Genomic DNA, 56,110 nt, shown 5'->3' on the forward strand with positions numbered 1-56,110 from the left:
CCTCGATCGCCGATGTCGCAATCTGCTCCGGGCTGCGCGGCACATGCGGCGACTTATCCTGCGTTCCCCCCGAGCCGGTCACGGCACAGGTGATGAATACTTCGCGGTTCATGGTCAAAGGCATGACGATTCCTCCAATGGATTTGGAAATCAGAGTAGCCCGCTGGTGTAGAAAGTGATTTTGCCCTAAAAGACAAAAATCATGCAAAAATGGACAAAACCAGATCAGCCCCCGATACGGATTGCGCTCTTGCTTTTTGACCGCTTTTCCAACCTGTGTATGGCCAATTGTATTGAGCCTTTGCGTGCCGCAAATACTCAAACACTGCGCGAAAACTTTCATTGGATGATTTACACGGTAGATGGCGCTCCAGCCAGTTCATCCAGCGGGATCGAAGTTGTGGCACATGCAAATCTGGCCGAATTGACGCAGGTGGATTACCTATTTGTGCTAGCCAGCTATAACCATGACGAACATGACCGACGAGAAACCCGACGAATCCTTCGGTCTGCCGCTGCCAAGGCGAGTACCGTGGTTGGCCTTGATGCAGGACCATGGTTGCTCGCGTCTGCGGGCTTATTGGATGGGCGGCAAGCAACGATTCACTGGGACTTGTTGGATGCGTTTTCCGAGCGTTTTCTGGAAGTGCGAGCCGAGCGCGAACAAGTTCTGCACGACGGCCCCTACATGACCTGCGCCGGGGCCATGTCTGCGCTGGAGATGACATTAGGTTTGATTGAGCATCACCTCGGAGCGGCACCACGTCTGGATGTTGAAGCCTTGTTTTTGCATGGCACACAGTTGGGAGAACTCCGATCTGATCAGAACACGTCTTCCGACCCTCTCACCAAACGTGCCCTTCAAGTAATGCGTGAAAACATCGAAAATCCTCTGGGCCTTGCTGAACTATCTCACCGACTATCCTGCCAGCCCCGCACATTGAGCAGGCGTTTTCATACACGATTGGGCGCGTCTCCGGGAGCGGTCTATCGCCACATGCGCTTGGCTGCAGCACGAAAACTGTTGGAGTCCAGTACCCTTAGCGTCTCTGAAACTGCTTTGCGCTGTGGCTACGATTCACCTGCAGCCATGGCGCGTGCTATTCGTCAATATTACGGCCTGAGCCCCAGGCAGCTCCGCCTCAAAGCCAGGTCGATAATCCAGCAGGTGTGATCAACCTGCCTAGGTTTTGCCGAGGGTGTTAACCGTTGCGTCCCGCATGCTCTTGAGTTCATCGATGGCCTCGTCAAGCTGCACGCGCTGCGCCTGCAAGTCGACCAACTGCCTGTCCGCCAATTCGATCAGGTTCTGCATTTGCGCGTCAGTGCCTTCATTTTCATAAATCAAAAGCCATTGGCGAATATCTTCAAGCGGGAAACCCCACTTGCGACCGCGCAGTATCAATGTCATCCGGGCAACTTCGCGCGATCCATAAAAACGTGATCGCCCTTCACGCTCTGGTTGAAGCAATTCAATGTACTCATAATACCGAAGCGTCCTTGGAGTCACGTCGAACTTGGCGCACATTTCTTTGAACGATAAGCGAGTTTCAGACATATGGAGATCCTATATCGTTACGTCATTACTTTACCGCAGTCTGAAACAAGAGCAACCATCAGCTTGCGCCGTGCAAAGATTCCGGCACATATAGACCCAGACAAGAGGGCATGATGGATATCAATCAAACCAAAATTGCAAAACAGTTTATCGAAGCAATTCCACATTCGCAGGCGCTTGGCATGAAGCTTGCCAGCGTTAGCAAAGGTACAGCTGAGATGACGATGGATTATAACAAGCAGTTCGTCGGTGACCCGGCTACGGGGGTGATCCACGGTGGTGCCGTTTCCGCGTTGATGGATACCTGTTGTGGGACCGCAGTGATGAGCCATCCGTCCTCGCCCACGAGCACGGCCACTATTGATCTGAGGATCGACTACATGCGTCCTGCCACCCCGGGCCAACGTATTACGGCCATTGCCGAATGTTACCACATCACCCGTTCAGTCGCCTTTGTGCGCGCTCGCGCTATAGATGAGGACGCGGATCGTCCTGTTGCCACGGCAACCGGCACTTTCACGGTAGAGGGTAAATGATGTCGCGCGTAAAACCGGAACCGATGCAGGTGATTAAGCAACGTCGTGATGCAGTGCTGAATGCGTTGGTTAGTGGCGTCCCTTACGTTCAATTTCTGGGTATTCACTTTGATCGCCGCGGTGATGAGTTGACTGCCGTCATGCCTTTCGAGGAACGGTTAATCGGCAATCCGATGCTGCCTGCCCTGCATGGCGGAGCAACAGCAGCCTTTCTTGAGGTGACCGCGATCATTGGCCTGAGTTGGTCGATGCTTTGGCAGGATATTGAATCCGGCAATCTGGATGCCGAGGAGATGGCCGCAGGCAATATGCCACGCCTTCCTAAAACCATCAGCTTCACCGTCGATTACCTGCGGTCGGGTTTGCCCCGCGATGCCTATGCTCGCGCACATGTCACCCGCTCGGGCCGTCGCTATGCCACCGTACATACCGAAGCGTGGCAGGACAATCGCGCACGTCCTATTGCGCAGGCCACCGCACATTTCCTGATGCCGCGTCAGGATGGCTGAGGCGACGCAACCCATCACCCATAAACGGGTTTTTAAAATTGCGGCACCCATTGTGCTATCAAATGCAACCGTCCCAATCCTGGGGGCCGTAGATACGGGTGTCGTAGGTCAAATCGGTGAAGCCGCCCCAATCGCCGCCGTCGCCGTCGGCGCGACTATGTTGACCGCAATCTATTGGATGTTCGGATTTCTGCGCATGGGCACCAGTGGCTTGACCAGTCAAGCGTTTGGGGCTGGGCGGTCGGGCGAGGTTTCAGCCCTATTGATGCGGGCCTTGATGATTGGCTTTACGGCAGGGGTCTCGATCATCCTGCTCCAACTTCCGATATTCGCCGGTGCCTTCGTTGTGTCACCCGCAAGCGCCGAGGTCGAAGAACTCGCCCGTGAATACATGGCCATCCGCGTCTGGAGTGCGCCAGCACTGATCGGCCTATACGGCATTACCGGCTGGTTGATCGCTCTCGAGCGCACTAAATCCGTTCTGGTCTTGCAGGTTTGGATGAACGGCCTGAATATTGTGTTGGATTTATGGTTTGTGCTGGGCCTCGGTTGGGGAGTGGCTGGCGTTGCACAAGCCACTTTCATTGCAGAATGGACAGGCTTGGCCCTTGGACTTTGGTTATGTCGGGATGTTTTTTCCAATCCCGCGTGGCGTGATTGGTCCCGTGTTTTCGACCCTGTGCAACTTCGCCACATGTCAGTAGTAAATATCGACATCCTACTCCGATCGTTGATGTTACAAATAATGTTTGTCTCATTCTTGTTGCTGGGCGGTGTGTACGGGGATGTCGCCTTAGCAGCCAATCAGGTTCTGCTGCAATTCTTGCATATCACGGCCTACGCGATGGATGGGTTTGCTTTTGCTGTTGAAGCTCTCGTCGGGCAAGCTGTCGGGGCGCGCAATCAAGCTCGCCTTCGGCGCAGCGTTATCATTTCCAGCCAATGGGGGCTGATTGCAAATATCCTTTTCGCTCTAGCCTTCGCACTCTGTGGCGGCATGTTGATTGACCTGATGGCCAAAGCACCCGAGGTTCAAACTGAGGCACGCCTATATCTGCCGTACATGGTGTTGGCTCCGCTTTTGGGGTTGGGAGCTTGGATGTTGGACGGCATATTCATCGGCGCCACCCGGACGCGCGACATGCGCAACATGATGGCGCTCAGCCTTCTCGTTTACCTCGTCTCGCTCGCGTCACTGATGCCGATATTTGGCAACCACGGCCTGTGGATTGCCCTGCTGATCAGCTTCGTTGCGCGCGGTGTGACCCTTGGACTGCGCTATCCCGCATTGGAGGCCAGCGCGGCAAAATAACAGCATTTCGCCCATATCCTGCCTGACTTTGGGGTAAGAACGGTCTTAAGAATTGATAAATGCACGCAAATCGGGCAATAATTCCGAAAATCATAAGGCGTTGAGCAGAAAATGACGCCACCAAACGAGGCAAGAGTAATGAAAAACAGGCTTTTATTGTGTATTGCAGTGGTTCTCACCGCTTGCGGCGGCGGACGCGACCAAAGCCGTCCAACCAGCTATGCATCTTCCGTGTCACGCGCGGCCCCTCTGGTGAATGGCCCGATCAACAAGGCCTGCCTGGCCTCGGATCGCAAGGCCCGCTCGCGTCAATTGTGCGGGTGTATCCAAGCGGTGGCCAATCAGACCTTGACCGTGACCGAACAAAAGCGCGCGATCCAGTTCTACCGCGATCCGCATCTGGCACAGGAAGTTCGCCAGTCAGATCGCGCCAGTGACGAACGGTTCTGGAAAACCTATGTGGCCTACGGCGAACGTGCAAAAGCGATCTGCACTTAATCTCGCTCAAATAGATTCAAGCTTTCAGCCGGTAACCCCGGCTGAACATGCCCCAGGCGATCAAACAGATCGTGAGTGTAGCAAAGCTCGCGACACAAAGCCCCAACCAAGGGGATGCATCAGACACCCCCAGCACCCCAAATCGCACACCATCGATTAGATAGAAAATCGGGTTGAATTGCGTAAACGTCCGGAGGACCGGTGGCAGAGCCTGCACTGAATAGAACGTGCCTGAAAGGAATGCCAAGGGCGTCACGATGAAATTGGTGATCGCTGCCATCTGGTCGAACTTGTTGGCGAAAATTCCCGCGACAATACCTAGCCCCCCCAAGAAGGCGGCACCCAGAATGACGAAGACCAGCGCCCAGATCGGGTGCTGTACGCCAATGCCCAAAAACATCAGCAAGCCCAATCCGATGGCCAAAGCCACCAACAGACCCCGCCCCACTGCGCCGGCCAGATAACCGAACACCAATTCCGCCGGGCTGAGCGGTGGCATCAGGGTATCCACGATGTTCCCCTGCACTTTGGAAATGACAATCGAAGAAGATGTATTGGCAAAGGCGTTCTGAATCACCGTCATCATCAAAATGCCTGGCGCGATAAAGGTGGTGAAATCCACACCCATCACGTCACCGCGACGTGGACCAATGGCGATAGAGAATATCATTAAGAAAAGACCAGCCGTGACTAGCGGGGCCATCAATGTCTGTGTCCAGACCGCTAGAAAACGTTGCACTTCGCGCGAGGCCAAAGTGTAAAGTCCCAGCCAGTTGATCGCCCCAAATCGGCGAGCCCCCATGTCGGATTTACCAGTCATGATCTTAGATTCCGTCAGATGCGATTCGATGCCTTGTAACTTAATGCACAGTGACTAGAATAGGGCCTTCGATGGAATTTACGGGCGGTCTGTGATAAAGGCCCCCAAGAGGATGAGGAAGCAGGCCAATGTCCTGGAACGACGAGCGCGTTGAACTTCTGAAGAAGATGTGGGGCGAAGGCCAATCCGCCAGCCAGATCGCCAAGGAACTGGGCGGTGTCACACGCAATGCCGTAATCGGCAAGGTGCATCGGCTGGGCCTGTCCAACCGCAATGGATCAGGCGGCAGTTCGGATTCGGCAGCCAAGGCCAAACCAAAGGCTGCGGCAAAACCAAAGGCCGCGCCGAAAGCAGCGCCAGAGCCAAAGCCGGAAATCAAAACCCAGCCTGCACGTGATACAACTGCGGCACCGATCAGCAGGGCCAAGCAGATCATTCCGGCGGGGCAACCATTGCCGCCGCAGCCTTCAGCCAATGAAATTGATCCTGCCGCTTTGGCAAAGGTGAATGAGATTGAAAAGAAAGCAAAAAAACTAAGCCTGATGGAGCTGACCGAGCGCACCTGCAAGTGGCCTGTTGGCGATCCGGCAACGCCAGATTTTTGGTTCTGCGGCCTACCCGTGCAATCCGGCAAGCCCTATTGCGAAGCCCACGTTGGCGTGGCCTTCCAACCCATGAGCAGCCGTCGCGACCGCAAACGGTAACAGGTGCTAACGCTTTAAAACAAAAGCCCCGGAATTTTCCGGGGCTTTTTTGTTGCCATGACCATTTTTCAATTAGGTTGGGTTGGGCTGTTTGTCCTGGTCACCTGATGCATCTTCGTTCCCGTCTGCCGCGTCCAGCACTTCGGCATCTTCAATCTCAGCTTCAGCACCCTCTTCCTCATTTCCGGATGCGTCTTCCGTTGACGGGGCCGCGCCAACCAGCAGCGGCAGCATCTCAAATCCAACCGGGCTGGTGGTCGCACTGACCGGAGGCGCCCGCCAGCTGAGCGTATCGAATGATTCGCAATTTTCGCAGGACGGCACCCAATCCGCATGAATGTGCTGACAACTGTCACAGACCCATTGCGGGCCGCGAGGGGCCGCAAGTGCGCGGGCCAGCCAAGCGCGGACGACTGCATCATCTGCCCCCTCACCACGTTCGATCGCCGCCATCAGAGTGAGTACCCGCGTGTCCGGTTCGCTCTCGGCCAAATCACCCATAGCGCGGCGGGCCGCAGGGAAATCTTCAGCTGCGATTTGCAGTTCAGCACTCAACAGCTTCGCTTCGCGATGATCCGCGTGGTACTTAAGCAGTTTTGCGAACCGCTTCACGCGGGCTGCAGGTGTTTCTTCAGGTTCGATCTCCGCAAAAACAGCTGCAAGATCTGGGTGAGGCTGAGCATTCCAAGCTTTCACGATCAACCGGGTCGCATTGCGCTTGGAGCCTTGCGCAATATAGCTGCGGGCAGCCAACACAGCCGCAGGCACCAGATCTGGCGACATCTTGTTCGCCTCAATCGCGGTTTCACGGGCTGCAATATCGTGGCCGTCATCCCAAACGCCACGTGCCTCGGACAGGGCCAGAACCGCATCGCGGCGCTTGTGCACATCGCGCGGCAACGCCCCGTACTTCAGCTTGGCTTTCAGGGTGCCCCGTGCGCCACTCCAATCTTCACTCTTGGCTTGCAGGTTCAGCAAAGTATCCTGCACTTCCGCATGCTTTGGTTTGAGCGCAAAGGCCGTTTCCGCCAACTTCAAAGCCGTCTGCGTATCGCCCGATTCCAGCTTTTGCTGCATCAAGCCACGCACGCCAACAAAGCGGGTTTTTTCGTTCTTCAGCAGCTTCTTGTAGACTTCTTCGGCTTTCTTGTGGTCGCCCTTTATCTCGGCGGCTTGGGCCGTGATCAGATTGGTTAGCGCGGGTTTCTTGAGATATTTATCTGCCTTGGCCGCTTTGGCCATCGCGACATCCCCTTCCCCCGAAGCCAAAGCCACGATGCCATCGGACAACGCCTTATAACCTTTTTCTTGACGGTTTTTATCGAAATAACGCGAGATTGCGGTCTCGTCACCGTTGATAAATTTCAGCAAAGCAACAAGGAAGGCCAACACCTTCAAACCTAACCAGACCGCAATGACCATCAAGATCACGGCGATCACAGCGGTCAGCAAGGTCAGGTTATATTCCTGCCCCGCCATTTCGATGCGGACGCCGCCGTCCAACTCCAGCAGCATGATTGCGCCGTAGGCCGCAGCAGCGATCAGGGCGACAAATACGACGATCTTTGTAATGGACCACAACATGTTAAACGCCCCTAATCCCTATCAGTTCAAATTTTCATTCAGCGTCTGTAGCGCTGATATGGCGGCCAATCGTTGGGCCACATCCCCGGACCAATCCGTCAGAATGACCAGTGCCGGTTCCGGCAAGGCCTGTAATTCCGACAAGACGTCATGAAGACGCTCTTCGCGCAAGGCCGCTTCGGCCCGGGAAAGCACCGCATCGGCACTGTCACCTTCTTGCGGTTCAAGCGAGCGAGCGCCAAGCGCACTGCGCAACAGTGCCCCAACACCCTTGCTTCCGTTGTCTTCCCCGGCTGTGCTTCGCGCTATCCGTAACGCCTCGCGGGCCAACTCAGGAAAACTTTCCTGTAATTCAGCCAGAGATTTCACGCCATCGCCTGAAAACTGCGACAGATCCTTAGGAACGGCCACGCCCGCGGCTGAAAGCTCCGATACAGGGGTTGAAAACGCCGCCCCCGTATCCATGGCAATTTGGATCTGGCCAAGCGCCGCACGTTGCGCCGCAAGTTTGGCCTCGGCTTCCATACCCTGCGCCTGCCCGAGCATCGCCTCGATTTCAGTGCGTTGTTGAGTCATCTGGTCCTGAAGGGCCATGAGAGCATCGGCATCTGCACCGCTTCCGCTTGCCAAAGACGCCAGACCTTCGAGATTGGTTTCAACCTGCTCCAAGCGCTTGACCAAGCCGGACACCGAAGCCCCAAGCTCGTCATGAGCGGTCTGCAAGCCCGACAAGTCAGGCATTACCGTATCAGCACCCTTTTTCTGCAAGGCGTCAATCGCTTCCGAATGTTTCGCGATCAAGGCCTCAAGCTGCGGCACCCGATCATCAGCAACCTGATCAGAACGCCCCCAATCCGGAAACAGATACAATGACGCTGCAAATCCGATACCTGCGGCGATCACGCCTCCGAACACGGCGGGAAAGAACCCACTCTTGCGCGGCTCGTTTTCTGGCGGCTCTCCTACAGATACGGGCTCTGGTGCGGATGCTTCGGAAAGAACGGGCTCCAATGCCTCTGATTCCTCCAAAGCAATGGAATCTTCGGTGGTGACTTCTGTATCGACACCTTCGAAGGCTTCGTCTCCACCATTGGTTTCCACGTCTGCTTCATTTACGTCAGATGTTTCGCTTTCAGTATCAACATCTTTCGGCTGATCCTCGGGCACCTCACCTGTCGGTGTTTCCTCTGGCTGATCTTTCGGCTCAGAGATCTTTTCTACAGCATCCTCAGAGGCCTGCACTTCTGTTTCTTGGCTCTGATCGGTTGAATTATCCGTGGTTTCCTGCTTTGCAGATGCTTCGACATCCGCCTCTTCAGGCTTGGCAGTTGCCTTTTTGGGTTTCGCTGCCTTGCGAGATTTCGGAGTTTTAGCCACGTTAAATCACCTTTTCGAATCTTGAGCCGCGGTCGGCGTCAATTGACCTTACTTTGCGGATTACAGACCCTCAAGTCGCTTAACGTCCCTGATTTGTTTGGCAACTTCATCCAAAACCGCTTGCAGATTAGGTTTCAGGGCTGTTCGCAGTTGAGCAGAGTATGCTTCTGGCACGGTCGCGGCAACCTTATTACTGATCGCCACGGGATAGATCTGTGCCGCTGGATTCGCTTGATCAAATAGCAACCTGGAACTGCGCGCCGACATCAGCGGAACAATCACCGGGTTGGCACTCTGGAGCAAATCTTTGGCCTCAGACGTCAGCCGCTTTGCATGCTGACGATAAACAATTGCACTTTGAACCGTGATACCAGACTGGTCGAGCTTGGCAGCAATATCCTCCGACACATGTTCACCGCGAAGATACAACGCAGGCAATTGGGGCCTCGCTGCAAGCAGGACTTTAACCAGTTCAGCCGCATCACCCTTGCAATCGACTGGATCGAGCCCGATCGCTCGCGCTGCCGTGGCCGTTGTGGAGCCGACTGCGTAACAGGCGAATGCCCGATCATCTGTTAGCGCGGCAAACGCCTGCACCGCGACATGCGAAGTGAAGACCAAGGTGTTTATCGATACCCATTTCACCTGAGGCGAGAGAAACTCCATTCGCATTGCTGGGGCCCGTAAAATGCGAAGATCTGCGCCAAAACGCGCGATCAGCTCTTGTTCAAACCTGATGGCCGCCTCTTCAGGACGTATAATCAGAATTGTCGGTAGCATTCGTTTAAACCAGAGTTGTTTGCGCCTGTCCCCGGTGTTACCTGTCCTGAAAGGCTCACGCAACGGACAGAGTATGAACAACGACTTAACAGTGCTTGGATTGGAAAGCAGTTGTGATGATACTGCCGCTGCAGTCGTGCGTGTTTCCGATGGGCAGCCCCCCCAAATCTTGTCATCTGTCGTGTTCGGGCAAAATGATTTGCACGCCGACTTTGGCGGTGTGGTGCCGGAAATCGCAGCGCGCGCGCATGCTGAAAAGCTTGATTACTGCGTTAGGGACGCATTGCAAGCATCAGGTACCGCATTGAGCGACATCGACCTGATCGCTGTCACCGCAGGACCCGGCCTGATTGGTGGAGTTCTCTCTGGTGTGATGTGCGCCAAGGGGATTGCAGCGGGTGCAGATCTGCCTTTGATCGGTGTGAACCACCTTGCTGGGCACGCCCTAACCCCTCGTTTGACAGACCAGCTGACGTACCCCTACCTGATGCTGCTGGTCTCAGGTGGGCATTGTCAGTTTCTCATCGTCCATAGCCCCACGGGGTTTACACGCGTTGGAGGCACCATTGATGACGCCCCGGGCGAGGCTTTTGATAAAACCGCACGGCTTCTTGGCTTGTCGCAACCCGGTGGCCCAAGTGTGGAGGTGCGCGCCAAGCTGGGGGATCCAAAGCGGTTCCGCTTCCCACGGCCCTTGCTGGATCGCGATGACTGCGACCTGTCCTTCTCGGGCTTGAAAACCGCACTTCTGCGTACCCGCGATACGATCATTACAGAGCAAGGCGGGCTTAGGCAGCAAGATGTAAATGACTTGTGCGCCGGGTTTCAAGCCGCGGTGACCGACACCTTGGCAGCCAAAACGCGCCGCGCCCTTAGGAAATATCTACAGAAGGCTCCCCAATCCCCTGCGATTGCGGTGGCGGGAGGCGTTGCGGCCAATCAGGCGATCCGATCTGCTCTCGAAACAGCCGCCGCCGAGCATGACACGGCTTTCGTCGCGCCTCCTCTGGCGCTTTGTACCGACAACGCGGCCATGATCGCCTATGCCGGGGCAGAGGTGTTCAGCGCCGGAGAACGCAGCGACATGACACTTGCCGCGCGTCCCCGTTGGCCCTTGGATCAAACCAGCCCCTCAATGTTGGGCAGCGGCAAAAAAGGGGCCAAAGCATGATTTGTGTGATGGGGGCTGGGGCATTCGGGACTGCGCTGGCGATTTCTCTGGCCCACAATGGCGAGGTTTCCCTCTGGGCGCGGGACGCTAGACATGCGCAAGAAATGGATCAGCATCGCGAAAACCGCAAACGCCTGCCCGGGATTATGCTGCCGGATCGAATTAGTATCCATTCTGATCCGAGTTCACTGCCTGAGGACAGCACGATTTTGCTCTCGATCCCAACACAAAAACTACGGGCTGCCTTAACGGAACACGCTAAGACACTTTCAAGAGCTACGCTTGTGGCCTGCTGCAAAGGCATCGAACTTTCCACGGGTAAGGGCCCCGTGCAAATCATCAACGAAATCCTTCCAAACGCGAAAACCGCGATTCTGACGGGCCCATCCTTCGCCGATGACATCGCCCGTGACTTGCCAACGGCGCTAACCTTGGCCTGCGAAGACGAGGCTGTAGGCAAAACGCTTCAAAACAACCTGACGACCCCGAACCTCAGACTTTACCGAACCACGGATGTGACCGGCGCTGAACTGGGTGGTGCACTGAAAAACGTTATAGCAATTGGCTGTGGCACCGTCATAGGAGCGGGGCTGGGCGAAAGCGCACGCGCGGCACTGATGACCCGTGGCTTTGCCGAGATGAGCCGTATGGCCGTTTCTCTCGGTGCGAACGTAGAAACATTGGCTGGTCTGTCTGGCTTTGGCGATCTGGTATTGACCTGCGGCTCCGATCAGTCGCGCAATTTTCGCTATGGCCGCAGCATCGGACGCGATGAGACGTTCGACAGCGCTGTCACAGTCGAAGGTGCTGCCACGGCAAAAGCGGTGCGTGATATTGCCCACGAAAAGTCACTCGAAATGCCGATCACAGAAGTGATCGCCGCTTTGATCGATCAGGAATTGCGCGTTGATCAGGCCATGGATATGTTACTCTCAAGACCACTGAAGGAAGAATAATGCTAATTGCTCTGATGGCCCAAGACAAACCAGGTGCCCTGCAAACCCGTCTCGATAACCGTGATAAGCATGTTGCCTATCTCAAGGAAACCGGTGTCGTTAGTCAGGCAGGTCCGTTGCTGGACAACAACGAACAAATGATCGGCTCGCTGGTCATTCTGGATGTTGACGATATGGCCGCAGCCCAAGCCTGGGCCGCCAATGACCCCTATGCCAAGGCGGACCTGTTTGCCGAGGTCAAACTGGTCCCTTGGAAAAAGGTGATCTGATCATGCGCTACTGGCTGTTCAAATCCGAACCCTCAACCTGGAGCTGGGATGATCAGGTCGCCAAGGGCGATGAGGGCGAAGAGTGGGACGGCGTACGCAATTATCAGGCACGCAACTTCATGCGCGAAATGAAGGTTGGCGATCGCGGATTTTTCTACCACAGCCAAAAGGAAAAGGCTGTGGTGGGCATCGTCGAAGTAATCAACGAGGCCCACTCTGACAGCACCACGGATGATGAACGCTGGGAATGCGTCGACATCAAAGCCGTTGGCCCGTTACAAACACCGATTACGCTGGCAATGATCAAGGCCGACCCAAGGCTGGCCGAGATGGCGCTGGTGCGCACATCGCGGCTATCCGTACAACCAGTCACGGCTGATGAATGGGCCATTGTCTGTGATATGGCTGGTTCCGCGCCTTAGACGCCTCAGCCTTTCTTGCCGTTGTACCCGCTACGCTGCGCATTATAGAGCTGCGCATAGAGGCCATTTACCTCCAACAACTCGTCATGTGTGCCCTGTTCGAACAGCCCACCCGATTCCATGACATAGATCTGATCGGCATCCGCGATTGACGAAAGCCTGTGTGCAACAACGATTGTGGTGCGCCCATTGGTCAACCGGGTTAGCGCGGTTTTGATCCGTGCCTCGGTGGCCTGGTCAAGCGCGCTTGTCGCCTCATCAAGCAGCAGAATCGGCGCGTCACTTAAAAATGCCCTGGCAATCGCAATCCGTTGCTTTTGCCCACCCGACAACTGTGCGCCCTTTGGGCCAACCGCAGTATCGCCTCGTTTACGCATCAGATCAGCAATCTCGGCATTTTCGGCAGCTTGCCAGATCTGCTCATCCGTTGCTTCCCGGTTCACGTATTTGATGTTTTCCCAGATAGATTTGTTGAAAATCACGATATCTTGGGCAACGACGGAAAACGCAGAACGGAGGGACTTAATTTTTAGCTCGTCGACTTTTCCCCCACCGACTGTAATTTCACCACCCTTCACATCGTACAACCTCGTCAGTAACGACAGAACTGTTGTTTTGCCTGACCCAGTCGCTCCAACAATGGCGGATACCTTTCCACCCTCGAAATTCATGTTTAGTCCGTTGAACAATGGCTGTTCTGGATCGTACGAAAACACGACATCCTTCAAAGTAATGTCACCACTGGTATCGAACTCGGTACCTGCATTAGGTGCGTCTTTGATGGAACTGTCCTCAGAGTACAAGCTGCGCACACGGTCCAATGTCACCAGATTGGACTGCATGGAGCTGAAATACTGCCCCAACAATCGCGCAGGATCGAATACCATAACCAAACCCAGCAGGAACGTGATTATGCCTGCGCTATCCACGTCATAATTAGGGCTCAGCACCATATAGCCGCCGCCGCCGATAACCATCACATAGACGACCGCCGAACTCAGGTCGATGGATGGCGAGACGAGTGCCTGAATGCGTTGCATGTGAACACTTAGGCCGCGCAATCTATTGCTTCCTTCGGTGAGACGATCGATCTCTTTATCTTCTTGGGCCGAAATCTTCACCGTCCGCATTGAGCTGATCGTTTCTTCGATATTGCTCATGTTTTCAATTGCGGCGAGTTCCACCTCGTTTTGCGCTTTTCTGACCCGAGCAGAAACATGGTTCATGATCCACATAATGAACGGCAAAACAACCAAAGCAGATGAGAACAAAATCCAATTTTTATAAATGAGATAGCCGGAAACAATGAGCACTGTGACTAAGTCACGAACGGCATTTGCGGTACTTATGCCAACGAAAAAGCCTAGTTTTTGCGACTGACCGCCAAGTTTATGAATGATTTCCCCTGATTTGGTCCGCTCAAAATAAGCTAGATCAAGAATCATCAGGTGCTTGATCAAGTCTGAGCGCATTCTGAACACGACATCGCTACTCATCCTGACGGCTACCAGCGGCACCAAGTAAGACATCGCGCCACGTACGACGAACAGGAAGAACACGAAAAAGCTGATCATGATCAAATCACGGACGGTTCCGGATTCGAAAATCACCCGAAGGCCGCTTTCCGTTTTGGCCAGAAATTGCTGATAAACAAGCCCCTGAACGATGATCATCAACAAAACCAAAAGCATCATACCGACTTTGTGCTTTAGGTATCCATGCCAAAACCAGTGAAGGTTATCTTTGTCTTTCGCTGAAAAGAACGGTTCTCTTTTTTTATTTGACGTCTTTGCCATCGCGAATTTTGCCTGTCACTCATAGGTTCTGTTTGCTCTTATAGGGTTCTCGCAGAAAGGTCAGCCCCCACTTTGCCTTCGGCGAAATTCCTACACGCCCATATAGCTTGCCGCGATGGATGGATCACCGCGAAGCGTTTCGGCTGACAAGGTTTCACCATTTCGGCCATTCTCAATAAACGCCACGCGGTCAGCAACCGGCAGCACCGCATCAAGGCGTTGCTCAATCAACAAAACGGCAATGCCATCTGCCCGCATTTTGAGAATAACTTGCCGGATTGCTTCGATCATCGATGGTTGCAATCCTTCCGTTGGCTCATCCAAAAGCAATACCTTGGGACGCAAACATAAGGCCCGCGCGGTAGCCAACATTTGTTGCTCTCCGCCTGAAAGCGTTTGGGCGGGTTGCTGCAATCGTTCGCGCAATCGAGGGAACAGGTCGAGTACTTCCTCTAACGTATCTGCGCCACTGTTGCGCGCCCTCAGACCAACCTCAAGATTCTGCGCGACACTCAGGCCCGTGAACAAACGTCGCCCCTGTGGGACATATCCGATTCCAGCGCGCGGGATCTCATAGGCAGGCATGTTGCTGATCACCTGACCATCTAGCGTGATTTCGCCAGACATCAGTGGTAAAAGCCCCATGATGGTTTTCATCGTTGTGGTTTTCCCCGCGCCGTTTCGTCCCAGCAAACAGAGAATTTCACCCGCGCGTACTTCCAAAGACAGATCACGCAGCACCTGCGCTTGATCGTAGCCAGCATTTACGCCTCGCAACTCAAGCATCATCACGTCCCAAATAGGCCGTCTGTACCGCAAAGTTATTCTGAATTTCTTCTGGGGTACCTTCTGCCAGCATACGGCCCCCATCCAGTACGCTAATTTTGTTGGCGGTTGCCATCACAACCTTCATATTATGCTCGATCAACAGGATCGTTGCCTGATCAGCCAAATCGCGGATGAGTTCTTTGAACGCCTCAATCTCCCCATCTGACAACCCTTGTGTCGGTTCGTCCAAAATCAGCAATCGAGGATTTTGTGCCAGCCCCATCCCGATTTCAAGCAACCGTTTATGGCCATAGGCAAGATCCCCGGCGGTTTGGTCAGCACGGCCCAACAAACCAACTTTGTCTATCGTTGCCTCAACCACTTCAGTAACTTGCGCACCTTTCAAAAAACGTCGTGCCGCCAGTGCAATGTTCTCGCGCGCACTCAAACCCGGAAAGATCGAGGTGATCTGAAACGTATAGGCGATTCCCCTTTGGATTCGCTCATGGGCCGGCAAAACGGTGATATCGTACCCATCAAAGGTGACGGTACCTGACGTTGGAGCTAGGCGCCCACAAATGAGGCTGACGAAGGTGGTTTTTCCCGCGCCATTCGGGCCAATCAATGCGCGTATCTGCCCAGCAGGCAGCTCAAAATCCACGCTCGAGACCGCCTCAAGCCCATCAAAACTTTTACTCAACCCTTTGGTAGACAGCAAAGTCATGGCAGGCCCTTCCAGAATCGGCGACGCAATTCGCCCATCAAACCTTGCGGAGCAAAGAGCGTCAGCAGCACCAGCACCACGCCAGCAATCAACATATAGGCACTGGTGATCCCGCTGGAGAGATCAATAAGGTAGAACATGAACAAAGTACCAACAAAGGGGCCAAGGACAGTACCCGCGCCGCCAAGCAACACCCACAACAGTGGGAAGATCGAATACTGGACCGAGGCAAAGCTGGCTCCGGCATAGCCAAACAGCAGGCCATAAGTGGCCCCAGCCGTACCGGACAACGTGCCCGATACCACCATCGCCCCCAGCTTATGTGCAAAGGTACTATAGCCCAGCATGGTCACCCGTTCTTCGTTTTCGCGAATGGCGATCAGGGTTTTGCCAAAGGGCGACCGGATCAGCCACAGGCAAACCACCAGACAGATCGAAAACAGGATCAACGCCGCAAAATAACGATTGGTCGGGTCACTTAGATCGATTCCGGCGATCATCCGGGCGCTTTGGGCAATCACAAAGCCCTCGTCACCGCGAGTCCATTCCCCGAAATACAAGATGGTAAGGTACCCGGCCTGCGCAAACATTAACGTCACAATCATGAAGGCCACACCGGTCGTGCGTAACGCCAGAAGGGCCAGCCCTCCGGACACCAATGCTGCCGAAACCACTCCGGCGATAAGCGCGGGAGCCGCAGGCAGGTCAAAATGCTGAATACCCAGCCCCATGCCGTACATACCCGCCGCGAAAAACAACGCATGCCCTAGGCTCAATAATCCAGTGTAGCCAAAGAGAATATTGTACCCAATGGCGTAGCTGGCGAGCACCATAATCCGCGCCAGATTTCCGTGATGGTAAGCGGGCAGGACGAATTGCAACGCAAACAACACTGCCAACAGGCCGATATGCAGCCCGACCACCTTCATACGCTACGGATTCCAAACAGGCCCTGCGGGCGGAACACCAGAACCAGTCCAACCAACAGCGTGGCCAAAATTTTGGCCAATGTCGGCGAGAAGAACACAGAGATGATTCCGTCACTGAGGCCAATCAATATGGCGGCAACAACTGTCCCCGGAAGACTCCCCAATCCGCCAATAATCACCACAATGAACGACAGCAGCAACGGATCCGCCCCCATCAGATAATGCGCCTGTTGAATGGGCACGATTAAAACTGCGGCCATAGCGGCCAGCCCTGCGCCAATTCCAAAAACCAGTGCATAAATCCGCTCAACCGGAATTCCAAAAGCCAAGGCCATCTCGCGATCTGCCTGCGTGGCGCGCATCAGCAGGCCAATCTTGGTGCGGGTCATCATCAATCGAACCGCAAGCAACAAGGCCGCCGCGGCAACGATAACGAACAGCTTGTAGGTGGTTGTCCCCAACCCCCAAGGCCAGATGAGCTTGAAACCATCCGCACCCATCTCGAACCACGGCAAGGCGATGCGCGTGTTAAAGGGCGGTTGCACTGGGCGCGCCTCGGGGCCAAAGCTCATCAACGTCAATTGCTGAATGATGTAGAGTAATCCGATGGTGGCCACGATCGTGCGTTCGGGATCATAGTCCAATCGTTTCAGAATCGTCATATCCGCCGCGATGGCGAGGCTACCCACCAACAAGGGTGCGATCACAAGTGCCGCCGCAAAGCCGACTGCCGGATGCCCACCCAGCATTTGCGCCACACACCAGGCAATCACCGCGCCCAGCATGAAAAACTCACCATGGGCAATGTTGACCACCCGCATCACGCCAAATACCAGCGACAATCCTACAGCCGTTAGTGCCAGCACCGATGCCGTGATCATGCCCTCAAGCGTGGCAAGTAGTATGTAAGGGCCCAGTTCCATTAGGTTTCAGCCATGCATGGTTGAAGCCGATAGGGCAAGGGGAAGGATGTAGGAAGGGGCGCATTTTAACGCGGGATTAAACACCCCGCCGGTTCAAGCGAGGTGTTCCACATAATTCTAGGTCAAAGACCCTCGGGCTGACCAACCACCACAAAAGTCAACTTGTCGGGGTCCAGAAATTCACGCGCCACGCGGTTAATGTCTTCCAGCGTCACGGCATTCACCCGGTCATTACGATTTGCGATGTAATCAGTCGGCCGGCCACTCATCTGCATCCCAGCGGCAATGTTGGCGATGGTACCATTTCCGTCAAACCGCAGGGGGTATGCCCCGGTCAGATAGGTTTTCGCATCATCCAATTCAGCCTGTGTCACGCCTTCATCGCGAATTCGGGCCCATTCATTTTGAATGACCTCAATCGCTTCGGCGACACGGTCGTTTCCAGAAGCAACCGAACCCATCATAATCTCGGCCCCATCACGGTCGGACAGGAAAGTGTAGATCCCATAGGTCAAACCACGTTTTTCACGAACCTCTTGCATCAGGCGACTTTCAAACCCCCCGCCCCCAAGGATGTGGTTCAAGACAAAGGCGGCAAAGAAATCATCATCGTTGCGATCAATCCCGGGCTGTCCAAATGTCACGACCGACTGCGGTGTCGGGAAATCCACAACCTGAACGTCGCCGGGGAGGTTGATCGTCGCCTCACCTGCCAAATCTACTGACGCCTCGGGCAGGTCTGCCAAAAGATCATCCAGCAACGCGCCCAGTTCTTCGGCGTTGATGTCCCCCACCGCACTGACAAACAGATGATCGCGCGTCAGGGCAGCCTGATGCGCGGCAACGATGTCATCCCGCGTGAGTGCCGCGACGCTTTCCAGGGTGCCATCTTGCACGCTGCCATAGGGATGTTCGCCGTAAACCAGTTCACGAAACTCGGATCTGGCGATGGCATCTGGGTCTTTCGCGTCAGATTGAAGGCCGGATTCCACCTGCGCTCGTACCCGATCAATGGCATCCTGATCGAAACGCGGGTTGATCAGGCTGTCGCGCAGCAGATCAATCGCCTCAACCCGGTTTTCGGTCAGGAACCGCGCTGAAACACTCACGGCATCATCGCTGACACTATACGAGAAGGACACGGCCAGCTCTTCGGCGCGGCGATTGAAGGCTTGAGAATCCAAGTCACCCGCCCCTTCCTCCAGCAATGCTCCCATGAGATTGGTAGCCCCACGCTTACCGGATGTATCCAGACTTGCCCCTCCACGGAAACGCAATTCTAGCGCGACAAAGGGGATTTCGTGACTCTCAACCAGCCAGGCATCAATACCGCCGGTGCTTGTGAGCTCTTGAATATCGACATCAGCTCGCGCAGGGATAGCTGCGAAGACGGCCACAAAGGCCAAAGCAAAGCGGATCATTGTGTGACCTCCGTTCCTTTCAACCAGCCGGTGACGGCGTTCTTGCGATCAAAGACATCCTTGGCTGCCTGCATAATGTCCTCTTCAGTCACGGCCTGAAGGATCTCGGGCCAAGCCTGCACATCCTCAACCGTCAATCCGGTCGACAACCCCCGGCCATAGCGGTTGGCCAAGGACCTGACGCTATCGCGTGCGTAGATCTGCGAGGCGCGCAGTTGCATCTTGATTCGCTCAAGGTGCTCCGGATCGACACCAGTTTCCATGAACTCTGCCAGAACCTCATCCATCGCGGTTTCGGCTTCTTCCAATGTCACATCTGATGCGGGGACAATGCCCACTTCGAACGTCGTCTCATCCAGCGACCCACCGCCATAATAAGCATAGGTATAGATGGATTTCGGAGTCTCGAACTGCAGCTTTTCGGCCAGAACGGAAGTCGTACCCCCGCCCAGAATTTCAGCCAGAATAGTCAGGGCTGCCGCTTCTTCTTGGTCTCCTAGATTTCGTTCCGGCGCGAGATAGGACCTTGCAACATAGGGCTGTGCCACACGCGGATCCTCAAAGACCAGCCGCCGTTCCGCAGTTTGTGGAGGCTCCTGAGCGCGCTCACGTTCTGGCAAATCGGCGTTGGCCGGGATCACACCGTAGTAGGTCTCGGCAAGCGCCTTCACCTCGTCTGGCTCAACATCCCCTGCAACCACCAAAATGGCATTGTTGGGCGCATAGTGTCTTTCGTAGAAAGTTAGAGCGTCCTCAAGGTCCAGCGCATGCATTTCATGCTTCCACCCGATGATCGGTACGCCGTAGCGGTGATTAAGGTACTGCGCGGCATTCTTTTGCTCGCGGAATAGGGCTGATGGATCATTTTCGGTGCGTTGATTGCGCTCTTCGATGATCACATCGCGCTCGGTTAGGATTTCCTCCTCACCCAGCTGTATATTGACCATACGGTCGCTTTCCATCTGCATCATCAGCTCAAGCCGGTCCGCGGCAATCCGCTGAAAGTAAGCCGTATAGTCGTAGCTGGTGAACGCATTGTCGCTGCCGCCGTTTTGAGCAACGGTCGCTGAAAACTCTCCCGGCTCCAGTTTTTCAGTGCCTTTAAACAGCAAATGCTCAAGAAAGTGCGCAACGCCTGAGGCTCCTGCAGGTTCATCGGCGGACCCTGCTTTGTACCAGACCATATGAACCACGACCGGGGCGCGGTGATCTTCGATCACAACCACCTCCATCCCGTTATCAAGGGTGAAGTTTGTGACCTGTTCGTTTGCCCGCGCTGGCATCGTCGCCACCGCCAACAAAGCAGAACAGAGGGCCAGAATGCGCATCATGCACCTCCGCTTATGAAATCAACTGGTTGATTAGTTACGTTGCCTTCCCAAGACTTCAAGAAAGCTTAACTATATTTGATAATTAATTCGCAAAATTATTCGCCTGGGGGGGCTGAAGGTGTACCAACGCCTTGCGCGCTTAGTTGTTCGCGCGCAGCTTGCGAATTCAGCCATTCTTTTTTGTAAGCCAGAGTATAATCATCATCGGGCCCAATATTGAGAATATTTACACGCCCACGCTTTTTGCGCACTTCAGCGTCCTCAACCGCAACGATGGTGCGGATATCTGGCTCAACGCCATAGCGGCGCGAATAATTGACCAATGCTGTTTCGCTCGCGTTTATCTTGTTTCCTGCCAGTGCCGCCGGATTACCACCAAGTGCGATGACGCCCTCGGCTCTGGGATTTACATCCGTCAAGTTCGCTGTACCCGGTGCAGGCGCGGGCAAGCTAGTAAAGCTTTCGGGCTCTTGCAGCGGCTTGGACGGGAGAATCGCAAATTCATCTGGGCCATTGCCCGTATGCTTGATCCGGGTCAGGGGTTTATCCTTTCCAGAACAGGCCGCCACAGCGGTCAAAACCATCGCCATCATCACTACACGTGGCATTGCCATTGCCTATCTCCTGCCATTTCCCAAGGCTTTTACCCTATTCCTGTGCGCCCGTCACGCAGGCTTTTTTGAGGGGGTGAAAAAGATCAAACCAATCGCACCTGCGAAAACCGCGATGTCAGCCACGTTGAATGAATATGGATTGTTGAAACCGCAGCACGACATGTTCAGAAAGTCCGCCACCGCCCCGTAGAGCACCCGGTCGATGACATTGCCTAAAGCACCACCAATCAATAGGCCCGTGGCGACTTTTTGCCAAAAGCTGCCTTCTTCACGCTTCACCCACCACAAAACCGCCGCACAGATAACCAGAGCGACCCCGATCAGGATCCACCGGGTCATCGGGCTATCCTGCGCCAATAGGCCGAAATTCACGCCGTAATTCCACGCCATGCGGAAGTTCAGTAAGGGCGGCAGCACATCAATGGAGTATTCATTGATCAAATCCATGTGATGCACGACCCAATACTTGCTTATCTGATCAAGCAAAAAGGTCAGCAACCCAGTCCAGAAAATGATCCGCATTCGTGTCTCCCGCCCTATCCGGCCAACAGGTATTTAGTGAAGGAAGTGGCGCATGCCAGTCAGGACCATCGCAAGACCTGCTTCGTCCGCCGCCGCGATCACATCTTCGTCACGCATAGAACCGCCGGGGTGGATCACTGCCGTTGCACCCGCTTCGGCCGCCGTTAGCAACCCGTCGGCGAATGGAAAGAACGCATCTGATGCGACAACGCTTCCTTGGGTAAGCGGTGTGCTCAGGCCCAGTTCGGCGGCCATATCTTCAGATTTACGGGCAGCAATCCGGCAGCTATCGACGCGGCTCATTTGGCCGGCACCAACGCCGACGGTCGCACCATCTTTGACATAGACGATCGCATTTGACTTCACGTGTTTCGCAACCTTCCAAGCAAACAACATATCTGCCATTTCCTGCTCGGTCGGGGTGCGCTTGGTCACAACCTTCAAATCATCGGCTGTCAGAACGCCGCTGTCTTTGTCCTGTACTAGGTATCCGCCGGATACTTGCTTGATCATCAGGGCTGCCTCGGCAGGATCTGCCAGTCCGTCAGTGGTCAGCAGGCGCAGGTTTTTTTTGGCTGCGAATATGGCTTTTGCTTCGTCATCCGCACCGGGTGCAATGACCACCTCGGTAAAGATCTGAGTGATTTCCTGCGCCGTTGCACCATCCAACGGTTGGTTCAGGGCAATAATTCCACCAAAGGCCGATGTCCGGTCGCAATCGAACGCGCGTGAATACGCTTCTTGCAAGGAGGCGCCACGTGCGACGCCACAAGGGTTGGCGTGCTTGATGATCGCACAGGCAGGGCCGTTTTCCGGTGCAAATTCACTGACCAGCTCAAATGCCGCATCGGTATCGTTAATATTGTTATAGCTCAGTTCTTTGCCCTGGTGCTGAGCGGCTGTCGCCACGCCTGCGCGGGTGCTGCCATCTTTGTAAAACGCTGCTTGCTGATGCGGGTTTTCGCCATAGCGCAGCGTTTGTGCCAATGTCCCAGCCACAGCACAGCGCCGCGGGGCCTGCTCATCTAGCGCCTTGGCCATCCAAGCCGACACGGCGGCATCATAAGCGCCGGTGCGTGAGTAGGCGTTCAACGCCAAACGCTGGCGGAAGGCATATGTTGTCTGGCCGTCGTTGGCTTTCAGCTCTTCCAGCAGGGGGGCATAATCTTCGACATCAACCACAACATTCACGAATGAGTGGTTCTTGGCCGCCGCACGGATCATCGCCGGGCCGCCAATGTCGATGTTTTCGATGCAGGTGTCATAATCGGCACCTTTGGCAACGGTTTCCTCGAATGGATACAGGTTCACCACCAATAGATCGATCGCGCCAATGCCGTGGGTGTCCATCGCAGCCAGGTGGTCGTCATTATCACGCAACGCCAGCAAACCGCCATGCACCATCGGGTGCAGGGTTTTCACCCGGCCGTCCATCATTTCAGGAAAGCCGGTCACATCCGCCACATCACGTACATCCAGCCCGGCTTCGCGCAGGGTCTTGGCACTGCCGCCGGTCGATAACAACTCTACCCCCATGTCGGACAGGGCACGGCCCAGATCAATCAGTCCGGTTTTATCGGACACAGACAATAGGGCACGGCGAACAGGGGCGAGGTTGGTCATGGGCAGCGGATCCTTAGCAGCTCGGTCAGCGGGTCAATTTTCAAGATCAGTCAGACCATCCAAATCGTCCTGCACCAGATCGCGAATGCTGACGGGTGCATCTTCGGGCTTAGCCAATGACCATCTTATGCGGCTCGCATACTCCATTGCGCGACCAGATAGAATAACCTGTTTCGTCGCACGCGGCTTTAATCGGTGTTTTTCCAGATAAACACTGGGCTCTAGCTTTAATTGACAGGCGCTATCAGTTCGAAACAGCCACATCTCGCCACTCTTGAGCACCATCGACACCATAGTGCCTCCCATATCCAGCGAGGCTTCGACATCCGGATGCAGGTGGAACCGGATATCGAAATTGATTCCCAACAGATTGCGCGCGTCCATTTGTTTATCAAAAACACGCTTGTCCTGATCCGAGGGGATAAAGAGCGTTTCCTCCCCTACGATGCCGCTGCCGTCAAACACGACCTCCAGCTTGCGGCGGTGAATCAAGCCATGAGTCTGCCTATATCCGTCATGTTGGCCTTCGAAACTGATCCCATCCGGTGCGGGGTTGATTGCTACCGGTACCCGCATTGGTACTTGCGTTAACCAATCACGATTTTCATCGGTTGACCCCAAACGCGAACTGGAATGCCCATCCATCACAAGTGCCGAATGCGAAGGTGTTGCGCGCCCCGCTCGACGCCATTGGCTGCCAAAACTGCGACCAGAGCCGCAATTCACAATCAATGGTCTGCGGCCGGATGTAAGTTCAAACGCAAGGGTCGAGGCATGGGCTTCGGTCGAGGCCTTTCCCTTGGGCGGGGCGGCGGCGTCGATGATGATGCTGGTTCGGCCAGCGGATAAGCGTGCAAACCCCATGGATAGACCCATAGGCTGGCCATGTTTGACGCCGCTTTCCGCCAAAGCATGGTCCAAACGCCCGGTTAATCCTCGACCCCCGCCATGAAAGCGGGCAAGGCTTCCATCAGCGTGGCGCAGGGTGCGAAGGGTGGGCGCGATCCGCTCAATGGCAGCCCGATGCGCATCGCTGGGGGTTTTGCCAGCCTCGTGCAGGGCCATCGCGGTCCAGTTCAGCAAAGTGAACACTTCGAGCAATTCTTCGGGGTTGCGGGTCGGAATGCCACCTTGTTCGCTAATTTGCACGTTGCATTCTTTTGCCAATGCTTTCAACGCAGTAGGCAATTGCCCTTCCATTCCTTCAAGCGACAAACCGGCGTAGATCAGGCCGATCAACGCCTCAAACCGGGGTAGACCGGGAGGTGATGCGCGCCAGCGACGTTCAAGGAAGAGAGTCTGCTGCCCAAGGGAGCGGTAAAACTGTGTTGATCGCTCCGCTTCTTGCCCCCGAAGCAGAAAAATCGCGTGGTTGATCCAACGGATGAGACGGCGCCCAGTCAGCTCAGGCGTCCAACCGGACCCGGCCCCGTGACCATAGAGAGCAATCCATTGCCACAGCCAGTCTTGCGCAACTTTGCGCGCCGCTGTATCGCCAACGGCTGCCAAGTCATCAAGCCAGATAAACCCTTGTAATTCTGTCGAAAAACTCTCATCCGGGGAGGCAACATCCCACAGGCTTTGACCCGCCCCCTGCAGTAGGTGCCCAGCAAACAGAAAATTCCCCGAGATCAGCTGACGCCCCTTGGCAAAGCTGCCAATCGTGCGCGGTTCAGGCTGCGACACGAACCCCGTCGCCGGGCGGGACAGCGTCACACGCCGCGCGGCCAGACGGTTCATCCAGCGCGCCCAATTGATAGACAGATTATCGGAGTATGTCATTGACCCGGCCTCTGCACGCTCTTCGCGGCGTTCCAGATAACAGCATATCCGGGAGGAAAACCCAAGTCACGGAATGATGCAGTTTTGAGCGCGATAAGTTTGTACAAGTTGTACGTGGGTTTTGTACATAAATCGAAACGAAGCCCAACAGGTTGGGCAATTCCTGCCCACCCCTCGGTCAACGCATTATCAACCATAGCGTAGTGATGATGCCGTTTGTCGGACTATCGTCGTATCCGCCGACATGGAGCAACCCGGTCGAGCACAGATTAGTCACGAGGGCGGTGGATTGGCTGCATTCATCGATCCGCCGTGACAATCGATGCGGGCAAGTTGATCCGGAATGGATGGCACAGGATTATGCGAACGATTTTGGCGAATGACCCGTAGGGTGGGCAGTTTTGCCCACCAAGTGTTTCACAACAGTCGTTTACGCACATGGTGAGGACAGCGGTGGGCAAAAATTGCCCACCCTACGGCTCGCTGAATGTTGTCCACATAACCCAAACCTTCAAAAATTTTTATAATTTCGCGGTGAAAAATCACTCGGCCAAGATCTGGCCGCGCCCGCAGGCCCCAATCAAACCAGCATCCTCAAATGCCTGTTTCAACCGATCCGATATGAATATTTTACGCGGGTATTCGCCATCGCAAAACAGATCGCGGTCACCGATTCTATCTAGGTGAAACACAGGTTTCCACGCCTCTACCGGCGGTCTGGGGCTGTAAAATCCGGGGAGCCTATCGGAATGCGGATTAACCAAAGTTGGGCCTTCCGGGTACATCTTCATCGGCGGTTCGGTTTTTTCCGCATTCATTGCAAAAATCCGATGCCCCGGTGCAAACCAGAAGTACTGCTTTTCAACCGGCTCACCTTTGCTGTTTTCGACCTGCACCGGCACAAATTGATGAATGCCCGGGTCATACGCTTCGACGACATCACGGAAGGCTTCAGAGGCCAGCTGTCGTTGCCCCCCACCCCAATCCACATAGTCCTCGTAGAGTGCAGGCAGATCTGTGCGGCCTCGCAATACCGTCACTTTCAATCGCGTTGGGAGATTAGTTGGGTCCAAATGCCGCCCTGATTGCCAGACTTCCGTGACAGATAACTTGGATTTCCCAATGTCGATACTCCAATCCATCGGTTGGATATGTTTCCAATCTTCATCCAAGGGATCAATGTCGGTACTGCGACCGCTGTCTTTGGGATCATTCGGGCCGACACCTTCTTTTAAATACCAGATCATTGCAGCACATCCTTTGCAGAGGCCGGTTTCGCCCCATCTTCTGCAGTGTTTCGGCATCCACCAACCGGGAGATGATCGGGTGCAGGCGCAGGTCGCCATCTTTGATCACCTGTTTGAAATTGGCAATCACGCTGGTGGTGGTTTTCTGATCGGGTGCGATCATGTCCAGCAGCCAGTTGATCTCGCCGCTCGCCCATACATCGGCTTTCAGGTGCACCTGCGCGCGCATGGCGACGATCTTTTTGAGGATTTCGGGGTCGATGCCGGAAGAGACGGCGGTTTGTAAGATCTGCATGGGATAGGTATGCCCGGATCACAAGGGGCGCACAACCCATAGGTGCGGCACGCGGATATGTAGCGGCCTGTTTTACTGCTTAAAAAGGGTGGGCAAGAATTGCCCACCCTACGAGTGAAGACTGAGATCAGGCCGCGTTGGGCAGGATCACGATATCGACGCGACGGTTCTGGGCGCGACCTTCTTCGGTCAGATTCGAGGCCACGGGTTGGTCTTCGCCACGACCAAAGGTCTGGACGCGGTTGAAGGGCACACCACCTTCGTGCAGCACGTCAGCAACCGCATTGGCGCGACGCTCTGACAGGGCCTGGTTGTGATCTGCGCCGCCGGTGTTGTCGGTGTGGCCAACGACCTGAACGGTGCTGTCAGGGTAATCCTGCAGGCTGCGGGCCACGGTCAACAGATCGCCGCGCAGAACCGGGCTGATATTCGAGCTGTCGACATTGAACAAAATATCTTCGGGCATGGTCAGGATCAGGCGGTCACCAGTGTTGGTGATCTGGATGTCCTCGTTATCGAGGTTCTGACGCAGCTCGGCCTCTTGCCGGTCCAGATAACTGCCGTAAACAGCGCCACCAGCGGCACCCAGTACACCACCGATGATCGCACCTTTGGTTTTGTCATCACTCAACACTGCGCCGGCACCTGCGCCGACGAGGCCCCCCAGAATTGCGCCTGTTTGCGCCTTTTGATTGGGATTCGTTCCACCCAACTGGCCAGGGTCGGTACAGCCGGCCACCAGCAATGCAGAAATACCTGCCATGACGGTCATGGATTTACGTGCTCGGGTCATTTTATGCCTCATTACTCAACGCCCGTTTTTACGGGATCGCGTGAATCATACGCAAAACGCCGCCGATCCCCAAGTCAAATCCATGGGGAAATCGGCGGCATCTTGCGCATAATTTCGTGAGGTAAAGCGTATCAGGCCTCTTGCCGGGCGGACTCCCAGGCCAGAATGGCCCGTTTGACGGGCAACCCCCAGTGATACCCCCCCAAACCGCCGCTTTTTCGCAGGGCGCGGTGGCAGGGGATCAGCAGGCTGATTGGGTTGCGGCCAACGGCAGTGCCCACCGCCCGCACCGCGCGGGGCCGGTTGATGACACGGGCAATTTCGGAATAGGTGGTGACGTGGCCGGAGGGAATTTCAAGCAGCGCCTCCCACACTTTTATTTGCAGGGCTGAGCCGATCAGGTAAAGCGGCGCCTTCTCGGTGATTTGATCACCGGCCCCATAGGCCGTGAGCACCCAGGGGCGCAGCATCATCGGGTCTTCGATAAACTCGGCTTTGGGCCAGCGCGAGACCAGATCCTCCATTGTCGCCTCTTCGCCCATCTCCTCGGCGAACCCGATGCCGCAAATGCCTTTTTCGGTGCCCATGACCAATGAAAGACCAAAGGGGCTATCGAACCAGCCCCAGTAGATCTTCAATCCCTCCCCCTTGCGAGCGTATTCGCCCGGGCTCATCGCCTCCCACCGCAAGAAGAGGTCATGTAGACGGCCCGAGCCGGACAAGCCCAGTTCATGCGCTGTGCCCAGCGTGGTAAAACGTTGATCCAGAAGGGATTTGGCGTGACCTAGCGCGAGATACTGTTGGTACCGTTTTGGTGAGACACCGACCCATGTAGTGAACAGCCGCTGGAAATGTGCGGGACTCATATTCATCTCGGCCGCCAGATCGTTCAATGACTGCCCCGGTCCACCCTGATCAATCAGATCAATGGCCCGGCGCATGACCTGAAAATGATAACCTTCTTGTGTTTCCGCATTCATCTGTTGCGCTCCTGTCTCATGTTCGCAGAATAGGCTTTACACTCACACCACGCGACCCGAATGTTGCGCATAGCTAAATTACCCGGCATAGGGGCAGCCATGGCCAAACAACTTGATTATCATACCATCCGCGAGATTTTTACCCGGTTTCATGAACAAGAAGCAGAGCCTAAAGGCGAGCTGGAACATGTGAATGTGTATACGCTGGTGGTGGCTGTGGCGCTGAGTGCGCAGGCGACCGATGCGGGTGTGAACAAAGCCACGCGCGAACTGTTCAAAATTGCAGATACACCGCAGAAGATGCTGGATCTGGGTGAGGAACAGCTGATCGAGCATATCAAAACCATCGGTCTGTTTCGCAATAAGGCCAAGAACGTGATCAAGCTGTCGCGGATTTTGGTGGAGGACTATGGCGGCGAGGTGCCAAATTCCCGCGCCGCGCTGGAATCGCTTCCCGGTGTCGGGCGCAAGACGGCCAACGTGGTGCTGAACATGTGGTGGGGGATGCCAACGCAGGCGGTGGACACGCATATTTTCCGGGTGGGCAATCGCACTGGCATTTGCCCCGGGAAAGATGTTAACGCGGTCGAGCGCGCGATTGAGGATAATATTCCGGCGGATTTTCAGCATCATGCCCATCATTGGCTGATCCTGCATGGCCGGTATCACTGCAAGGCGCGCAAACCCCTGTGCGGCACCTGCCTGATCCGCGACCTATGTGAATTTGAGGACAAGAACCTATGAGCAAGTACCAAGTTGTTGGCATCGGAAATGCCGTTGTCGATGTGATCAGCCAAAGTGATGATGCGTTTCTGTCGCGCATGGGGATCGACAAGGGCATCATGCAGTTGACCGATCAGGAACGTGGTGAGTATCTCTACAGCCAGATGGAGAACCGCACGCAGATGGCGGGTGGATCGGTGGCCAACACCATCGCGGGACTTGGTGCGCTTGGTCTGAGCACCGGGTTCATTGGCCGGGTCAACGATGACGATCTAGGCCAGTTCTATGCCAAGGAAATGGCCGATGCGGGCACGGATTTCGTTAATCCTCCGGTGGCGGGCGATATGCCGACCTCGCGCTGTATGATCTTTGTCTCGCCTGATGGGGAGCGATCGATGAACACCTATCTGGGGATCTCGACAGAACTCGGCCCCGAGGATGTGCAGGAAGAGGTCGCCGGACAGGCGGAGCTGCTGTTTCTGGAAGGGTATCTGTTTGACAAGGCCAAGGGCAAAGCCGCGTTTCAGGCGGCCGCAGCGGCCTGCCGTGCAGGCGGCGGCAAGGCGGGGATTTCCCTGTCTGATCCGTTCTGTGTGGACCGTCACCGCGAGGATTTCCGGGCGCTGGTCAAGGATCTGGATTTTGTCCTGGGCAATGAGCACGAGTGGAAATCGCTTTATCAAACCGAGGATCTGGGCGCGGCGCTGGAACAGGCGGCCTCCGAGAGCGGTCTGATCGTCTGCACCCGGTCCGGGCAGGAAGTGGTGATTGCCCAAGGCGGCGAGACCACCACCGTGCCGGTGCGCGCCGTTGTGCCGACCGATACCACCGGGGCCGGTGATCAGTTTGCCACCGGGTTCATCTTTGGAATGGCCACGGGTCAGAGCCTTGAGGTGTCTGGCCGGATGGGCTGCATTGCAGCGGCAGAGGTGATCGGCCACTACGGTGCCCGCCCCGAGGCGGATGTGATGGCGTTGTTCAAGAATGAGGGGTTGGTTTGATTAGCAACCCTTCAGGTCAAACAAGAAAATAGTCGCAGATGCTTTTCCTGACACCTTCTTGTTAACCACTGCAATGCAGTTATGTGTGACACATGAAATCGTTATCACTAGTTTTCGGAGCGCTGTTGGTCATAGGCGCTTGGGCATTGCTCCAGATCGGCAAGGGGGTGACATTCACCTACGGCGAATACGAAGAATGGAATAAAGCATTTCTTGAAGACTACTATGCTTGCTGCTTAATGACGGATTTGCAGACGGTGGCTCCCATCGCACTATTAGGGATCGTCTTGCTTCTATTTTCCGCTTGGAGGTTCACCCGGCGTTAAGCGAGGTCCTCACTTTCGTATTGTGAAATTAAATAGCTGCCTTCTCCCGCATTTTGCAGGCTTTTGAAGCCAGTAACCAAAAAGAAGCATCAGTCAAAATTTCCGGGCTTCTCATTTCTTAACCTGATGGATCAGGCCATATGTATAACCACCGTCCAAACGAAGGGTTGGTTTAATCTAAAAATCAAACTCTTAGGACCACGCCCGATCCTGAGTGGGCGTTCACTCCTATAGCGTTGGGTGCCGTGGCTTCCACTTTCCTAAAGCTATTGCTTGTTGAAACGTCGCAAAACGCCCTCCCGCGGGGAGGGCCGGGCGTGGTCCGGGTTCAAGCGCATGGCGCAAATTTGGTCGTGAGCGCAAGGCGCTTGACCCGCAAATCAGATCACGCAACTGTGTTGAAGGATAGCTCGCCACTTTAGGTAGTTCGGATAGGGTGGGTTAAGCAGAGTGAACGGATGAGGGCGCTCTTGATTTTCGATGGAATAACAACACTCCCTGCAGCCCCTTGTAATTTCGATGGCTCGATTCATAAAGCGTGTTTTTCGCGTCGGGCATATGCATCATTGAGGGCCTCGCGGTATAGCCTGCAATGATCGCGCATAACCGCGAAGTTGCAGCCAGCATTGGGCTGGTGATCGGTGGGGCTCTTTGGGGGCTTTATTGGTTGCCATTGCGTTTTTTGGCAGAGCGTGGCTTACCTGGGGCGTGGGCTGGCCTGATCGTCTACCTAGGATGTGCCATAGTGGTCGTCGCACTCGTCCTTTCAGGGCGGTTCGCGATCAAACATCGAAGCCTCGATTTGGCCATCTGCGGGTTGGCCACCGGTGCCGCATTCAGCCTTTATTCAACATCTCTGGTGTTCACGGATGTGGTGCGAGCCATCTTGCTATTCTACCTCACCCCCATCTGGGGCACACTATTGGGTCGGGTATTTCTGGGCGAGGCGCTGACATCTGCCCGGGTGTTCGCACTTGCAATGGCCTTGGGGGGGCTTTTGGTGGTTTTAGGTCTCGGCGATGGCTGGCCGGTGCCCCGAAACATCGGTGACTGGCTTGCGCTGGCCTCTGGCATGGCCTGGGCCTTTGGCTCGATGCGCGTGTACCAACTTACCAATGTGACCACCTTCGAACAGATGGCTGCGTTTGTGTTCGGGGCGCTGGTCATCACCGGCCTGACCATGATTGCGGCACCAGAGTTACTTACGGCAGGCACAGGAATTTCGGTCGGTCTTCGCGCCCTACCTTGGGGCCTGCTCATGGCTCTTTATGTTATTCCAATGTTAGTGCTCACTGTGGGACCTGCACGGTTGCTGACGCCCGGTCGTGTTGGAATATTGCTGATGAGTGATGTGCTTGTTGGCGTAATGTCCGCAGCAATATGGTCCGGCGAGCCGTTTGGCTGGCGCGAGGTGTTAGGCAGTGCACTCATCATAGGCGCGGCGGTGGTCGAAGTGGCCGGGCAGCGTCCTCAGGGACGCATGCCTTCATCTGAGTGACACAGGTGGGCTAGGGAATGCGGACTTTGCCCGCAACAATACAAAACCCGGCAGTCGGTACTGCCGGGTTTCTTTATTCTGAACCTGACGATCAGGCCTTAGGCGTAGCCACCGTTCAGGCCCAGCGCGTCGCAATCGCGGCGCAGGGTGTTGGCGGCCAGGGTTAGGGCTTCGCCGTGGCTGGCGATCAGTTCGGCGCGGCGGATCGGGTCGCGGGTGGATTCAATCGCGCCCCAAATCGCGGCCAGTGTTTCCGACGCATCGCGCAGACGGCCCAGAGCCTCGGTATCAGCTGCCGCATTGGCGATAACTGAACCGGAGACCTTGCCAACGCCCGGCACGGTTTGTGCGCCGCCGCTGGTGTAGCCTGCTGGCACGTCGCCTTTGCAGTTGATGACGTGGCGATAACGGATGCACGACAGGATCTGATCAACCGCTTGCTTGGCGCCTTCGACGCGCGAGGTGTGCTCGGTATCCGCTGCGGCATGAGGCAGCAGTTCCAGACGGCCTGGGAAGGCTTCGATCAATGGGCGGTAGGGCACCATTGGGCCAAACAGGCTGCCATCGTCATTGACGAACAGGTCCGCATCGATGGCCGCATAAGCGACCTTGCCGCTGTCCATCGCTGCGTGCAGCGCGTCGGCGTCGATCACTTCACCACGGTCGTAGTTCACGATGATCGCGCCATCATTGAGCGCGTTCAGCACGGACGCACCGACCAGACCAGCGTTGGCGAATGTGCCATCGGCACCTTTGGCACCCAGACCGGTGTGGGGCGACAGAACGTCAGCACCTGCAGCGGCTTCTTCTGGGGTTGCGGCAAAGATGAAGCCTTCGGATTCGATCCATTTGCGGTGGTTTTCGCGGGCAAAGATCGAAACGCTCATGCCGAACGCTTTGGCGAGCTTGGCCACTTCGCGACCAATGTTGCCATAGCTGATCACAGCCATGCGCTTGCCTTCCAGCTTTTCAGTTGGATAGTCGCGCAGGTGCTTGCCGGTATCAAAGTCCCCTTTGACAACGCGGTCATGCATGTCGGCCACGTCCAGGTTTGGCAGGACCTTCAGCAGGGCCTTCATCGCCATTTGTGCGGTTGCACGGCTGTTGAAGCTTGGGGTGTTCATCAGCGGGGCAGAACCGCCCGCACCGTCACCGCCGCCCCAGCAAGCGCAGGCCATGTTGCCGGTGCCAGCACCGATGCGCACGCCGCCCTCGGGGAAGGTTGCGCCTTCGGGGAAGAAGGTCGCCGCCGCGATCACCGCGTCGTACTGGTTGCCACAGCAGGCGGCAGTCAGTTCTTCGTTGGTGCTGAGGTCAGGCTGATAGAAGAAGTGCTGACCGGCTGGCAGGTCTGAGCCGTCCCATGCGCCAACGGTGAAGGTGCCGCCATTGGCTTCGATATGGGCTTGAACCTCGGATGGGTCAGGCTCGCCATCGGCACCGAACTTCAGACCGACCAGATCGGCGATCAGGATGCGGTAGGCGCGGTTTGGATCATCCTTGCGGACATTGGAACCAGCTTCCTCTGGCGCGTCAAAGGTTGTGCCTTCTTCGGCCAGCAGCTCTTCGAGCACCACGATCTTGGCGCGCAGGTAAGCGTAGGAAATGTTTTCCAGCAGCGCGACAATGTCGTCTTGGTCACGAATACCGCCCATCCATGCGCGGTAGTCACCGGGGGTTCCGGGGAAGGCGTTGACATAACGGGCGGCGTCCAAGCCAGCCTCGTGCCAGCCATTTGGATGGGTCAGACCCTCGTAGCCCAACAACTGTTTGGACCGCGCGATGATGCGGGCGTGTACGTCTGCATCGGTGATGTCAGGGTCGTTGACGGCCAGCAGGGTTACAGCCGCGCCGCGCTTGTCGGCATTGGCCACACCGGCGACCAGCAGGTCTTGGCCGGCCAGCCAGTCGTTGATGCGCTGACGGTTGGCGGCGGAACGTTCGTTCATGGTCGCAACCGAGCCGAACATTTTTTCAACGCGCAGCAGGCCGAATGTGGTTTCAGCAAAGGCCAGCGAGGAGAAGGTGTTGATCACACCGCCGATCATTTTGTTGGCTTCTGGGTCGTAGAACGGGCCAAGGCCAACAGTTTTCTCACCGGTCAGCGGTTTCTTGGCGTCTTTTGGAACGACCAGTTTCAGCTGACGGGCGATGGCCCATGCCGGGTTTTTCTGGTTGTCTTCGATTAGCTGAATGGCCGCTGGTGTGAAGGAGGCCAGGAAGTAACCTGAGATACCGCCGATCGCCTTTTGGAACGGGGTGAAGATGTTACATTTGGTCAGGAAGCCTTCGACGACCTCAGGCGACCATGGCATGGCGCCCAGCATCGAAGTGGCGTCGATCATCGCGTGGCGGTTTTGTGGATCGCGGTCCAGCCATTCCAGCAGCGATTTGACTTCTTCTTCGGTGTAGGTGGTAGCACCGGTTGTTTCGTGGCCAACGCCAACAAACAGAGTGATGCCCATTGCTTCCAGCTCGTCCGCGCTTGGGATCGAACCTTCGTCGCCCGCAAAAACAACTTTGTCGTCGTGGCCGTTTTGGGCAAAGCGCTGCATCTCGACGATCTGGGTGCCCCAGCTTTGGCGGAAGAAGCCGCCGGCTTTCGCCGCCTCGGATTCAGGAGCGGGCGTGTCAACGAACAGTTTCTGTCCATCGAGGTTAGGGTTCATCAGGTGCATGATCGCCACTGTGAAACCACTGTGGCCGCCGCCCAGACCAACCGCCATGTGGTTGGATTTCGGGAAGCCGAAGTAGCGGTGGATGTGGTGCATCATGTCCAGCAGGATGGCGTCCGCAGGGTAACCGCGGTGCATCGAGCGGCCGATCTCGGCGGTGGTGAAAGGGCCAAGGTCCTTGCCGGTGTCGTCCAGCTTGCGATACGTATTCTCGAGCCAACGATCAAAGTCGTAGCGGTTCTGACGGCCGTCTGCCTCGTCCTTGACCACATCGGTGATCGGGCCAACACCGAAGAACGGGTTGACAGTGCGGGCTGGCGGGCCGTTACGTGTGGCTTCGAGAGAAGCAAGTCTTTGGGCGGCGAGGTCAGTCATAGGCAGGCTCGTTTCATCTAAAATCTAACGGGATTGATCGCGTTAGCGATATCGCGCCCTTATATTCAGCGTGTTTGGAAATGCGAACATAAATTTACTGTATGCGTCGCATTTTTGAAATTCTCTGTCGTTAAGAACATGGTTCTGGAAAGAAAACTGTCTTTTTGACCTTCCGTCACATGTAAATTTGCGTGCCTGATGGTTGCGTTAACATATCCAGAGTGCAATCAGTAAAACGATTCGGTACAGAGTTGGTCTGCACCGAGGCAGATAGTGAATGATCGACATGACCAATCCCCCCAACATTCTGGCAGAGCAAGAAGTGGTCGACCTTTTCGTCGTAGGGGGTGGGATCAACGGCTGTGGCATCGCGCGTGATGCTGCCGGGCGTGGGTATCGCGTGGCGCTGGCAGAAATGAATGATTTGGCATCGGCAACCTCATCTGCCTCGACCAAGTTGTTTCACGGTGGGCTGCGATATCTGGAGTACTTTGATGTCCACCTTGTCCGAGAGGCCCTGAAAGAGCGTGAAGTTTTGTTGCAGAACATGCCACACATTAGTTGGCCGATGCGATTTGTTCTTCCTTACCACAAAGATATGCGGTTCGAGAGTAGCACACCCGCAGCGAAGCTATTGTCCTGTGTCATGCCTTGGATGAAGGGCCGGCGCCCTGCATGGATGATCCGCTTTGGCTTGTTCATGTATGATTATTTGGGCGGCCGGGAGATTCTTCCCGGCACAAAGACTTTGGATCTGCGCAACTCTCTCGAAGGGGTGCCACTGAAAGAGAAGTATCAACATGCCTACGAGTATTCGGACTGTTGGATACAGGATTCGCGACTGGTTGTGTTGAACGCGCGTGATGCGGCCGCCCACGGCGCAGAAATCATGACACATACCCGCGCGGTTTCGGCTGAAATACAGGACGGCCTTTGGAATATCGCTCTGCGCAATCAGTCAACCGATGAGGAACGGCATGTCAAAGCGCGGATGTTAGTGAATGCGGGCGGCCCTTGGGTGATGGATGTGATCCAGAACACGGCTCGCCTGAACTCAAGTGACAACATCCGACTGGTGCGGGGCAGTCACATCGTGACCCGGAAGCTGTTTGATCATGGCAAATGCTATTTCTTTCAGGGCACCGACGGGCGGATCATTTTTGCCATCCCCTATGAGCAGGACTTTACCCTCATCGGGACAACAGACAGTGACCATCCAGACCCGGAGACCAAGCCGGAATGCAGTGAGAAAGAGCAAGAGTACCTTTTGAACTTCGCCTCGCAGTACTTCGAGCAATCACTCACCAGCGAAGATGTAGTTTGGACCTATTCCGGTGTGAGACCACTATATAACGACGGCGCGAGCTCAGCCTCGGCCGTGACACGTGAGTATGTGTTGAAGCTTGATGAGCGCGCAGGGGCGCCGTTGCTGAATGTCTTCGGCGGCAAGATCACCACATACCGCAAGCTCGCCGAAGCCGCTCTCATCAAGATAAACGAGGCACTGCCTGATCGCACGGATCGCAGCCCCTGGACCGAAGTTGCCCCCTTGCCCGGTGGCGATTTTCCGGTTGAGGATGTGGTCAAACTACAGGCTGAGCTACGCGCGGAATATACTTTTCTGGATGAGCCGTGGGCGCACCGCCTGATCCGCCACTATGGTTTGGAAGCCTGGGATATCCTGGGCGATGCGAAAACTGTTGAGGATCTGGGTCAGAATTTTGGCGCGACCATCAGCGAACGCGAATTGCGCTGGTCCATTGCAAATGAATGGACCCAAAGTGCCGAAGATTACCTTTGGCGGCGCACCCGTCAGGGTCTCCGATTAAGTCACACCGAGACAGACACGCTCGCCAAATTCATCGCGGACGTTGTTAGCTCACAACGTAGTGAAGCTCACTGAATTTCTGCCGCCAGGCCGACACCTCTGGCAGCAGTGCCTCGGGCGTATCAGACTGCAGCGCTTGCGAAATTAGCTGCGCCAGATGTGGGGCGTGTTCTGCCGTCATGCCCCAGCGCACCAATTCCGGCGTGCCAATCCGCATCCCGTTCATATCGCCCTCAACCTCGGCAATCGGCAGGCCGATGCCACAGGCCAAGAACCCGGCCGTGCGCAGTTTCTTGGAGGCCGCCTGTCCGCCGCCATATTGGGCCGCTTCCAGCGCAAACTGGTGCGAACGCGTAACGCCCTCAGCCGTGGCAAACACCGGCTCGCCAAGATCAGCCAGTGCCTTGGCAAGCGCCTGCGCCATGTCGATCATCGCTTGCGCATAGGTTTGGCCATGTTCGCGCCAATCCAGCATCGACACGGCAAGGGCTGCTGACTTGGCCGCATCAAAATTGGCCGTCATGCCCGGAAAGGCGATCGCATCCAGACGCTGCGCCAGATCCGCCTCGTTGGTGACAATCAGCCCGCCAGCCGGTCCACCGAGGCTTTTATAGGTGCTCATGGTCATCAGATGTGCGCCCTCAGCCAGTGGGTTTTTCCATGCCTTGCCTGCGATAATGCCGCATTGGTGGGCGGCATCGAACAGGACCTTGGCGCTTACACTGTCCGCGATCTCGCGGATCTCGCGTACGGGATGTTCAAACAGGTTCAGGCTGCCGCCAATGGTGATAAGCTTAGGCTGCACTTCTTGGGTCAGAATGCGCAGAGCATCGATATCCACCGTATAGCCATCGGCCTGTACCGGGGCGGGCACGGCGTTCAAGCCGTAAAGCCCGGCACAGCCAGCACCGTGGTGGGTGACGTGCCCGCCGATTGAGGCAGGTGGTACAATGATGGTATCGCCCGGTTGGCAGATCGTCATGAAGGCATAGAGATTTGCAATCGCCCCGGATGGTACGCGAATTTCAGCGAACTGAGCATCGAACACTTCGGCGCAAATCTGTGCCGCTATAACCTCGATCTCTTCGATTGCTTCCAACCCCATTTCGTATTTGTCACCGGGGTAGCCGAGCGAGGGGCGAGAGCCGATGCCGGAGGCCAGCAAAGCCTCGGCCCGGGTGTTCATCACATTGGTAGCCGGGTTCAGGTTGAAGCATTCACGCTCGTGGATCTCCTTGTTGCGCTCTGCAAGCGCATCAATCCGGTCCAAGATGTCGGCGTTGGTGGCCTTCGCCGTGATGCTGGCAATCTCTTGCACGCGGGTTTCGCAGTGGTCGGGCACCCAGTTCCGCATGGTCAATGTCATGGCTGTTCTCCTTTGGAGGCAGATTGAACACTCTCGACCAATCGCGCAAACCAGATTATCTATGAACTGAGTTTAGAAAAACTAAGGCTAGATAATGTCAGTTTCCCCGCCCCGCCCCAAGGGCCCGCCCCTGAATGCCCTTCGCGCGTTTGAGGCCGCCGCACGGCTGGGTGGCTTTGCGCAGGCCAGCGAGGAACTCTGCGTCACGCCTGGCGCGATTTCTCAGCATATCAAAACGCTGGAGGACTGGACGGGAACGCCCTTGTTTCAACGCAAGGCTCATGGTGTTGTGCTGACGGAGGATGGCCAACGCCTGCTGCCACATTTTACGCAGGCCTTTGACGCCTTGGGAAACGCAACGCGAGCGCTGCGAGCAACGATGGCGCTGCCAACCATCACCATTGCCGCCCTGCCCAGCATCGCTCAGCTTTGGCTCTCTCCCCGAATGCCTGCCCTGCGTGCCGCCATGCCAGAAGTTCGCTTTACAATTCTGGCGATGGAAACCCCGCCTAACCTGAGCCGCGAGCTGATTGATATCAGCCTCTTCATGCGCCCAACCTCGGATGATGAGAATCAGCATATCCTTTGCGAGGATCACATATTCCCTGTCTGCACATCTGAAGTTGCCAAACAAATTGTAAAACCTGTTGATCTGCTCGATCACACATTAATTCACGATGAAAGTTGGTCCGACGATTGGGATCTCTGGTTAAAGAAGTATGGGCCTGATGTTTTCAATACGCAGACTGAAGCGCGATACTCACTTTATAGTCTAGCGCTTGATGATGCCCGTGCGGGGGCGGGCGTGTTGATGGGCCATGCGGCCTTGGTGAATCGGGATCTTGAAAAAGGTATATTGGTGCGCCCTCTCGAGGGATTCATTCAGACCGATCAGCCCTTGATCATGGAAACTTCACCACTCAAAAACGCACCCAAAGAGGTCTCAGATTGCGCTCACTATCTGATGAATGATCACCGCATAGGAAACGAATAGTACAGCAGCATACATCTCGTTTATCCTTAAATTTCAAGCATATAAATAAGAAGGTTCCGGCCCGCGAACAGGCCAGAACCCACGCCTAACAATGACAACAATAAGACCACCGGACTCTTTAAAGGAATGCCACCCAGCGAACACTCGTAAAATAGTACGTCTCTAATATGTAAATAACAGCGGTTTTGCTCAAGTCAGGTTTCCCTGACCTTTGAACCGCAATGCGGGTATTTATCTGAGAAACGATACCCTTAGAGGGACATTTACTCCCCCTCCGCGCTAAAAACTCTGGAACGGAATGTACCGCACGAGGTCATTTTCCTGAATGTTGACAGGCCCATCTGGCAGCTCGACCAGGCCTTCGGCCCAACTCAGGCCGCTGATTCGACCCGAGCCTTCGGATTTGAACACCTCGACTTTGCCGTCGCGCAGACGGGCGCGCAGGTATTCGCGGCGGCCGGGTTTCTTGTTTTTTGCAAAGGTGGCGGGCAAATAGAAACCTTGCGGTTCTGTCCAGCCCTGCCCCGACAAAAGACACATCGCTGGGCGGGCAAAGATCAATGTGCACACCATAGCTGCAACCGGATTGCCCGGCAGGCCAAACACTGGCGTATCATACCATAGGCCCAGCGCCAAAGGGCGACCGGGTTTGAAGGCGATGCGCCATTCGGTCATGGCACCTGCTTCGTTCAAGAGCGCTGAGACGTGATCCTCGTCCCCGGCGGAGGCCCCGCCTGAGGTCAGGATGACATCCGCCTCAGATGCAGCACGATCAAAGGCGGCGCGCAGTTTTTCGCGGTCATCGGTGATCCGCCCGATGTCTATGCAGTCATATCCGAATTGTTGGATCAGGCCTGTGAGCATGGGGCGGTTGGCGTCATAAATTTGGCCCGGCGCAGCTTGCGCCCCTGCTTCGACCAGTTCGTCGCCGGTGGAGATGACGGCCACTTTGAGGCGTTTGTAGACGTCGATCTGCGCAACACCTGCCGAAGCCATCAGGGCCAGATCTGCGGGGGTGATCTGGCGACCTGCACTAAGGATCTCATCGCCGGCCTGCACATCCTCGCCTGCCTTACGGGTGTTCGCCCCGGGTTTGATACCGGCTCGAAAGGCTATTTCGCCGTCGCCCAACGTGACATCCTCTTGCAGGATTACGGTATCGACCCCATCAGGCAAAGCCGCGCCGGTCAGGATGCGGATGGCATGGCCCGCGGGCACATTTCCATCGAAGCGCAAACCGGCCGCGGCGCGACCATCGACAAAGGGCAAAACTTGATCACCGACGCCAAGGCTCGCGAAAGCAAAACCGTATCCGTCAACAGCGGTGTTTGGATGCGGTGGGTTGGCGCGCTTGGCGATGACTGGCGCGGCCAGAATGCGGCCTAGCGCCTGATCAAGGCTGATGTGTTCTGTGCCCACCACCGGGGTCAGTCGCTCTTGTAATAGGGCCAGCGCGTCATCGACCGGGGTCCAGTCCACCCCGGCGGGGAGCGCGAAACAGTCATCGTGCAAGGGGGGTGGCTTGAGGGGGCTCACAACCCAACCTCCTGCAAGACAAAATCAGCGATGGCCTTGGTGTCGTTCAGGTCAAACACCGGGCGATCCAGATCAAGCGGCACATCGCTGGCCACGGCGTGCACAGTTGGGTCATCGGGCGCGATCAGGGGATTGCCGGTCTCGGCGCGGTGGGCTTCGACTTTGGGATGATTGTCGCGTTTGTAACCTTCGACAAGGATCAGATCGACGGGGGCGAGTTTGGAGAGCAGCGCTTCGAGGGGCGGCTCATCCTCCTCGCGCAATTCATGCATCAGGGCAAAGCGGTTTTTGGAGGCCAGAAGCACCTCACTCGCGCCGGCGACGCGGTGGCGGTGGCTGTCTTTGCCGGGGTGATCCACATCGAATGTGTGATGCGCGTGTTTAACGGTGGAGACGGTAAAGCCGCGCCCGGTGATTTCGCTCACCAGCCGTTCCATAAGCCCGGTTTTGCCCGCGTTCTTCCAGCCCGCGACGCCGTATATTCTCATCTCATGTCCCCAGCATCGCCGTTGAATATTGCCTGTGCTTGTTTCAGGTCTTCGGGCGTGTTCACGTTGAAAAACGGATCGCCCGCGTCATTGAACACAGCCTCGCGTCCGTGGTGTTTATCGGTCCAGATCACTACCTTGCGCAAGCCATCATTCAGGGCAGCACGCAGATCATCCCGCAAGGCCACAGGCCAGATGCCAAAGGTGGGATGGCGGATCAGGCCGGAGCGGCTCATCGATTTGGTCTTTTCGCCCTCAGCACGCGGGGTGGCGGCCAAGGCAAGGAGATGATCCATCCCTTCGGACGCCAGCAAAAGCTGCGGCACCAGATCGCAGGGAAAGAACGGCGTGTCAGCAGCAACGGTGACGATGCTGTCTGCCCCCTGCTCTGCCGCCCAATCGAGGCCGGCCAGCACCCCAACCAAGGGTCCGGCATATCCCGCGATACTGTCAGGTAGAACCGGCAGATTGAGATGCGCAAACCGCGACGCATCGCCATTGGCGTTCAGGGCAAGACCCGCCACTTGCGGTTCCAGCCGGTCAATCACATGATCCAGAATGGTGCTGTCCCCAAGCGGCAAAAGCCCCTTGTCCCCGCCGCCCATGCGCGTCGCCTGCCCGCCTGCGAGGATGATGCCGAACGGTTGGGTCATTGATGGGTACCCCGTGCCACTGCGTGCCAGCTCCTGATTTTCTCGAGTTGCTCAATACGCGCATTTGTAAAAGCGGCCAAAGATATCAGCATCACAGCAAACGGTGTTCGAAGTATCAATGTTTGATCAGTCTGATCAATTTCGTGAACGACATACCACTTAGTTGTCCAGTCCTGACCACCACATTGCATGCGAAAGCCATCTTCATCGAATTCGTAAAAAACCAATGATCCAATCTTGTAAATATCCGGTTCCGTTAGCCCTTGGCGCTGCGTAACATATCGGCCCCAGCGATTGCACAGAACCATAGCAAAAACAACACTCGTGACGAAAACGACTAGCCCCGCTCCTCCATGAAGGCCCAGCATCAGGACCAACACATGCCCTGCCAATGCGAACGCTATTCCGACAAGAAAATATAAAGCAGCATTTCCTCCAACATAGAACAACCAAAACAACACACCATTGTTTTTTCGAAAATTTCTTAATTCACTCTCCCACTCTGGGGTAACCTTATACTCGATAGAAATGGCTTCTTTCATTCCGTGCCTTTCCGACCGAAGCGCTTGTCCTCTTCCGCCACCTGTGTCGGGTCGGCGTCGCGCAGGAGGCGCTCCTCGCCGCTGAGGCAGACAAAGCGTTTGCCGCGCATGCGGCCAATCAGGGTCAGGCCCACCTGGCGGGCGATTTCCACGCCCCAGGCGGTGAAGCCCGAGCGTGAGGCCAGCACCGGGATGCCCATCAGCGCGGTTTTGATCACCATTTCCGAGGTCAGCCGCCCGGTGGTGTACATCACCTTGTCGGCGGCGTTGACCTGTTCGGCGAACATCCAGCCGGCGATTTTGTCGACGGCGTTGTGGCGGCCGACGTCCTCCATATAGACCAGCGGGCGGTTTCCCTGACAGAGCACTGAACCGTGGATTGCCCCGGCCTCGAGGTACAGCGAAGGCGTGCGGTTGATCTTGGCGGCCAGTGCGTAGAGGTCGGAGGTTTTGACCTGCAGGTCCGGCAGGGTAACACCCTCAAGCCCCTCCATCATGTCGCCAAACACCGTGCCCACCGCGCAACCCGAGGTGCGGGTCTTTTTCTTGAGCTTTTCTTCGTAGGTGGTTTGGCTGTCGGTGCGGACCACCACGGTTTCAAGGTCATCGTCGTAGTCGACTTTGGTGACGGTTTCGCCGTCACGCAGCATGCCCTGATTACGCAGAAATCCCAGCGCCAGATATTCGGGGTAATCACCAATGGTCATGGCGGTCACTATTTCCTGACCATTGAGGAAGATCGTCAAAGGCCGTTCCTCGACCACCGCGATCTGGGTGATCTGACCGTCGTGATCAACGCCTTCGACCGCGCGGGTTAACCGCCCGGCCCCGGGAGTGGGGGCGATCAGATAATCGCTTTGATCCTCTGAAACAGCCAATTGATCCTCCTGCAATAAACCGTTACGCCGGTGCGTAGATTATTTGCCAATCTAGGGCCGAACTGTGCCAACGGAAACCACGAAATCGATCTTCTTCAGGGGTGTACGCGATGCGGCCCCGTTTTTGCTTGTTGTGGGCCCTTTTGCCTTGCTTTTCGGGGTGGTTGCGACCGAGGCGGGACTTTCTGTCTTTGAAACGCTGAGCTTTTCGGTAGCCGTTATTGCCGGGGCGGCGCAATTCACTGCTTTGGCCCTGATGGAAGATCAGGTGCCGACCATCATTGTGTTAATTTCTGCGTTGGCGGTGAACCTGCGCATGGCGATGTATTCGGCGTCATTAACCCCCTATCTGGGTGGAGCAACTTTGGGCCAGCGGGCCGTCGCAGCATATTTTCTGGTCGATCAGTCCTATGCACTGTCGATCCTGAAGTTTGAAACCAATCCGGACATGACCATGCCGCAAAGGCTGGCGTATTTCTCAGGCACCGTCGCTGCAGTGTGCCCGTTCTGGTATGTATTTACTTTCGCCGGATCGCTGATTGGCGAATCTATCCCTGAGAGTCTTGCGCTGGATTTTGCTGTACCCATTACCTTTCTTGCTTTGATCACGCCGATGCTGCGCAGTCGTGCGCATGTCGCAGCCGCGTTTGTTTCGATTGTGATGGCGTTGCTATTTGTCTGGCTGCCCTTCAATCTGGGCCTGCTGGTCGCTGGGATCACCGCGATGATGACAGGCGCGGAGATTGAGCGTCGCACGACCCTGCGTAGCGGGGGCAACGCATGATCGACAAAGGCACGCTTTGGCTGGTGATCATCGGGCTGGGTGTCGGCAGTTACACCATGCGGTTTCTGTTTCTGGGCTTTATCGGAAACCGGGAAATGCCAGAGTGGTTCTTAAGGCACCTGCGTTATACCGCGGTTGCCGTTTTGCCGGGGCTGGTTGCACCACTTGTTGTCTGGCCCGAGGCCACAGGAGGCAATCTGGACGCACCACGCTTGATCGCGGCGGTTGTCACAATCATTGCCAGCCTAGTCACGCGCAATATTGTTTTGTCTATTATTCTGGGGGCGCTCAGCCTTTATGGCGGGCTATATCTGCTGGGCTAGGGTTTCCTACCCCAGCAGTGAATATGCTTAGCTTGGCGCTTTGGTTTTGCGCAGGTAGGGGAAGATGGTTTCGAACTCACCGAACTTCTCTTTCGCGTCTTCATTCGACACGGCTGGTGGGATGATCACGTCTTCACCGGGCACCCAGTTGGCGGGTGTAGCGACACCTTTGGACGACATCTGCAATCCGTCCAGCGCGCGCAGGATTTCTGCGAAGTTCCGACCAACCGTCATCGGGTAGGTCATCGACAGTTTCAGCTGCTTGTCAGGACCTATGATGAAAACAGAGCGCACCGTCGCGCTGTCGGCAGGGGTGCGTCCATCGGGCATGTAAGCCTCGGCTGGGAGCATGTCATAGGCTTTGGAGACAGCCAGCCCGTCATCGGCGATGATAGGGAACCCGGGGTTCGCATTACCGTAGGCTTTTATATCTTCTTTCCATTTCTTGTGGTCTTCGACACCATCGACCGAAACGCCGAGCACCTTGGTGTTGCGCGCCGCCCATTCATCGTTCAACTGCGCAACCGCGCTGAATTCGGTAGTGCAGACAGGGGTAAAATCCTTGGGGTGCGAGAACAGAATCGCCCAGCTATCGCCGATCCAATCGTGAAAATCGATCTCTCCCTGATCGGTCTGGGCGGTAAAATTAGGAACAGTGTCATTAATGCGAAGAGCCATTTGGAGCTTCCTTTCTTTGCCAAATTGGTTGTGTCGAGAACAGGCTGCTGGCAGTAGGGCGAGGCAACCGACGAATTACACCCAAGCCACCCGCGACGACCAATACAACAAGATCGTGGCAGACGCTCTCAGGCTCACTTGGCCCGCATCGTCATGTATTTGCATCTAAAACGCAATGCTGAGAAAACGCCAAAACGATCACAATCTTCGCCTTATGTTCAGAAATTTAGTTTATTTTCTGTGCCCTGTCAGTCGAGGGCATGACCGGGGAGTAGTGACAAGGCCGTTTTGGACCGATACATCTGCATCAACTGAGACATTGAAGGGGCTTCGGGCATGGATCTGTCATCAATCTGCCCAAACACCACCAGAATATCCTTGTAGTTTTTCCTTTTCGCTTATGGTTCACGTATGTACGACGTCTTTAAAAAACTGTTCATATTGCTGAGCGCGCAAGAGCGCAGCAGGTTTGTCCTTCTGTCCGGTCTGCTGGTCTTTGTCGCCTTTGCAGATGTCTTTGGCATCTCCACGGTTTTGGTTTTGTTGAAGGCTTTCGCGGAACCTCAGATCCTGGAAAGCAATGCGTTACTGGCTTGGCTGCACGACACTTTGGGCTTTACAACGCTGTTTTCTTTTCAGGTGTTTTTGTCCTTGCTCGCTCTGCTGGTTGTCACGACAGCGCAGGTCCTGAAGGCGGGTGGAAGCTATGCAATTGTCCGGTTTTCGGAAATGCGGGGGTTCGAGATTTCAGTACGACTGTTCAGCTCCATTCTACAACAGCCGTACTCTTGGTTTCTGGACCACAATAGTGCCGATATCAGCAAGACCGTTCTCCAAGAAGTGCATCGCCTTGTGCACTCAGTTTTGATCCCCTGTCTGCAGCTATTGGCAAATGGCATCCTCGCGCTGTCCATCGTGACCTTCCTCGTTATTCTGGATCCTTTGGTCTCCCTTACTGCAGCTGGTTTGTTAGGCGGCAGCTATGTGTTGATCTATGTCTCGCTGCGAAAGGTGCTGAGCCGCCTTGGGCAAAAGACCGTAGACGCAAATAAGGGCCGTTACCGGATTACGACAGAGGCCACGGGCGGCATCAAGGAAGTTAAGCTAATGGATCTGGAGCAGTACTACATCGGGCGCTTCATCAAACCTGCGCTGAATTATGCAAGCTCCGGCTCCAAATCTGCAGTGTTGTGGCAGATGCCGCGTTTTGCGCTGGAGGCTCTGACGTTTGCGGTTTTGCTGGGCACGATGCTGTTTATGCTAGTGCGTCACGACGGCAATATCGTTGCGGCCATTCCCACATTGGGAACCATCGCCTTTGCTGTGATGAAACTACTGCCCGCCTTGCAAAACATCTACTTCAACTTGTCAAACATCCGCACCAGCAAGCCCCTGCTGGACCAGATCGCGAAGGAATATGTCGAGGCAGAGCAAAATCGTCTTAAGCACGCAGATGCCGGAAATCAGCAAGAGCGTATGGCGTTTCGTGAAAGTTTGGAAGCGCGCAATCTGAGTTTCGCCTACCCGAATTCGACGCGGCCCTCATTGCAGGATGTGAATCTGAACGTGGCGGCAAAATCCACGGTTGGGTTTGTCGGCGGGACAGGCGCGGGCAAGACCACATTGATCGATAGTGTCTTGGGCCTGCTAGCCCCTGATACCGGAGAGATCTTGATCGATGGCGTGCCAATCACGCCAGAGAATGTCCGGAACTGGCGGCGCTGCATCGGTTATGTGCCGCAAGTGATCTATTTGACCGACAGTACCGTCGCCGAAAACATCGCCTTTGGCGTCTCACCCGAGGCCATCGACATGACCGAGGTCGAACGCGCCGCCAAAGCCGCCTCGTTGCACGACTTTGTCGATAGCGAATTGCCACAAGGATACCAGACCGTGATCGGGGAACGTGGGGTGCGGCTCTCTGGCGGGCAGCGACAGCGCATCGGGATTGCGCGCGCGCTGTATCACGACCCCGAACTATTGATTTTGGACGAGGCGACCTCGGCGTTGGACAATGTGACCGAACGTGCGGTTATGGATGCGGTCAGCAATATCGGGCATGAGAAAACCATCATCATGATTGCCCACCGCCTGAGTACGGTGAAGAACTGTGACCGTATTTTTCTGATGGAGAGCGGCAGTGTCGTTGCAAGCGGCACTTATGAGGAATTGCTTGCGGAAAATGCGAGCTTCAAGGAACTGGCATCGGCGGGGTAGTTCCTTTCGAGGCTATGGAGTTTGACTAGCTGAAGCGCGCCATCACTCTCGGCCCCTATCATCAACGGTTAACAGATTCTTAAACTCTCACGCAGCAGAGTCGCGGGAACGTTGTTTCCCGACCTGATGCAGAGGTGTTGCCCCTTGAAGAAAAGCATGAACTACCGATACCCCAACCGGATCTTCAGGTATCTGCAACGTGCCGGGGTTTACAATGACCGCAATCTGTTTTGGTCGTTTTATGAACCGCGCAACTTTGGTGACTGGATCGGCCCCTATCTGTTTGAAGCCTACACAGGCAGGCTGCCAATGCACTATGTGCCCAATCTGGGTGGACGTTCCACCGCCGTCTACGCAGCTGGCAGCATCCTTCGCAATGTCGAGCGTCCCGATAGGGCAACAATCTGGGGCTCGGGCATCATTCACAGCGCAGACACATTTCCACGCCCAAAGGAAGTATTGGCGGTCAGGGGGCCACGTTCGAACGCACGGCTGTCGGAACTGGGATATGAAACTGCTGCGGTTCATGGCGACCCGGGAATTTTGTTGCCGTTGCTTTACCACCCGCGGGTTCGCAAATCCTTCAGGGTCGGTTTGATCCCGCACTATGATGACTATGACCTCATGCGGTCCGCCTATTCCGGCATGCCTGATTTGCAAATTGTAGATGTCCGAAAAGATGTGGAAAGCGTCATCAATCAAATCACTGCTTGCGAGATGACTCTGTCATCGTCGTTACACGGTATCATCCTGTCACATAGTTACGGAGTACCGTGTTGCTGGATTGACTCTTGGCATGGGTTGATCGGGGATGGCGTCAAGTTTCTTGACTATTTTGAAGCCGCTGCGATTTTTGGCGTTCGTCCTCAGGCCTTGCCAAAATCCGCAGAAATTGCGGAATTGGAGTCAATGGTTCGAGACTCCGATATGGCCGAGTTGGCACCTCTGCAAGGTCCTCTGCGGGCGGTGTGCCCGTTCGCTTCACTCGGCCCTAATCGCGAAAAATAAAGTCGTCTGTCTGGACGATTTGAGCTTTCGCTTGTTGTTTTTCTTTGGGGACCTGACGGGGCTGCCGTGGTTCTGCTGGCACAGCTTTGGATGTGGCCGTGCGCATGGGGGTGCGCAGCAAGTGAAACAGCGCCTCGCGCTTGCCCATAAGCTGTTCAGGCACCGACCGTCTTTGCGACGGCTTTCGATTGTCTTGCATATTTTGCCTGCTGTTTTTTCTGCTCTGCAAGCACTATACAGACATCGCTTAAAAAATTAACAAAAATTTAACCTTCTACGCTATAAGCGCAGAGATTCATTGCATCTTTGCCCGCCGCGCGGACAAATAAAGCCCCGGCAGGATCAGAAAGCAGGCACCATATCGTTTGGCCAATCGGATTGGGTTGCTTAGCATGCGCCACAACCATTCCAGCGCCAATTTACGTACCCAGGCCGGGGCGCGCCGTTGTGTGCCCGCGATGAAATCGAGCCCTGCACCGATGGAGACAAAACCGCATCTTGGGGCAATTTCAGAGGCAAAATGAGCGAAAACCTCCTGCTTGGGTGCTCCAAGCGCCAAGAAGCACAGGCGGATATCATTGTCACGGAGTTCTTGCGCGACCTGCTGCGCTTCATCACCTGTCGGGTTGAACCCGAACGTCGGCGCAATTTTCACCCGGACATCCAAACTGGGAAACTGCGATTCCAAACGTTGCCCAGCCACATCAAGTGTTTCAGCCGCCGCACCAACGAAAGCGACAGGAACATTGGCTTCGGCCGCAACCTTTGCCAGGGGCACAACCAAGTTTGCACCAGGCACCAGTTTCACACTCTGGCCCATGACACCGCGCAGCCAGACAATTGGATTGCCGTCCGCCACCACCAGATCATGCGCCTGATAGGCCTTCTCGAAGACTGGATCGTGAGACAGTTTCACGATGTGATCGAGGTTGAGTGTTGCGAGCGTGAAGCCTTTGCCCATGGTCAAATTCTTGGCCACCTGTGCAAGCATGGTTTCAAGGTCCGGCGTATTCACCAGAGACAGAAACTCAACATTTTTGTCTTTACCAAGACCTTGAGACATGCGCGGCCCTATTCACCATGGAACCATATGAATTTTCTACATCTTGGCGTATCAGCCTACCGTATACGGAGCAAGCGCACAGCTCGATCTCACAATAGAATGCAGAGATAACCACCCCACCCGCGTCTAAGTCTCCTCCATTTACCTGAGTGACGTAAACGATTTGTTTACCAATACTCGCCCAAATCAAAAGCATGAATCTGTGCCCTCAGAAAAGTTTAGCGGGTTGGCAATCTGAAACCTACGCCGCTGCATCGATGCCCAGTGCCACTTTGATTTCGGCGCAGTCATTTCTGGTCGACCGCATAGTCCCAGATTGCGAAGTCATTCACCTTCCCTCGGCGGATGTGCCCGGTGGCATCTTGAAGTACAGGATTGCTGTGAGTGCCTTCCGGTCTCAAGAAAGACCACGGCGGCTAAAATTCGTGCCTGCTCAAAACATAACGGCCCCGGATGGCAGCATCATATTCGACTTTCGTCATCATAGCCCCGGCAACTGGGCACACCTGCTCACTATGCATCTGCCGCTGCTTTTTCACATCTCTGAACAACTTGCGATCCCATGGCAGCAAGCCTTGATTCTGATGCCAAAAAGCGCCCCACGTTATGCAAGGCGTGCGCTCGCTATGTTTGGGCTCAAAACGCTCTTTACTGATGACATCGTACATGGTGCCGGGGTAGAGATCATTGCCGATCCCTGGCAGTGTTTTTGGCCGGTCCGCCCGGATTGGGCGACGACACATTCCGTTTTGTCGGCCTTACATGCAGCAATCGCGCGAGAGGATCGGCAATTACCAAGACGGATTTTGTTATTACGGCGCGATACGCGCACGCTGACCAACTCCGCAGATATAGTAGCGTTGACAGAGCCATTGGGCTTTGAGGTGGTGTACCCAGAGGATTACACCCCTGCAGAACAAGCCGCGTTCTTTATGAATGCCGAAGCGATCATTGCGGTGCATGGTGCCGGGCTGGCCCCTTTGCTGTATCGCACCAAGAATAGCGCGCACATGAAACTTGTTGAGTTGTTTCCATGCGGGCACATCACCTCTGTGTTTCGCTTCATCGCAACCCAAACAAATACGGCTTGGGTTGGGGTGCGTGGAAAACTACGCCCTGAATACGTGAAACCTGCCTATCGCTTGTCAAAGCCCTATCGCCGTTTCTCCCTCGACAATTTCGAGGTCGACCCCCGTTCTCTAATGCTTGCATTACGAAAGCTGGAGATTGCGGCCTGAAAGTTAAACTTTTCATAAATTTGAGAAAGTCATGCTGAGTGATCACCTCCACAACCTTAAAACACAGAGCCTGAGCCTTCGGGAATTTGAACATTTATCGCGCATGCTGGTTTTAGGGGAACGGTTCAGTCACGCCGCCGAAGCAAAGGCTATTATTCCAAAAAAAATCGCCCCGCGGCTCACTTCTGCGAGGCAGCTTTCCACGCCGACCATCCCACGCGTTATCCATCAGACCTTTGAAACAAGTCAGGTCACTCAAAGTATGTATGACGCCGCAATGCGTTGGGTGGAGATCAATCCAGAGTTTGAATATCGCTTTTATGATAAAGACGACCGTCGTGATTTTATCCGGAAGCATTTCGGGGGTGACATGCTCTCCGCTTATGACAAAATCAACCATGGTGCATTCAAGGCTGATTTCTGGAGATACTGCATTTTGTATCAGCATGGCGGCGTCTACGCCGACATTGATATCCTGACCTTGGCACCGCTTCGGCAGGTCATCCATGCCGGGGATCAGTTCGTAGCAGCACGAGAACCCATCGTGCGGTATGGCATTACAAACAGCTTTATCTGTGTGCCGTCCAAGCATCCGTTCATGAAAGCTGCAATTGAGCGCGCCACCCAAAAGATCCATGAAAACTCCGGGAAATTCGATGGGTTCATGCTAACCGGCCCCGCCAATTTGGGTATGGCGGTCAATGCCTGTTTGGGGCGGGCGGAAAATACGGAACAAAACTTAGGTGTTAGCTTTGACGGCACAGCCCATTCCTATCGGTTGGTCGAATTGCTATCGCCCTTGCCAAATCGTCCACGCTGTATGGTCGATAACGGCAGGGTTATCCTGCAGTCTGAATATCCCGGGTATCGCAAGGAGTTGAGTGTTTTTGGGTTAAAACACTGGTTAATGGACCCGGTCTATAGCGGGTTTGTTCCCCGACTGCGACGAAGTCTTGTTGGTAGGGTTGTTCGAAGGTACGTTCGAAAATTCATACCCAAGACTCCCTGAGGCGCATGCGTACGTTCGACGACATCTACCAAATTGCAATTGATCGCAAAGGCAGTGCGGCAGCCGTCGAGGCATTACTCCGCACGCCACTGCCGTTGGAGGAATTGCGTGAAATCCCCGAGGACCGCTGGCTGGCCATGATGGCCAAGTGCATTTTCCAGGCTGGATTCAGCTGGAAAGTCATTGAAAGCAAGTGGGAGGGATTTGAGGCCGCCTTTGACGGGTTTGACATCGGGCGCTGTGCGTTCATGGATGACGAAAAATTTGACAGTCTGATCAGCGATACACGTATCATTCGCAATGGCACCAAGATCGCCGCAGTGCGTGACAATGCGGCTTTTTTGTTAGAATTGCGCGCCGAAGGTGGAGTTGGCGAAACACTCGGTGGCTGGCCCTCTACCGACTTCATCGGCTTGTTGGAGATGCTCAAAAAACGCGGCTCACGATTGGGTGGAAGTACTGGCCCGATCGCCTTACGGTTTGTTGGGCGTGATGGATTCTTGCTCTCGGCCGACGTGACCGCCCGACTGATCGCAGAGGGTGTGATCGACAAACCCGCCACCTCCAAGTCCGCGATGAAGGCAGTGCAGTCCGCCTTCAACACTTGGATGGATCAATCTGGACGCTCGTTAACGGAGATCAGCAAGGTGCTGGCCCTGTCGGTTTAACCCAACTTTCCGGCCAGACCATCATCGATCAGTTTGATGCTTTCTTCGATGCCGTAGAGTGCGATGAACCCACCAAAACGCGGGCCTTGCGACGCACCCAGAAGCACCTCGTATAGCGCCTTGAACCAATCGCGCAGTGGGTCAAACCGTTCGCGGCCGCAAGCAAAGACCAACCCTTGCAGCTCTTCTGAATCCGCCGGACCATCCCATTCTGCCAACTTGTCGCGCAGTTCTTGCAGCGCCTCGCGTTCCAGATCCGTCGGCGCGCGGAACACGCGTTGTGGTTTGACGAAATCGTTGTAATACCGCACGGCAAACCCGGCGGCCTGATCCAGATCTGGGTGTGTTTCGGCGCTTGCTTCGGGTGCATAGCGTTGGATGAATCCCCAAAGTTGTTCTTTATCTTCGGCACTGGAAACCGAAGCCAGGTTGAGCAGCATCGAGAAGGGCACAACCATATTGCTTTCGGGGACATTGCCGCCGTGGATGTGCCACACCGGGTTGTTCAACTGCGCCTTAAGATCCTGTGTCGGATAGGCGCGCAGCTGTTGGTGGTATTCATCCACCGCCTTTGGGATCACGTCAAAATGCATTCGCTTGGCGGTTTTCGGCTTTTGATACATAAAGTACGACAGGCTTTCGGAACTGGCATAGGTCAGCCATTCGTCAATCGACACGCCATTGCCAGATGTTTTGGAGATCTTCTGACCGTTCTCATCAAGGAACAACTCATAGGTGAAGTGCTCGGGCGCTTTTGCCCCCAGCACCCGGCAGATGCCATCATAGATCGGCGTGTTGGTGGAATGGTCTTTACCATACATCTCGAAATCGACGCCCAGCGCGGCCCAGCGTGCGCCGAAGTCTGGCTTCCACTGCAGCTTCACATTGCCGCCGGTCACCGGCAGCGTCCATTCTTTGCCATCCTCGTCATCAAAGGTGATGGTATGGTCCGATGCATTCACCGATTTCATCGGCACATACAGGACCCGCCCAGTTTCCGGGTGGATCGGCAAGAAGATCGAATAGGTCTGGCGACGCTCTTCGCGCAGGCTTTTGAGCATGATCGACATGATGTCATCATAGCGTTCAACGCAACGGCGCAGGATCTCGTCAAACTGGCCCGAAGCATAAAACTCGGTCGAGCTGATGAACTCATAATCAAACCCAAAGGTGTCCAGGAAGCGGCACAGCATCGCGTTATTGTGCGCGCCAAAACTGTCGTGCGTGCCAAAGGGATCGGGCACCGAGGTCAGTGGCTTTTGCAGGTGTTCTGTCAACGATTCTGAATTGGGCACATTGCCCGGCACCTTACGCATGCCATCCAGATCATCAGAGAATGACACCAGTTTGGTCGGAATGTCGCTGATCTCTTCAAAGGCGCGCTTGACCATCGCGGTGCGTGCCACCTCGCCAAATGTACCGATATGCGGCAAGCCCGAGGGGCCGTAACCTGTTTCAAACAGGACATATCCCTTTTCCGGCGGGGTCTTTTGATAGCGTTTGAGCACCCGGCGGGCTTCTTCAAAGGGCCAGGCTTTGGATTGAAGGGCGGCGTCGCGCAGCTCAGACATGGGAAATCTCCGGTTTTTCTTGGCGTATTGTCGCGCACAAGATCGCACGCTTCCTATTGCTCATGCTCCTTACAGTCAATATTCTGCACCGCAACATTAGTGCGAAAGGATGCTTGATGACCGACCAGATCCCTCACCCCCTCAGCCCACAGGACTGCCTTGTCGTGGTGATGATCGCCGTTTCGGCCTCGGATGAAACCATTCGCACTTCGGAATTGGTCAAGATCGAAGTGGCCGTGAACAACCTGCCGATCTTTGCGCAGTATGATCTGGACCGCATGCGGATCATGGCGCAGACGGTGTTTGACCTCTTTAGTGTCGAAGACGGTTTGGACGCGCTTTTTGGTTTGGTGCGGGACAACCTGCCCGAAGAGCTGTTTGAAACGGCCTACGCATTGGCCTGCGATGTTGCTGCAGCGGATGGCGCATTGGACGAGGCAGAACTGCGTATTCTGGAAGAGATTCGCTATGAACTGAACATCGACCGGCTGCACGCGGCCGCCATCGAACGCGGCTCGCGTGCAAGACATATGACGGTGTAAACGAATAGCACAATGCCTTGCATCGCCCACAACATCTGACTGACATTCACTTCTGTTTTGCGATGGGTGGTAAAAAGCCTGCCTAAGCGCAACTTATGCATATGTCATAAACGCGCAAACTTTGCAGACGTTTACTTCGACAAATTCGATTTTGACTGACTTTTGGGTTCCTGGCTATAGCTGGCGGTGGCTGGCTGCTGCTGGGTACCTGATGGTTGGCTTGTGTGCTGTAGATAATAGCTTTCGGAGTGGTGTCAATAATAAATCAACAAAATCATATAGTTGACAAAATTTATCAACAATTAAAATTCAATTGAACCTACAAAAATGCGACATCTCCCTATGTCGGAATTCGGCGCGCGCAGATCTAAATCGCGATGCAGGCTGAGGTCAAATAGCAAGGACGCCAGCCATGAACACGCATTACCGTGATACGCGCAAGATTGACCCGACCCGTGGGGACACCATCGGGGACAATACGCCAAATGATAAAAACCGGGTCGAGATTGGCCCAACGCAATTGGCGTTTTCAGAGTGGGAAGCGGCAGGGTTGGTGCCGCCGGATCTGCAGAAAATGCGCCGCCATCGTTGGGAGCGGCTAACCCAGTTCATCAATGATCGCGATTATGCGGGCCTGCTGGTGTTTGATCCGCTCAACATTCGCTATGCCACCGACAGCACCAACATGCAGCTGTGGAATACGCATAATCCGTTTCGAGCGCTGCTGATCTGCGCGGATGGTTACATGGTGATGTGGGATTACAAAAACTCACCCTTTCTCAGCGAATTCAATCCGCTGGTGCGTGAGCAAAGATCAGGCGCAGATCTGTTCTATTTCGACCGTGGTGACAAGGTGGATGTGGCGGCGGATGTGTTCTCGAACGAGGTGCGCGTACTGCTGGAGGAACACAGCTCCGGCAACAAACGTTTGGCCGTCGACAAGATCATGTTGCACGGGTTGCGTGCGCTCGAAGCCCAAGGGTTTCAGATCATGGAAGGCGAAGAGCTGACCGAGAAATGCCGCGCGGTGAAAGGCCCGGATGAGATCTTGGCTATGCGTTGTGCCAGCCATGCTTGCGAAACCGCGGTCGCCGAGATGGAAAAATTCGCAAGAGAGAAAATTCCCGGGGGGGGCGTTTCAGAAGATGACATCTGGGCGGTGCTGCACGCTGAAAACATCCGCCGCGGCGGCGAATGGATCGAAACTCGGCTTCTTGCCTCGGGCCCACGCACCAACCCGTGGTTTCAGGAATGCGGCCCGCGCATCGTTCAAAACAATGAAATCGTGAGTTTTGATACTGATCTGATCGGAAGCTACGGCATCTGTGTTGATATCAGCCGCAGCTGGTGGATTGGCGATGAAAAGCCGCCCGCCGATATGATCTATGCCATGCAACACGGGCATGAACACATCATGCAGAACATGGAGATGCTGAAGCCCGGTGTGATGATCCCGGAGTTGAGCGCTAATACCCATGTCCTGGATGACCAGTATCAGAAACAGAAATACGGCTGCCTGATGCACGGTGTGGGCCTGTGTGATGAATGGCCACTGGTGGCCTATCCGGATCACGCAGTCGAGGGTGCCTATGATTACCCGCTTGAACCGGGGATGGTTCTGTGTGTCGAGACTTTGGTCAGCCCTGAGGGCGGCGACTTCTCTATCAAGCTGGAGGATCAGGTGCTGATCACCGAAGACGGTTATGAAAACCTGACCAAATATCCGTTTGATCCGGCGTTGATGGGTGAAGCCTAAATCGCACGCGCCCTGAAATTGAGCGAAGGTGAAATTATTACAAACTTCACCTTCGCGTGACGGCAGGGTCATAATACTGGTTGTTTGCAAGGCGCTTGCCTAGGTTTGTCGGGTCTTTCCACGAAA

General features: G+C 55.3%; 56 protein-coding genes. 25 read left to right on the top strand and 31 right to left on the bottom strand.

Translation table 11 applies throughout. From position 1 onward, the window contains the following. A partial coding sequence (locus ROA7450_RS20820; RefSeq protein ID WP_200812974.1) for a 3-keto-5-aminohexanoate cleavage protein occupies nucleotides 1-124 on the bottom strand: 124 nt, incomplete at its 3' end. A gap of 78 nt (nucleotides 125-202) precedes the next feature. Here ROA7450_RS20820 and ROA7450_RS16015 point away from each other — a divergent pair. Beyond that, on the top strand, nucleotides 203-1,174 hold the full coding sequence (locus ROA7450_RS16015) for a GlxA family transcriptional regulator (protein WP_085806960.1): 972 nt from the start codon (nucleotides 203-205) through the stop codon (nucleotides 1,172-1,174). 9 nt (nucleotides 1,175-1,183) lie between these two features. On the opposite strand, the gene ROA7450_RS16020 is transcribed toward ROA7450_RS16015, so the two are convergent. Next, a complete protein-coding gene (locus tag ROA7450_RS16020; RefSeq protein ID WP_085806961.1) occupies nucleotides 1,184-1,558 on the bottom strand; it encodes a MerR family transcriptional regulator in 375 nt (124 codons plus the stop codon). A gap of 113 nt (nucleotides 1,559-1,671) precedes the next feature. Here ROA7450_RS16020 and ROA7450_RS16025 point away from each other — a divergent pair, with 113 nt between their 5' ends. The 4 genes from ROA7450_RS16025 to ROA7450_RS16040 all read left to right on the top strand — a co-directional run bounded on the left by ROA7450_RS16025 (nucleotide 1,672) and on the right by ROA7450_RS16040 (nucleotide 4,413). After that, nucleotides 1,672-2,094: a PaaI family thioesterase gene (locus ROA7450_RS16025; RefSeq protein WP_085807092.1), complete on the top strand. Its 423-nt coding sequence runs from the start codon at nucleotides 1,672-1,674 to the stop codon at nucleotides 2,092-2,094. Next, nucleotides 2,094-2,603, top strand: a complete 510-nt coding sequence (locus tag ROA7450_RS16030) for a PaaI family thioesterase (RefSeq protein ID WP_085807093.1) — start codon at nucleotides 2,094-2,096, stop codon at nucleotides 2,601-2,603. The genes ROA7450_RS16025 and ROA7450_RS16030 overlap by 1 nt, the downstream gene beginning before the upstream one ends. Then, nucleotides 2,596-3,915, top strand: coding sequence for an MATE family efflux transporter (locus tag ROA7450_RS16035; protein WP_085806962.1), 1,320 nt, complete (start codon nucleotides 2,596-2,598; stop codon nucleotides 3,913-3,915). The genes ROA7450_RS16030 and ROA7450_RS16035 overlap by 8 nt, the downstream gene beginning before the upstream one ends. 138 nt (nucleotides 3,916-4,053) lie before the next feature. Next, the gene (locus ROA7450_RS16040; RefSeq protein WP_234999564.1) at nucleotides 4,054-4,413 is read left to right on the top strand and encodes a hypothetical protein; all 360 of its coding nucleotides are present in this window, start codon (nucleotides 4,054-4,056) and stop codon (nucleotides 4,411-4,413) included. Nucleotides 4,414-4,429: 16 nt separating this feature from the next. Here ROA7450_RS16040 and ROA7450_RS16045 read toward each other — a convergent pair whose 3' ends face one another. Further along, complete coding sequence (locus ROA7450_RS16045) at nucleotides 4,430-5,233, bottom strand: ABC transporter permease (protein ID WP_085806963.1); 804 nt, start codon at nucleotides 5,231-5,233, stop codon at nucleotides 4,430-4,432. A gap of 128 nt (nucleotides 5,234-5,361) precedes the next feature. Here ROA7450_RS16045 and ROA7450_RS16050 point away from each other — a divergent pair, with 128 nt between their 5' ends. Then, complete coding sequence (locus ROA7450_RS16050; protein ID WP_085806964.1) at nucleotides 5,362-5,937, top strand: GcrA family cell cycle regulator; 576 nt, start codon at nucleotides 5,362-5,364, stop codon at nucleotides 5,935-5,937. Nucleotides 5,938-6,009: 72 nt separating this feature from the next. Here ROA7450_RS16050 and ROA7450_RS16055 read toward each other — a convergent pair whose 3' ends face one another. From ROA7450_RS16055 to ROA7450_RS16065, 3 genes are read right to left on the bottom strand one after another with little or no spacing between them, the layout of a single operon-like run. Further along, entirely contained in the window at nucleotides 6,010-7,521 is a 1,512-nt protein-coding gene (locus ROA7450_RS16055; protein ID WP_085806965.1) for a heme biosynthesis protein HemY, read from the bottom strand. A gap of 21 nt (nucleotides 7,522-7,542) precedes the next feature. Continuing rightward, nucleotides 7,543-8,898, bottom strand: coding sequence for a COG4223 family protein (locus tag ROA7450_RS16060; RefSeq protein ID WP_085806966.1), 1,356 nt, complete (start codon nucleotides 8,896-8,898; stop codon nucleotides 7,543-7,545). A gap of 60 nt (nucleotides 8,899-8,958) precedes the next feature. Next, nucleotides 8,959-9,678, bottom strand: a complete 720-nt coding sequence (locus ROA7450_RS16065) for a uroporphyrinogen-III synthase (protein WP_085806967.1) — start codon at nucleotides 9,676-9,678, stop codon at nucleotides 8,959-8,961. Nucleotides 9,679-9,751: 73 nt separating this feature from the next. Here ROA7450_RS16065 and tsaD point away from each other — a divergent pair, with 73 nt between their 5' ends. The 4 genes from tsaD to ROA7450_RS16085 are packed head-to-tail and all read left to right on the top strand — an operon-like array spanning nucleotide 9,752 to nucleotide 12,496. Beyond that, a complete protein-coding gene (gene tsaD, locus ROA7450_RS16070; RefSeq protein ID WP_085806968.1) occupies nucleotides 9,752-10,849 on the top strand; it encodes a tRNA (adenosine(37)-N6)-threonylcarbamoyltransferase complex transferase subunit TsaD in 1,098 nt (365 codons plus the stop codon). Then, a complete protein-coding gene (locus ROA7450_RS16075) occupies nucleotides 10,846-11,805 on the top strand; it encodes an NAD(P)H-dependent glycerol-3-phosphate dehydrogenase (RefSeq protein WP_085806969.1) in 960 nt (319 codons plus the stop codon). The genes tsaD and ROA7450_RS16075 overlap by 4 nt, the downstream gene beginning before the upstream one ends. Next, the gene (locus ROA7450_RS16080) at nucleotides 11,805-12,074 is read left to right on the top strand and encodes a YciI family protein (protein ID WP_085806970.1); all 270 of its coding nucleotides are present in this window, start codon (nucleotides 11,805-11,807) and stop codon (nucleotides 12,072-12,074) included. Before ROA7450_RS16075 ends, ROA7450_RS16080 begins: the two co-directional genes overlap by 1 nt. A gap of 2 nt (nucleotides 12,075-12,076) precedes the next feature. After that, entirely contained in the window at nucleotides 12,077-12,496 is a 420-nt protein-coding gene (locus ROA7450_RS16085) for an EVE domain-containing protein (RefSeq protein ID WP_085806971.1), read from the top strand. A gap of 5 nt (nucleotides 12,497-12,501) precedes the next feature. Here the strand turns inward: ROA7450_RS16085 and ROA7450_RS16090 are convergent, their stop codons facing one another. The 15 genes from ROA7450_RS16090 to ROA7450_RS16160 form a co-directional block, all read right to left on the bottom strand. Further along, nucleotides 12,502-14,190 carry an ABC transporter ATP-binding protein gene (locus tag ROA7450_RS16090; RefSeq protein WP_234999565.1) on the bottom strand — a complete coding sequence of 563 codons (1,689 nt, stop codon included), beginning with the start codon at nucleotides 14,188-14,190 and terminating at the stop codon, nucleotides 12,502-12,504. A gap of 192 nt (nucleotides 14,191-14,382) precedes the next feature. Beyond that, nucleotides 14,383-15,078 carry an ABC transporter ATP-binding protein gene (locus tag ROA7450_RS16095; protein ID WP_085806973.1) on the bottom strand — a complete coding sequence of 232 codons (696 nt, stop codon included), beginning with the start codon at nucleotides 15,076-15,078 and terminating at the stop codon, nucleotides 14,383-14,385. Further along, complete coding sequence (locus tag ROA7450_RS16100; RefSeq protein ID WP_085806974.1) at nucleotides 15,071-15,784, bottom strand: ABC transporter ATP-binding protein; 714 nt, start codon at nucleotides 15,782-15,784, stop codon at nucleotides 15,071-15,073. The genes ROA7450_RS16095 and ROA7450_RS16100 overlap by 8 nt, the downstream gene beginning before the upstream one ends. Next, complete coding sequence (locus ROA7450_RS16105; protein ID WP_085806975.1) at nucleotides 15,781-16,713, bottom strand: branched-chain amino acid ABC transporter permease; 933 nt, start codon at nucleotides 16,711-16,713, stop codon at nucleotides 15,781-15,783. Before ROA7450_RS16105 ends, ROA7450_RS16100 begins: the two co-directional genes overlap by 4 nt. Further along, entirely contained in the window at nucleotides 16,710-17,636 is a 927-nt protein-coding gene (locus ROA7450_RS16110; protein ID WP_085806976.1) for a branched-chain amino acid ABC transporter permease, read from the bottom strand. The genes ROA7450_RS16105 and ROA7450_RS16110 overlap by 4 nt, the downstream gene beginning before the upstream one ends. A 122-nt stretch (nucleotides 17,637-17,758) precedes the next feature. After that, nucleotides 17,759-19,057 carry a M16 family metallopeptidase gene (locus ROA7450_RS16115; RefSeq protein WP_085806977.1) on the bottom strand — a complete coding sequence of 433 codons (1,299 nt, stop codon included), beginning with the start codon at nucleotides 19,055-19,057 and terminating at the stop codon, nucleotides 17,759-17,761. Further along, nucleotides 19,054-20,388, bottom strand: a complete 1,335-nt coding sequence (locus ROA7450_RS16120) for a M16 family metallopeptidase (protein ID WP_085806978.1) — start codon at nucleotides 20,386-20,388, stop codon at nucleotides 19,054-19,056. The genes ROA7450_RS16115 and ROA7450_RS16120 overlap by 4 nt, the downstream gene beginning before the upstream one ends. A gap of 95 nt (nucleotides 20,389-20,483) precedes the next feature. Beyond that, nucleotides 20,484-21,002, bottom strand: a complete 519-nt coding sequence (locus ROA7450_RS16125) for a DUF3035 domain-containing protein (RefSeq protein WP_085806979.1) — start codon at nucleotides 21,000-21,002, stop codon at nucleotides 20,484-20,486. Nucleotides 21,003-21,053: 51 nt separating this feature from the next. Continuing rightward, a complete protein-coding gene (gene lspA, locus ROA7450_RS16130; protein ID WP_085806980.1) occupies nucleotides 21,054-21,524 on the bottom strand; it encodes a signal peptidase II in 471 nt (156 codons plus the stop codon). A gap of 33 nt (nucleotides 21,525-21,557) precedes the next feature. After that, nucleotides 21,558-23,147, bottom strand: a complete 1,590-nt coding sequence (gene purH / locus ROA7450_RS16135; RefSeq protein ID WP_085806981.1) for a bifunctional phosphoribosylaminoimidazolecarboxamide formyltransferase/IMP cyclohydrolase — start codon at nucleotides 23,145-23,147, stop codon at nucleotides 21,558-21,560. A gap of 33 nt (nucleotides 23,148-23,180) precedes the next feature. After that, nucleotides 23,181-24,929 carry a heparinase II/III family protein gene (locus tag ROA7450_RS16140; protein ID WP_085806982.1) on the bottom strand — a complete coding sequence of 583 codons (1,749 nt, stop codon included), beginning with the start codon at nucleotides 24,927-24,929 and terminating at the stop codon, nucleotides 23,181-23,183. Nucleotides 24,930-25,471: 542 nt separating this feature from the next. Continuing rightward, nucleotides 25,472-26,176 carry an imm11 family protein gene (locus tag ROA7450_RS16145; protein ID WP_085806983.1) on the bottom strand — a complete coding sequence of 235 codons (705 nt, stop codon included), beginning with the start codon at nucleotides 26,174-26,176 and terminating at the stop codon, nucleotides 25,472-25,474. Beyond that, nucleotides 26,139-26,471, bottom strand: a complete 333-nt coding sequence (locus ROA7450_RS16150) for a hypothetical protein (protein WP_085806984.1) — start codon at nucleotides 26,469-26,471, stop codon at nucleotides 26,139-26,141. The genes ROA7450_RS16145 and ROA7450_RS16150 overlap by 38 nt, the downstream gene beginning before the upstream one ends. 127 nt (nucleotides 26,472-26,598) lie before the next feature. Further along, the gene (locus ROA7450_RS16155) at nucleotides 26,599-27,264 is read right to left on the bottom strand and encodes a YiaD family glycine zipper/OmpA-like lipoprotein (protein WP_085806985.1); all 666 of its coding nucleotides are present in this window, start codon (nucleotides 27,262-27,264) and stop codon (nucleotides 26,599-26,601) included. Between the two features lie 131 nt (nucleotides 27,265-27,395). Next, entirely contained in the window at nucleotides 27,396-28,244 is an 849-nt protein-coding gene (locus ROA7450_RS16160) for a methylated-DNA--[protein]-cysteine S-methyltransferase (RefSeq protein WP_085806986.1), read from the bottom strand. Between the two features lie 99 nt (nucleotides 28,245-28,343). Between ROA7450_RS16160 and nth the strand changes: the two genes are divergently transcribed. The 4 genes from nth to ROA7450_RS16180 all read left to right on the top strand — a co-directional run bounded on the left by nth (nucleotide 28,344) and on the right by ROA7450_RS16180 (nucleotide 31,792). After that, the gene (nth, locus tag ROA7450_RS16165) at nucleotides 28,344-28,988 is read left to right on the top strand and encodes an endonuclease III (RefSeq protein ID WP_085806987.1); all 645 of its coding nucleotides are present in this window, start codon (nucleotides 28,344-28,346) and stop codon (nucleotides 28,986-28,988) included. After that, a complete protein-coding gene (locus tag ROA7450_RS16170) occupies nucleotides 28,985-29,968 on the top strand; it encodes an adenosine kinase (RefSeq protein WP_085806988.1) in 984 nt (327 codons plus the stop codon). The genes nth and ROA7450_RS16170 overlap by 4 nt, the downstream gene beginning before the upstream one ends. A 92-nt stretch (nucleotides 29,969-30,060) precedes the next feature. Next, on the top strand, nucleotides 30,061-30,294 hold the full coding sequence (locus ROA7450_RS21325) for a hypothetical protein (protein ID WP_085806989.1): 234 nt from the start codon (nucleotides 30,061-30,063) through the stop codon (nucleotides 30,292-30,294). A 592-nt stretch (nucleotides 30,295-30,886) separates the two neighbouring features. Next, nucleotides 30,887-31,792 (top strand): DMT family transporter, encoded by a 906-nt coding sequence (locus ROA7450_RS16180; RefSeq protein WP_085806990.1) that lies wholly within the window; start codon nucleotides 30,887-30,889, stop codon nucleotides 31,790-31,792. 98 nt (nucleotides 31,793-31,890) lie between these two features. On the opposite strand, the gene ROA7450_RS16185 is transcribed toward ROA7450_RS16180, so the two are convergent. Further along, a complete protein-coding gene (locus ROA7450_RS16185) occupies nucleotides 31,891-34,842 on the bottom strand; it encodes an NAD(P)-dependent oxidoreductase (protein ID WP_085806991.1) in 2,952 nt (983 codons plus the stop codon). A 286-nt stretch (nucleotides 34,843-35,128) separates the two neighbouring features. Between ROA7450_RS16185 and glpD the strand changes: the two genes are divergently transcribed. Further along, a complete protein-coding gene (glpD, locus tag ROA7450_RS16190) occupies nucleotides 35,129-36,745 on the top strand; it encodes a glycerol-3-phosphate dehydrogenase (RefSeq protein ID WP_085807095.1) in 1,617 nt (538 codons plus the stop codon). Here glpD and glyA read toward each other — a convergent pair. Then, a complete protein-coding gene (glyA, locus tag ROA7450_RS16195) occupies nucleotides 36,717-38,036 on the bottom strand; it encodes a serine hydroxymethyltransferase (RefSeq protein ID WP_085806992.1) in 1,320 nt (439 codons plus the stop codon). The genes glpD and glyA overlap by 29 nt on opposite strands. Nucleotides 38,037-38,130: 94 nt before the next feature. Here glyA and ROA7450_RS16200 point away from each other — a divergent pair, with 94 nt between their 5' ends. After that, nucleotides 38,131-39,030, top strand: a complete 900-nt coding sequence (locus ROA7450_RS16200) for a LysR family transcriptional regulator (RefSeq protein WP_085806993.1) — start codon at nucleotides 38,131-38,133, stop codon at nucleotides 39,028-39,030. Nucleotides 39,031-39,309: 279 nt separating this feature from the next. On the opposite strand, the gene ROA7450_RS16205 is transcribed toward ROA7450_RS16200, so the two are convergent. The 5 genes from ROA7450_RS16205 to fdhD are packed head-to-tail and all read right to left on the bottom strand — an operon-like array spanning nucleotide 39,310 to nucleotide 43,142. Continuing rightward, entirely contained in the window at nucleotides 39,310-40,566 is a 1,257-nt protein-coding gene (locus ROA7450_RS16205) for a molybdopterin-binding protein (RefSeq protein ID WP_085806994.1), read from the bottom strand. Next, complete coding sequence (gene mobB, locus ROA7450_RS16210) at nucleotides 40,563-41,054, bottom strand: molybdopterin-guanine dinucleotide biosynthesis protein B (protein WP_085806995.1); 492 nt, start codon at nucleotides 41,052-41,054, stop codon at nucleotides 40,563-40,565. The genes ROA7450_RS16205 and mobB overlap by 4 nt, the downstream gene beginning before the upstream one ends. Next, nucleotides 41,051-41,707, bottom strand: a complete 657-nt coding sequence (mobA, locus tag ROA7450_RS16215; RefSeq protein WP_085806996.1) for a molybdenum cofactor guanylyltransferase MobA — start codon at nucleotides 41,705-41,707, stop codon at nucleotides 41,051-41,053. The genes mobB and mobA overlap by 4 nt, the downstream gene beginning before the upstream one ends. After that, nucleotides 41,704-42,249 (bottom strand): YcxB family protein, encoded by a 546-nt coding sequence (locus tag ROA7450_RS16220; RefSeq protein ID WP_085806997.1) that lies wholly within the window; start codon nucleotides 42,247-42,249, stop codon nucleotides 41,704-41,706. The genes mobA and ROA7450_RS16220 overlap by 4 nt, the downstream gene beginning before the upstream one ends. After that, nucleotides 42,246-43,142 (bottom strand): formate dehydrogenase accessory sulfurtransferase FdhD, encoded by an 897-nt coding sequence (gene fdhD, locus ROA7450_RS16225; RefSeq protein WP_085806998.1) that lies wholly within the window; start codon nucleotides 43,140-43,142, stop codon nucleotides 42,246-42,248. The genes ROA7450_RS16220 and fdhD overlap by 4 nt, the downstream gene beginning before the upstream one ends. Nucleotides 43,143-43,191: 49 nt before the next feature. On the opposite strand from fdhD, the gene ROA7450_RS16230 reads away from it, so the two are divergent. Together ROA7450_RS16230 and ROA7450_RS16235 are read left to right on the top strand one after the other, a co-directional pair. Continuing rightward, nucleotides 43,192-43,911 (top strand): AzlC family ABC transporter permease, encoded by a 720-nt coding sequence (locus ROA7450_RS16230; protein ID WP_085806999.1) that lies wholly within the window; start codon nucleotides 43,192-43,194, stop codon nucleotides 43,909-43,911. Continuing rightward, complete coding sequence (locus tag ROA7450_RS16235; protein WP_085807000.1) at nucleotides 43,908-44,234, top strand: AzlD domain-containing protein; 327 nt, start codon at nucleotides 43,908-43,910, stop codon at nucleotides 44,232-44,234. The genes ROA7450_RS16230 and ROA7450_RS16235 overlap by 4 nt, the downstream gene beginning before the upstream one ends. 27 nt (nucleotides 44,235-44,261) lie before the next feature. On the opposite strand, the gene ROA7450_RS16240 is transcribed toward ROA7450_RS16235, so the two are convergent. Beyond that, on the bottom strand, nucleotides 44,262-44,912 hold the full coding sequence (locus tag ROA7450_RS16240; RefSeq protein WP_085807001.1) for a peroxiredoxin: 651 nt from the start codon (nucleotides 44,910-44,912) through the stop codon (nucleotides 44,262-44,264). A gap of 411 nt (nucleotides 44,913-45,323) precedes the next feature. Between ROA7450_RS16240 and ROA7450_RS16245 the strand changes: the two genes are divergently transcribed. Next, the gene (locus ROA7450_RS16245; RefSeq protein ID WP_085807002.1) at nucleotides 45,324-47,129 is read left to right on the top strand and encodes an ABC transporter ATP-binding protein; all 1,806 of its coding nucleotides are present in this window, start codon (nucleotides 45,324-45,326) and stop codon (nucleotides 47,127-47,129) included. A 156-nt stretch (nucleotides 47,130-47,285) separates the two neighbouring features. Beyond that, on the top strand, nucleotides 47,286-48,137 hold the full coding sequence (locus ROA7450_RS16250) for a polysaccharide pyruvyl transferase family protein (protein ID WP_159454074.1): 852 nt from the start codon (nucleotides 47,286-47,288) through the stop codon (nucleotides 48,135-48,137). A gap of 295 nt (nucleotides 48,138-48,432) precedes the next feature. Here ROA7450_RS16250 and ROA7450_RS16255 read toward each other — a convergent pair whose 3' ends face one another. Next, complete coding sequence (locus ROA7450_RS16255) at nucleotides 48,433-49,200, bottom strand: WecB/TagA/CpsF family glycosyltransferase (RefSeq protein ID WP_085807004.1); 768 nt, start codon at nucleotides 49,198-49,200, stop codon at nucleotides 48,433-48,435. Between the two features lie 194 nt (nucleotides 49,201-49,394). Here ROA7450_RS16255 and ROA7450_RS16260 point away from each other — a divergent pair, with 194 nt between their 5' ends. Genes ROA7450_RS16260 through ROA7450_RS16270 form a run of 3 tightly spaced genes read left to right on the top strand, consistent with a single transcriptional unit; the run spans nucleotide 49,395 to nucleotide 52,115 of the window. Then, on the top strand, nucleotides 49,395-50,438 hold the full coding sequence (locus ROA7450_RS16260) for a glycosyltransferase family 61 protein (RefSeq protein WP_085807005.1): 1,044 nt from the start codon (nucleotides 49,395-49,397) through the stop codon (nucleotides 50,436-50,438). 31 nt (nucleotides 50,439-50,469) lie between these two features. Further along, the gene (locus tag ROA7450_RS16265) at nucleotides 50,470-51,447 is read left to right on the top strand and encodes a glycosyltransferase family 32 protein (RefSeq protein WP_085807006.1); all 978 of its coding nucleotides are present in this window, start codon (nucleotides 50,470-50,472) and stop codon (nucleotides 51,445-51,447) included. 5 nt (nucleotides 51,448-51,452) lie between these two features. Further along, complete coding sequence (locus ROA7450_RS16270) at nucleotides 51,453-52,115, top strand: DNA-3-methyladenine glycosylase I (protein WP_085807007.1); 663 nt, start codon at nucleotides 51,453-51,455, stop codon at nucleotides 52,113-52,115. Here the strand turns inward: ROA7450_RS16270 and ROA7450_RS16275 are convergent. After that, complete coding sequence (locus ROA7450_RS16275) at nucleotides 52,112-53,686, bottom strand: lysine--tRNA ligase (protein WP_085807008.1); 1,575 nt, start codon at nucleotides 53,684-53,686, stop codon at nucleotides 52,112-52,114. The two genes, ROA7450_RS16270 and ROA7450_RS16275, sit on opposite strands and share 4 nt — an antisense overlap. A 116-nt stretch (nucleotides 53,687-53,802) precedes the next feature. On the opposite strand from ROA7450_RS16275, the gene ROA7450_RS16280 reads away from it, so the two are divergent. Continuing rightward, nucleotides 53,803-54,228, top strand: a complete 426-nt coding sequence (locus tag ROA7450_RS16280) for a tellurite resistance TerB family protein (protein WP_085807009.1) — start codon at nucleotides 53,803-53,805, stop codon at nucleotides 54,226-54,228. 412 nt (nucleotides 54,229-54,640) lie between these two features. Further along, on the top strand, nucleotides 54,641-55,984 hold the full coding sequence (dddP, locus tag ROA7450_RS16285; protein WP_085807010.1) for a dimethylsulfonioproprionate lyase DddP: 1,344 nt from the start codon (nucleotides 54,641-54,643) through the stop codon (nucleotides 55,982-55,984). Nucleotides 55,985-56,110: the final 126 nt, after the last annotated feature.

It is taken from the genome of Roseovarius albus, from assembly GCF_900172335.1.
Classification (GTDB): Bacteria; Pseudomonadota; Alphaproteobacteria; order Rhodobacterales; family Rhodobacteraceae; genus Roseovarius; species Roseovarius albus.

Coding starts and splice junctions, on each gene's coding strand:
- ROA7450_RS16015 (WP_085806960.1), top strand. CDS start 203: ATGCAAAAATGGACAAAACCAGATCAGCCCCCGATACGGATTGCGCTC.
- ROA7450_RS16020 (WP_085806961.1), bottom strand. CDS start 1,558: ATGTCTGAAACTCGCTTATCGTTCAAAGAAATGTGCGCCAAGTTCGAC.
- ROA7450_RS16025 (WP_085807092.1), top strand. CDS start 1,672: ATGGATATCAATCAAACCAAAATTGCAAAACAGTTTATCGAAGCAATT.
- ROA7450_RS16030 (WP_085807093.1), top strand. CDS start 2,094: ATGTCGCGCGTAAAACCGGAACCGATGCAGGTGATTAAGCAACGTCGT.
- ROA7450_RS16035 (WP_085806962.1), top strand. CDS start 2,596: ATGGCTGAGGCGACGCAACCCATCACCCATAAACGGGTTTTTAAAATT.
- ROA7450_RS16040 (WP_234999564.1), top strand. CDS start 4,054: ATGAAAAACAGGCTTTTATTGTGTATTGCAGTGGTTCTCACCGCTTGC.
- ROA7450_RS16045 (WP_085806963.1), bottom strand. CDS start 5,233: ATGACTGGTAAATCCGACATGGGGGCTCGCCGATTTGGGGCGATCAAC.
- ROA7450_RS16050 (WP_085806964.1), top strand. CDS start 5,362: ATGTCCTGGAACGACGAGCGCGTTGAACTTCTGAAGAAGATGTGGGGC.
- ROA7450_RS16055 (WP_085806965.1), bottom strand. CDS start 7,521: ATGTTGTGGTCCATTACAAAGATCGTCGTATTTGTCGCCCTGATCGCT.
- ROA7450_RS16065 (WP_085806967.1), bottom strand. CDS start 9,678: ATGCTACCGACAATTCTGATTATACGTCCTGAAGAGGCGGCCATCAGG.
- tsaD (WP_085806968.1), top strand. CDS start 9,752: ATGAACAACGACTTAACAGTGCTTGGATTGGAAAGCAGTTGTGATGAT.
- ROA7450_RS16075 (WP_085806969.1), top strand. CDS start 10,846: ATGATTTGTGTGATGGGGGCTGGGGCATTCGGGACTGCGCTGGCGATT.
- ROA7450_RS16080 (WP_085806970.1), top strand. CDS start 11,805: ATGCTAATTGCTCTGATGGCCCAAGACAAACCAGGTGCCCTGCAAACC.
- ROA7450_RS16085 (WP_085806971.1), top strand. CDS start 12,077: ATGCGCTACTGGCTGTTCAAATCCGAACCCTCAACCTGGAGCTGGGAT.
- ROA7450_RS16090 (WP_234999565.1), bottom strand. CDS start 14,190: ATGATGCTTTTGGTTTTGTTGATGATCATCGTTCAGGGGCTTGTTTAT.
- ROA7450_RS16095 (WP_085806973.1), bottom strand. CDS start 15,078: ATGCTTGAGTTGCGAGGCGTAAATGCTGGCTACGATCAAGCGCAGGTG.
- ROA7450_RS16100 (WP_085806974.1), bottom strand. CDS start 15,784: ATGACTTTGCTGTCTACCAAAGGGTTGAGTAAAAGTTTTGATGGGCTT.
- ROA7450_RS16105 (WP_085806975.1), bottom strand. CDS start 16,713: ATGAAGGTGGTCGGGCTGCATATCGGCCTGTTGGCAGTGTTGTTTGCG.
- ROA7450_RS16110 (WP_085806976.1), bottom strand. CDS start 17,636: ATGGAACTGGGCCCTTACATACTACTTGCCACGCTTGAGGGCATGATC.
- ROA7450_RS16115 (WP_085806977.1), bottom strand. CDS start 19,057: ATGATCCGCTTTGCTTTGGCCTTTGTGGCCGTCTTCGCAGCTATCCCT.
- ROA7450_RS16120 (WP_085806978.1), bottom strand. CDS start 20,388: ATGATGCGCATTCTGGCCCTCTGTTCTGCTTTGTTGGCGGTGGCGACG.
- ROA7450_RS16125 (WP_085806979.1), bottom strand. CDS start 21,002: ATGGCAATGCCACGTGTAGTGATGATGGCGATGGTTTTGACCGCTGTG.
- lspA (WP_085806980.1), bottom strand. CDS start 21,524: ATGCGGATCATTTTCTGGACTGGGTTGCTGACCTTTTTGCTTGATCAG.
- purH (WP_085806981.1), bottom strand. CDS start 23,147: ATGACCAACCTCGCCCCTGTTCGCCGTGCCCTATTGTCTGTGTCCGAT.
- ROA7450_RS16140 (WP_085806982.1), bottom strand. CDS start 24,929: ATGACATACTCCGATAATCTGTCTATCAATTGGGCGCGCTGGATGAAC.
- ROA7450_RS16145 (WP_085806983.1), bottom strand. CDS start 26,176: ATGATCTGGTATTTAAAAGAAGGTGTCGGCCCGAATGATCCCAAAGAC.
- ROA7450_RS16150 (WP_085806984.1), bottom strand. CDS start 26,471: ATGCAGATCTTACAAACCGCCGTCTCTTCCGGCATCGACCCCGAAATC.
- ROA7450_RS16155 (WP_085806985.1), bottom strand. CDS start 27,264: ATGACCCGAGCACGTAAATCCATGACCGTCATGGCAGGTATTTCTGCA.
- ROA7450_RS16160 (WP_085806986.1), bottom strand. CDS start 28,244: ATGAATGCGGAAACACAAGAAGGTTATCATTTTCAGGTCATGCGCCGG.
- nth (WP_085806987.1), top strand. CDS start 28,344: ATGGCCAAACAACTTGATTATCATACCATCCGCGAGATTTTTACCCGG.
- ROA7450_RS16170 (WP_085806988.1), top strand. CDS start 28,985: ATGAGCAAGTACCAAGTTGTTGGCATCGGAAATGCCGTTGTCGATGTG.
- ROA7450_RS21325 (WP_085806989.1), top strand. CDS start 30,061: ATGAAATCGTTATCACTAGTTTTCGGAGCGCTGTTGGTCATAGGCGCT.
- ROA7450_RS16180 (WP_085806990.1), top strand. CDS start 30,887: ATGATCGCGCATAACCGCGAAGTTGCAGCCAGCATTGGGCTGGTGATC.
- ROA7450_RS16185 (WP_085806991.1), bottom strand. CDS start 34,842: ATGACTGACCTCGCCGCCCAAAGACTTGCTTCTCTCGAAGCCACACGT.
- glpD (WP_085807095.1), top strand. CDS start 35,129: ATGACCAATCCCCCCAACATTCTGGCAGAGCAAGAAGTGGTCGACCTT.
- glyA (WP_085806992.1), bottom strand. CDS start 38,036: ATGACATTGACCATGCGGAACTGGGTGCCCGACCACTGCGAAACCCGC.
- ROA7450_RS16200 (WP_085806993.1), top strand. CDS start 38,131: ATGTCAGTTTCCCCGCCCCGCCCCAAGGGCCCGCCCCTGAATGCCCTT.
- mobB (WP_085806995.1), bottom strand. CDS start 41,054: ATGAGAATATACGGCGTCGCGGGCTGGAAGAACGCGGGCAAAACCGGG.
- mobA (WP_085806996.1), bottom strand. CDS start 41,707: ATGACCCAACCGTTCGGCATCATCCTCGCAGGCGGGCAGGCGACGCGC.
- ROA7450_RS16220 (WP_085806997.1), bottom strand. CDS start 42,249: ATGAAAGAAGCCATTTCTATCGAGTATAAGGTTACCCCAGAGTGGGAG.
- ROA7450_RS16235 (WP_085807000.1), top strand. CDS start 43,908: ATGATCGACAAAGGCACGCTTTGGCTGGTGATCATCGGGCTGGGTGTC.
- ROA7450_RS16240 (WP_085807001.1), bottom strand. CDS start 44,912: ATGGCTCTTCGCATTAATGACACTGTTCCTAATTTTACCGCCCAGACC.
- ROA7450_RS16245 (WP_085807002.1), top strand. CDS start 45,324: ATGTACGACGTCTTTAAAAAACTGTTCATATTGCTGAGCGCGCAAGAG.
- ROA7450_RS16250 (WP_159454074.1), top strand. CDS start 47,286: ATGAACTACCGATACCCCAACCGGATCTTCAGGTATCTGCAACGTGCC.
- ROA7450_RS16255 (WP_085807004.1), bottom strand. CDS start 49,200: ATGTCTCAAGGTCTTGGTAAAGACAAAAATGTTGAGTTTCTGTCTCTG.
- ROA7450_RS16260 (WP_085807005.1), top strand. CDS start 49,395: ATGAATCTGTGCCCTCAGAAAAGTTTAGCGGGTTGGCAATCTGAAACC.
- ROA7450_RS16265 (WP_085807006.1), top strand. CDS start 50,470: ATGCTGAGTGATCACCTCCACAACCTTAAAACACAGAGCCTGAGCCTT.
- ROA7450_RS16270 (WP_085807007.1), top strand. CDS start 51,453: ATGCGTACGTTCGACGACATCTACCAAATTGCAATTGATCGCAAAGGC.
- ROA7450_RS16275 (WP_085807008.1), bottom strand. CDS start 53,686: ATGTCTGAGCTGCGCGACGCCGCCCTTCAATCCAAAGCCTGGCCCTTT.
- ROA7450_RS16280 (WP_085807009.1), top strand. CDS start 53,803: ATGACCGACCAGATCCCTCACCCCCTCAGCCCACAGGACTGCCTTGTC.
- dddP (WP_085807010.1), top strand. CDS start 54,641: ATGAACACGCATTACCGTGATACGCGCAAGATTGACCCGACCCGTGGG.